The sequence below is a fragment of the Microcoleus sp. MOSTC5 genome (genome assembly GCF_036701825.1).
Lineage (GTDB): Bacteria > Cyanobacteriota > Cyanobacteriia > Cyanobacteriales > Microcoleaceae > Microcoleus > Microcoleus asticus.
This window is the reverse complement of the sequence record NZ_JAUBRK010000026.1, coordinates 1-57,671: the sequence shown is the minus strand read 5'-3', so window position 1 is coordinate 57,671 and position 57,671 is coordinate 1. Positions and strand designations below refer to the sequence as shown.

Sequence of the window (57,671 nt, the reverse complement as noted above, 5' to 3'; positions counted from 1 at the left end):
CCTCAAACTTGCTGCAACGACTATTAAAACACTTTTTGGTGGTGACATTCACGCATTTTTAGTGCACGGAAATACTGTTTTTAGCGACTTGTGGGATTTGCTCGATCGCCAGTTCGATCGCTTGTCACCCCTGCAACAAAAAATTATGTACTGGATCGCCATTAATCAAGAAGGAGCGACCCCTGCGAAGTTAAAAGCGGAAATTTTGCCCAAAGTTTCGGGACGGCAACTGATGGAAGCATTGGAGGCGCTGGCTGAACGATCGCTCATCGAAGATCGGCGATCGCTCAATGATACCGCATCAACAAGTTTAATGCTACAACCGGCGATCGTCGAGTATGTCAGAGAACGCTTGCTCCAAACTGCTGAGCAAGGAACGATCGCAAACAAACTTAACTCATGAACACTCATGTCTTAATTGAATCCCAAACCCAAGACTAGATCGGCGACTCATAAATTCAACTGATTTTGTATCCTTTAATTGAACGTCTGTTAACCCATTTTAAAACTGCTATTCAACTCAAACAGCACCTAGGCAATATTTTAGCTTGGTTGCGCGATCGAAAAGCAAACCCGACAGATTATGCTGCGGTTAATTTACTGAATTTATCCAGTCAGAAACCGGGTTTTTTACGAAAATACTGCGTTGTGGCCCGCAGATTCGGTATAAAAACCCGGTTTCTTTGTCGGAGTGCGATCGCGAACTGATTAAGTGCGATCGTACCAACTTTGCAGCGCCAAGCGGTGAACTTCCCGCCAGCTAATATTTTTAAGTCGGGCAATTTCCGCGCAATCTTCGTATTCCGGCTGCACGTTAACAATCGTTTGTCCAGACTTCGCAACTTTTATTTGCACTTCACCGTATTCTGTTTGAACTGTCTGGATTTCCCGCTGCAAAATAGTTCTTTGTTGAGTCGATCGCCTAATTCCCAAAGTAGTAGTCTCGCGAAAGATCACAGCTTCGCAAGCATCCTCAAATTCTGGATGACAAATCGCAGTTAACAAAACCCCCAGCCGCGACTTTTTCATCACAATTGGCGCAGTAAAAACATCCAGAGCTCCGCAGGCAAACAAAGCATCAAAAACATAGCCGATCGCCTGCGGACTCAAATCATCAATTTGCGTTTCCAATACCGTAATAGTTTCTAGGGAATTGGGCATTGGGAATTGGGCATTGGGCATCGGGAATGGGGAATTAGTAGCCGTCTTTCTCCCACTCTCCCACTCTCCCACTCTCCCCCTCTCCCCTTCTGACTTCTCCCCAATCCAGAGGCGCAAGATATTAGGAATTGCCAGCATTCGAGAACCCGCACCCAATCCGATCGCCTGAAGCTGCATCGGCGGCGGCGGGCCGAAACCGGAGGCGAGAGTACAGGCGATCGCAGTTCCCGTTGGCGTGCACAATTCGCGATCGATCCCGTTGCTGTAAACCGGCACTCGGTGCGTTTCCCACAACCGCATCACCGCCGGCGTCGGCACCGCTAACTTACCGTGGGCCGCCTTCACCGTACCCCCACCAGTCGGCATCGCCGAAAAGTAAAATTCGTCAATATCCAACCAATCCAAACCCAAACAAGTACCGACAATATCAATAATTGCATCCGTAGCCCCCACCTCGTGAAAGTGAACCTCGCTTGCGGGGATACCGTGTACGGCACCTTCTGCATCTGCTAATTTCCCAAATACGGCCAAACTCCAGGCTTCCACGCGCGGAGGCAATTTTGCAGAGACAATAATCTGCTTGATTTCTGGCAAATGGCGGTGATGAGTGTGGCTAATTTCGGCATCTGCTTCGCCGTGACTGTGAGAATGTTCTTCCCCGTGATGATGGTGGTGGCGGGCGTCAAAAGTCGGGGATTCCGTTTCCGAGGGATCGAATTCGGTAGCGGAATTTTTTGGTTTTAACCACAAATCTGCTGCTAAATCGACATAAAATTTAGTTGCTTGTTGAGTATTCCGGTGGACTAATTCCGTCCGCAACTGATACTCTGTCGAAATGCCGAGCAAATTGAGTTTTTCGATTAGGTAGTCTAAAGGAACACCGGCGTGGACGAGAGCTCCGATGCACATATCGCCAGCAATGCCGGTTGGACAGTCAAAATAAGCTATTTTATTCATTGTTAACAATTAATTTTTAGCATTGATTGTTTCACTCGATATTTCGATCGCCCACTTAGCCTGCAATAGCTTAACATGGCAACTATTTACGAAGTGCATCCAGTTGCACCCCAAAAAGACCGGATCGAGAAGATTACAAAAGCTCTGAAAGATGGGGCAGTGATGCTTTATCCGACAGATACAGTTTACGCGATCGGCTGCGATCTCAACTCCAAGTCTGCTGTAGAACGAGTCAGGCAGATCAAGCAACTATCTAATGATAAGCCTTTAACGTTCTTGTGTTCCTCTCTGTCAAATATTACCGACTATGCTGCCGTCAGCGATGAAGCATACAGAATTATCAAGCGATTAATTCCCGGATCTTACACATTTCTGCTGCCAGCTACCAAGTTAGTGCCGCGGCTGGTAATGAACCCAAAACGCAAAACCACGGGAATTCGCGTTCCCGACCACCGGCTTTGTTTTACACTGTTGGAAGCCTTGGGAAATCCGATTATTTCAACTTCCGCTCACATTACCACTGACGATGAAGGTGCAGCACCGGTGTCTGCTGCAAAAGCAGAAAACTTTGGCAAAGCTGAACTTTTTGACTGTTTGTCAAAGTTAGTAGATGTCATTGTCGATGACGGTTCCGATCCGGGATATCAAGTTTCTACCATTCTTGATTTAACAAAAAGCGAACCGATTGTTGTTCGTCGCGGTTTGGGATGGGAAGCTGTCGCCGTTTGGGAAAAAGACTAAAATTTAAAGGGGCGGCTTAAGCGCCAAAGTCGCACAAAAGCCGCCCCAATTTTTTAACTCAAAACTGCTTTAAGCCTCTACCTTAACTCCTTTCCAAAAAGCAATATATCCTGCAATATTTTTAGCAGCATCTTTCGGAGTAGGATAGTACCAAGCAGCATCTTTATTAACTTGTCCGCCGACTTCGACACTGTAGTAACTAGCAACACCTTTCCAACCGCAAGTAGTGTGAGTGCTGCTGTCCTTGAAAAACTCGCGTTTGATGGCATCCGGGGGGAAGTAATAGTTGTTTTCTACGACTTCGCATTTGTCGCTTTCGGCCAGGACGGCACCATTCCAAATTGCTTTCGGCATCAGTTTCTCTGCTTAAAATGAGATTCTCAATTATTGTAACTGTATTGGTGCTCAAAAAGCATAGAATAGTGTTGAAGCCAACAACCAACTACTGCAAATGTTAGGGTCGAATCCGCCAATATCTTCTGTGCCGCTGTCCCTCGAACAAGCTCTAAAACATTTTTTTGGCTATGACTCTTTCCGCCCGGGGCAGCAGGAAATTGTCGAAGCTGCTTTACAAAAACGGGATATGATGATTGTCATGCCGACTGGCGGTGGCAAGTCTTTGTGTTTTCAATTACCGGCACTGTTGAAACCGGGATTGACAGTGGTTGTTTCGCCGTTAATTGCTCTGATGCAAGACCAGGTGGAAGCTTTGCAGGATAATGGAATTGGGGCGACTTTTCTCAACAGCACTTTGAGCAGTCAGGAAACCCGATCGCGCGAAACTGCGATTCTCGAAGGTAAGATTAAATTGCTCTACGTTGCACCCGAACGCTTGCTCGGCGAGAGATTTTTACCGTTTTTAGATATAGTAGCAAATAAGTTAGGAATTTCGGCATTTGCGATCGACGAAGCCCACTGCGTTTCGGAATGGGGACACGACTTTCGACCAGAATACAGGCAAATGCAGCGAGTGCGCGATCGATATCCCGACATTCCCATTATGGGGCTAACCGCCACCGCCACCGAGCGCGTCCGCCAAGACATTATCCAGCAGCTAACTCTGCGCAATCCCTACATCCACGTCGCCAGCTTCAACCGCCCCAATTTATACTACGAAGTTCGCCCCAAAACCAAGCACAGTTTTGCCGAAGTTTTGCAAATTATCCAAAAAAAAGGCGGTTCTGGAATTATCTATTGCCTCAGCCGCAAAAAAGTTGACGAAGTTGCCTATAAATTGCAACAAAGCGGTATCCAAGCCTTACCATACCACGCCGGCATGAACGATGTCGATCGCGCCACCAATCAAACCCGCTTCATTCGCGACGACGTGCAAGTAATGGTAGCTACAATTGCCTTTGGTATGGGCATCAACAAACCAGACGTGCGGTTTGTAATTCACTACGACTTGCCCAAGAATCTCGAAGGATACTATCAAGAATCGGGCCGCGCAGGCCGAGACAACGAACCCGCCCATTGCAGCTTATTTTTCGGCTACGGCGATGTCAAAACCATCGAATACATAATCGAGCAAAAACCAGATCCGCAAGAACAGCGAATTGCCCGCCAACAGTTACGGCGAGTAATTAACTATGCAGACTCCAGCGATTGCCGCCGTACAGTTCAGTTAAGTTATTTTGGCGATTCATTTCCCGGAAATTGTGGCAATTGCGATAACTGTTGCGACAAAAAACCAGTAGAAGATTGGACGATTGAGGCAATGAAATTTCTTTCTTGCGTCGCGAGATGCCAAGAAAAATTCGGCATGAATCATATTATTGACGTGCTGCGAGGCTCAAAAAGTCAAAAAGTATTGCAATACCAGCACCACCAACTTTCTACATACGGAATTGGCAAAGATAGAAGTGCTGATGAATGGAAAAAGTTGAGCAGGACGCTGTTAAATCAAGGTTGTTTAGACGAAAAAACAGACGGCTTTCCCATTCTGAAACTGAATGAAAAAAGTTGGGAAATTATGAAACGTCAGCGCACAGTTGAAATCGCTATTGAACCGCAGCGGGAAGTACAGGGTAAAGTTCGTTCTTTGGCAGTAGAAGTCGAAGGTTTATTTACCATACTGCGGACGCTACGCAAGCAAATTGCCGATGAACAATTTGTGCCACCTTACGTAGTTTTTGCAGATAAAAGCTTGCGAGACATGGCAGAAAAACGCCCGCAAAATCTCACCGAATTCGAGGATGTTTACGGCGTTGGTAGCAACAAGCGAGATAAATACGGCAAGGTTTTCTTGGAGGCAATTCGCAGTTTTTGCCAAGAACAAGGATTGCCAACTGGTGCTGCATCTTCTGATGTTGCTAATCTTCCCAATCTTTCTAACGTTGCGTCTTATTCGCAGATGCAAACCTGGGAATTATACCGACAAGGTTTGACAGTTCAAGGAATAGCCAATGCGCGGGGTATGAGTCCTAATACTATTTCTGGGCATCTGATAGAATTGATGGATATGGGGCGGGAAGTTGATATAAATTTGTTGGTGGAACCGGAACGCCAGCAGGCGATAGTGTACGCAATTGAAGTTATGGGGGATGAGAAACTGAGAGCAATTTATGAGTTTTTGGAAGAACGTTATACCTTTGAGGAGATTAAGTTTGTCCGCGCTTGGTGGCGGCAAAATTATGTCAGTTTTTAACCGCATATGTAGGCTGATAAACGCTGAGGAACGCAGATAATTAATAGAGAGGAGGGATAAATGAAAATTAAAAAAGTAGCTTTTTGGGATAATTTACGAGAGTGGCGTTTTGAACCGATATATTTTTCCAACTTGTCTTTATTAATTGGTGTCTCCGGTGTCGGCAAAACACAAATTTTAAAAGGAATTTTGAGTTTACAACAGATAGCTAATGGTGGTTCATTAAACGGTTTAGGATGGGACATTACGTTTGCGACATTAAATAATGTCGAGTACCGTTGGCAAGGCGAATTTGAAACAAAAGAAAATCTGCCCTTCATTCTTAATGATGACGGCGAAACTAATGAATTTAGAATTGTTAGTGAAACTTTATTCAGAGAGGAAAATGCAGTTGTACAAAGAACACCTAATGAAATTATATTTAAAGGCAAGACAACGCCCAAATTGTCTCCTTTCCAAAGCGTAGTTGAAATTTTAAATCAAGAAGAAGATATTTCACCTGTTCACCAGGCTTTTAATAAAATAACTAGCAATAATTCTAGTTCAATAGATTATTACGAGATAAACTATACAATGATATCAAGGATACAAGAAAGTGATGTTTTATTAGATGATATTAAGGAAAGTGATCTGCCGATCCAGCTCAAATTAGCTTTGATTTGTCGCATTTTTTCAGATATTTTTAATAAAATAAAAGGCATATTTATACAAGTTTTTCCTCAAGTGGAAGACATAAAAATAGAACCAGTACAAGATGAGGAATCATCATTTATTAGTTTTCCAATTCAAATCAAAGAAAAAGGTGTCAATAATTGGATTTTCCAAAATAATATTTCTTCAGGAATGCTGAAAACGCTAATTCATATTAGCGAACTGTACTTGTCGCCAGAAGGCACGGTAATCCTGATTGATGAATTTGAAAACAGCTTGGGGATTAACTGTATCGATGTTGTGACAGATTTGATTGTGGAAAATAGAAATATTCAATTCATTCTCACCAGCCATCATCCTTACATAATCAATAATATTGGGATGGAACACTGGAAAATAGTCACTCGCAAAGGTGGGATCGTAACTGTCATAGATGCTAAAGATTTGAACTTGGGAAAATCAAGGCATCAAGCTTTTATGCAACTGATTAATCTTGAAGAATATAGCGAAGGAATCAAAGTTGAATGAATCTGTATTTTTTGGTTGAAGGAACACAATCAGAGAGAAAAGTTTATCCTGCTTGGCTGGCTTATCTTTTACCGGAATTGCAGCGAGTTGACAATTGCGATGATGTGACTCAAAAAAATTATTACTTGATTAGCGGGGAAGGATATCCTTCGTTATACAATTTTATCCCACCTGCGATCGCGGAAATTAACTCAAACGGAAAATACAGCTATTTTGTAGTGTGTCTGGATGCCGAGGAAAATACTGTTGCCGAACTTACCACTGAAATTGATGATTTTTTAAATGAGCAAAAGTTGAAATTAAATAATGCAGAACTTGTGCTGATATTTCAGAATCGCTGCTTGGAAAGTTGGCTGTTGGGTAATCGGAAGATTTATTCCAGAAATCCTCAAAACAAACCTTTGTTAGATTATACCAAATATTATGATGTTTCAGTTAACTGTCCCGAAAATATGGGCAGATATCAAGATTTTAATACTCACGCTCACTTTCATGGAGCTTATTTGAGAGCGTTATTTGAAGCTAAAAATATTACCTATTATAAAAAACGACCGGGAGATGTACTCAAGCCATTTTATTTGGAACAACTATTGACAAGGATTCAACTTCAGCCTGACCAACTGACTACTTTCCGTCAGTTCATCGATTTTTGTAATAAAATTAAAACCAAATTGCAAAATTAAACGATCGCACTTCAGAGACAATCGAAATTAAAAGGTACTATAAATCATGCAAATTACGATCGACCTTCCCGACAATCTCCCCCTGACTGAAGCCGATGTGCGACTCGAACTCGCGATCATACTTTGTCAGCAGCACAGCGATCGCAACTGAAATATTGAAGTGCGATCGGGCGTCATTGTAAAGTTTTATGGTTTAGGTGGTGGTTCCCACTTACAGATAGACGCTGGTTTGAGAGGACAAGTTTTGGGAGCGATCGGATTTCCGCTGAGGTAGAGATCGGTCAGTTTAGTCAAGGATTGCAAGGGTTTGATGTCGCTGATTTGATTGTTGATGAGCCAGAGCTTAGTCAGGTGAGTCAAGGATGCTAGTGGTTTGATGTCGCTGATTTGATTTCCGTTGAGCCAGAGCTCAGTCAGGTGAGTCAAGGATGCTAGCGGTTTGATGTCGCTGATTTGATTGTTGATGAGCCAGAGCTGAGTCAGGTGAGTCAAGGATGCTAGCAGTTTGATGTCGCTGATTTGATTTCCTTCGAGCCAGAGCTCAGTCAGGTTAGTCAAGGATACTAGCGGCTTGAGGTCGCTGATTTGATTGTTGATGAGCCAGAGCTTAGTCAGGTGAGTCAAGGATGCTAGCGGTTTGATGTCGCTGATTTGATTGTTAATGAGGCTGAGCGAAGTCAGGTTAGTCAAGGACGCTAGCAGTTTGATGTCGCTGATTTGATTTCCTTCGAGCCAGAGCAAAGTCAGGTTAGTCAAGGATGCTAGTGGTTTGATGTCGCTGATTTGATTTCCTTCGAGCCAGAGCAAAGTCAGGTTAGTCAAGGATGCTAGGGGTTTGATGTCGCTGATTTGATTGTTGATGAGGCTGAGCGAAGTCAGGTTAGTCAAGGATGCTAGGGGTTTGATGTCGCTGATTTGATTTTTGTAGAGGTTTAGTTCCGTGAGAAGAGAAAGTTTCCGATCGGCCGCATCGCACTCAGTAGTCTCAGCTTTCTGCAACAGCACATCAACAGTATGTTTAGTTTCAGGACTCAAATCAGCTTTTTGGCGGCACCAATCCGCAAATGTTCGCCTATTGTTTCCCGGTTGCGCCCTCGCAACTTCGAGGTAAAGCGCATTTTCAGATAATGCTACGATCGTACTAAAAGTAACTACTATCAACCTTGATAAATTTATGTGTTTCTGTGCAACTATAAGTTTCATAATCTTGTCTCTCTAATTTTATGAATAAACAATGGCAGGTTTGCCAACTGTCACGACACTGCCACAAAGTTCTAAAATAACTGTGATATTAAACTGATAGCCAATAATTTTATCTGCATAAACTCAGGAAAATACCCTATGAACAGCCCAGCATCTTACACATCATCTCAACTGACCGATCGCGAACGCGCTAACCTCAGCCGCCTTATCGATTACAGTTCCATTCGATCGATACCCGAACTTTGGGCGATCGTCAAACAGCGATTACCTCAAACCGTCGCCCTCCACGATCCCCACACCAACCCGGAAATTAAGCTAACCTACACCGACCTTTACCAACAAATCCAGGAATTCGCCGCCGGCCTCCAAGCCCTCGGCATTGAAGCCAATCCCGAAGAAGCAGTCCCTCCCCGGGTCGCCCTCTTCGCCGACAACAGCCCCCGCTGGCTGATAGCCGACCAAGGTATTATGATGGCCGGGGCGGCCAACGTTGTTCGAGGCGCCACCGCCGACCCCGAAGAACTCCTCTACATCATCCAAGACAGCGGCAGCACCGCCTTGGTAGTCGAAAACCTGGCATTACTGAAAAAACTGCAACACCGCCTCCCCGATTTGCCCATTCAACTCATCGTCCTCCTCTCCGACGAAGAACCGGAAACCAGCCAAACCCTAAGCACAGTCAAATTTTCCCAAGTGATGACCACAGGGGCCAACCGTCCCCTCAAACCTTCCAACCACAAGCCTCAAACCCTCGCCACCCTCCTCTACACCAGCGGCACCACCGGCAAACCCAAAGGCGTCATGCTGACTCACGGCAACCTGCTGCACCAACTCACCACTTTGGGTACAATTCTCCAGCCCGAAGCCGGTGACGGCGTCCTCAGCATTCTGCCCAGTTGGCACGCCTACGAACGCAGCGTCGAATACTTCCTGCTTTCCCAGGGATGCACGCAAATTTACACCAATATTCGCTATTTCAAACAAGACTTTAAAACTTACAAACCCCAGTACATGGTCAGCGTTCCGCGTATCTGGGAATCGATTTACGAGGCAGTACAAAAGCAATTTCGGGAACAGCCACCTAACAAACAAAAATTGGTTAATTTCCTGTTATCTGCCAGCCAGCAATACATAGAGAACCGCCGCATTTCCCAAGGATTAACTCTCAGTTTGAAACCGGCTTCTGCTTCCGAAAAATTAATCGCCCGCACCAAAAGCATTCTGTTGTCGCCCGTGCACGCCCTCGCCGAAAAACTGGTTTACCAAAAAGTCCGGGAAGCTACCGGAGGACGTTTTAAGTGGGCAATTAGCGGCGGCGGTTCTTTGGCGGCGCATATAGACAATTTCTTTGAAATAGCGAATATCGGCTTGTTGGTGGGATACGGTTTAACCGAAACATCGCCGGTTTTAACCGTCCGCCGCCCTTGGCACAATCTTAAAGGTTCCGCAGGACAGCCGATCGCCCATACGGAAATTAAAATAGTAGACCCAGAAACCAGACAGCAACTGCCCACAGGCCAGCGCGGTTTGGTATTGGGCCGCGGGCCGCAAATCATGGCAGGTTATTATCTCAATCCCCAAGCTACCGCCAAAGCCATAGACTCCGAAGGCTGGTTCGACACCGGCGATTTGGGCTGGCTGACACCGGGAAACGACTTAATCTTGACCGGGCGGGCTAAAGATACGATCGTCCTCAGCAACGGCGAAAACATCGAACCCCAGCCCATAGAAGACGCCTGCCTCCGCAGCCCCTACATCGACCAAATTATGCTAGTAGGTCAAGACCAGAAATCCCTCGGCGCCTTAATTGTCCCCAATCAAGAAGCCGTGCAGAAATGGGCAGAAACTCAGAATCCCCCATTACACGAAATTGACTGGAATAGCAAGACAATTCAAGATTTATTCCGCAAAGAATTGAACCGAGAGGTGCAAAATCGCCCCGGATACCGCGCGGACGATCGGATTGGCCCGTTCCGGTTGATTCGGGAGCAATTTTCGATGGAAAATGGAATGTTGACCCAGACCCTGAAAATTAAGCGCCCGGTTGTGACGGAACACTACCGCGATATGATTGACGGAATGTTTTGAAATATTCGCAGGACTTGGGGAATGGAGAAGAAAAAATTATCCCAACACCCGAGTCCCGAGTCCGAGTCCTCAGTCCTCAGCCATTAGGAAATATTTACCAACTAATGACTGATGACTAATGACTAATGTCTAATTTCTAATTCCCAACTGACAATCAACAACTTTATGGAACCACAATTACTCTTGAAGCGATCGATTAACGTTAAAGTCGTCGTTACTCCCCGCTGGAAAGAAGAAGCTCAACAGCAACTCCAAGCCCAAATCAACCAAATAGACTCTCAGCTACAACAGTTAGAAATGCAAGGGCAGCGGATGGTTTCAGAAATCCAAAAGCAAAACCTGCACCCCCCAGGCCCGCAAGTAATGCAGCAAATAGAAAACATTCAAGTGCAGGTGAATCAAAGAAAAAGCGAACTGCTAGAACAGAAAAACCAAAACCTGCAACAGCTTCAGCAAGTGCAGGTGCTAGACCTCGAGCAAGAAGTGAGTCAAGGTCAAATTGACGGCACGTTCACTGTCGGGCTGGGAGAAAACTTGATTCAAAAAATGCAAGTAGAAGTTCTCCTGCGCGACGGCATAGTCGAAGAAATTCGAGGTGATATTTAGAAATTGGTAAGTGGTAATTGGCGATCGGTAATTGGCAATTGATTTTCAGTCAACAGTCACACATCAAGAATGCGAGAGACTGGCATAATAATAAGTATTGCCGGTGGCCGATCGCCAATTATCAATTGCCAAATACCGATTACCTATTACCAACTCAAAAGGACTTTTTACAGATGATTCGCGAAGTTTTCATGCCAGCCCTGAGCTCTACCATGACAGAGGGCAAAATTGTTTCCTGGGTCAAATCCGCCGGAGACAAAGTAGAAAAAGGTGAAACGGTGGTGGTTGTTGAATCCGACAAAGCAGACATGGACGTGGAGTCTTTCTACGAAGGTTATTTAGCAATAATTATCGTACCTGCAGGGGAAGTTGCTCCGGTGGGAGCGGCAATCGCCCTGGTAGCAGAAACAGAAGCTGAAATCGCCACCGCTCAGCAGCAAGGAACCCCCGCCCCAACCGCAGCAGCAGCCCCCGCTCCCAGCCCCGCTCCTGTCAGCGCAGCTACATCGTCAGCAGGTTTGCAGCAAAATGTCAGCCGCCAAAACGGCCGCAGCGTCGTTTCTCCCCGCGCTCGCAAGTTAGCTAAAGAATTTAAAGTAGATTTGAATTCTATCAAAGGCAGCGGGCCCAACGGCCGCATTGTCGCAGAGGATGTGGAAGCAGCAGCCGGGAAAGCCCAACCCGCTCCGGTTCAGCAACCGGTAACAGTTCCCGCAGCACCCGCACCCGCAGCACCCACAGCACCCGCACCTGCACCCGCCCCCGCAGCAGCCAAACCCGCACCCACACCAGTCCCGGCGGTGGCACTTTCGGGCCAAAGAGTACCGATGAATGCGCTGCAAAATGCGGTGGTGCGGAATATGGAAGCAAGTTTGAGCGTGCCGTGTTTCCGCGTGGGTTACACAATTACTACTGATAATCTCGACAAACTCTACAAACAAATTAAGTCGAAAGGCGTCACGATGACGGCTATGCTGGCGAAAGCAGTAGCAGTAACTTTACAAAAACATCCTCTGCTGAATGCTTGTTATGTGGACTCGGGAATTCAATACCGCGCTGATATTAATGTGGCGGTAGCGGTGGCGATGGACGGCGGCGGTTTGATTACGCCGGTGCTGCAAAATGCCGATCGCCTCGATATTTATTCGCTCTCGCGCACTTGGAAGGATTTAGTAGATCGCGCCCGCACCAAGCAGTTGAAGCCTGATGAATACAGCACGGGCACTTTTACTCTTTCCAATTTGGGAATGTTTGGAGTAGACAAGTTTGACGCCATTTTGCCGCCGAATCAAGGCTCGATTTTGGCGATCGGCTCTTCGCGGCCGCAAGTAGTAGCAAACGAGGATGGTTTGATGGGAGTGAAGCGCCAAATGCAGGTGAATATTACTTGCGATCACCGGATTATTTACGGTGCTGACGCTGCATCTTTCTTGCAAGATTTAGCTAAATTGATTGAGACAAATCCTCAATCTTTGACACTTTAATTAGGACTAAAGTCCTGACTACAAACCTTACTCTGAGGTTCGTAGTCAGGACTTCAGTCGGGAACATCTCAGTATTGCAAAAAGGATTTTTATTATAGAACCCATTTGACATCTTTTGTAAAATCCTTACAGGGCAACTATTCTAGCCTAAATTTAGGATTCTACTGATTCGCCCCAAACCTAGTTGTGGTAATAAGTCTGGAATAGATGTCAAATGGGTTCTATAGGCCTGAACTATGCCTACAGCCATACCCTCGATAATAAAGAAAGCATCTCCAAATTGAACGTTAATAACGTGTAATTTCTCAGCGTTAAAAAAGCACGCAATTCGGAAACACGTAAAAGAAAAATTATGAAAAATACTGTTTATCACCACCAAACTTTGGATTCAGGATGCCGGTTACGAAATCGCAAAGAAGGCTTTTGAAATATCTTTAGTGTGAGTGTGCAAAAAAGGAGATAACAGCCTAAACTTTTGCCTGCATCCCCTAAAAATCAAGTATTAAGTAGTTGTACAAAATTAATCACACAAAATATCCCCTGAAAGCCTTACAACGTAAAGAGTCTTTATCTAATTAATTTCGTTTGGTTACTTACGTAGGCTCTAAATACCACGCGATTCCAATGCTTTTGCTAAGCGTTCTAAAACTTCTGTCATCTTTTCCTGGTTGAGAGTAGCAGCATCAACAAGTGCAACTTCTGCTTCTGCTTCTGCTGCTTGCCGACGAATTAATCTTTTTTTTGCAGATTCTACGCTTCGGAGTAATAGAAAAATAACAAAGGCGATAATCACAAAACTAATTACAGATGCCAGGAAAACACCCCATTTTATACCTCCTGGTGCCCAACTTTCCAGGTCTTTAGCTCCCGCAGCCGTTAAAGCAGGATTAAGAAGAATGGGAGTAATAATATCTTTGACTAAAGAATCAATGATTTTTCCAAAGGCTCCACCAATGATGACGGCAACTGCCAGTTCAAGGACATTTCCCTGAACTAAAAACTTCCAGAAATCGCTCCAAAATCCGCTACTACTTCTTGCCATGATGGATGTTCCCCTATAGATATGCCAGTAAAATTTATTTTCTCATGATTCAGGAAAAACTTTATTATATTTTAAACCAAACAAACTGGTCAAAGGCGATCGGGTTCAATCTAAGAACGGAGTGGCGCGACTTTTTGGTGCAACGGATGTTGTCCTTACTTTTCACGCTATCTCTGAAAGTCTTGTCAGGCAAGGGTTTCATCTGAAGACGTTTGTCAATGATTTCTACTTAGGGCTTGCTGAAAAAGTGTACGCAGTGGAAAAACGAGGCTACACAGCTTGAAAAATAGTAGGTTTATTGGTGAATTCCCAAATTTAGCCAGAGACGAACAACCAAGGTGCAAAGGTTTTGAGCCTCTATAAAACCCGTTTGACATCTTTTACGCTGTTATACGTGACCGCAAAAGCATTATCCAGCAGCAGCCATGCCTTATTGTAGCAGTCTAACGGATTCAGAATGGGAAATAATTGAACCCATACTACATGAGATATTGCCCAGGAAGAAGCTAACTAAAACCATGTAACTGGACAAAAAGAGAAATCTTAGATGGAATCTTCTATCAACTAAAAAATGGCTGCAATTGGTAAGACCTACCCAAGGATTGGCCCCCTTACAAGGGCCGTATATTGGCTTTACTTGCAGTGGCGAACACAGGGAGTGATAGAAGAGCTGATGAGAGTGCTACATGGGCAAGTGCGTGAGCAGGTAAAAAAAGCCAAATGGACTACATTTTAGTTTTTCTTGATGCGGACTAAAGTCCTCACTACAAACCTTTGACTACTGACTACAAACTAATTACTCGATCGCACAGTCAAGACTTGCGGCGGCGTCGCATCCGGCGGATACAAGAAATCCACCTGCACCAAACGGCGTTCCCCCGGCTTCATATTCACATTCACCAAAGGTTCTCCCTGCTGTCCCCGGCGCTGCACGATGTGAATGTAGCGCGTCAAAGTCTTGCCCGTATCATCATTAAACATCACCCGCACCGTACCTCGGAAAAATATCCGATTTTCGGGAGGATCGTAAAACATCAATCCCCCCGATTCTGTATTTGCTTTGATCGGTGTTTGCATTTTAATGCTAACAGATTGAGACTCGCGAGATTTGTTGTAAAGCGGAAAAGTTAAGTTGTATTGAATCCCGTAATTACCATTAGCTAAGTAAGCAGTATCGGGATAGCGAGCTAACATTTTAGCGCTTTGAACTTGACCAGTGCCAAAAGTACCCGTATCCGTTGTGCTCAGAGCGTAAGAAAATGACTCGCCGCGCTTGGGAACAGTTAAATAATCGGTTCTCGAATTGTCCGTAATTTTAGCTTCCCACTGAGAACCTTCAGCTACTCCCGCCACGCGGCCGTAAATTTTTTGCACCGGATTTTCGCCTCTGGGAGTTGGTGCTAAATCTCTCGGCCCCGCTAAACCTTTGGTATTTAAAATATTTTCCCACTGTTCTAAACTCGGATCTTGCTCGACTCCTCCTTGACTTTTAGGAGCAAACATTGCTAATGATGCTACATAAACCGAATTGCTGCTCGACATTCGCATCAAGGTCGATCGACCGTTGGAAGAAGGCGTGACATTCCCCACAGGTATCGGCAAATTCATCAGCATTCGGCTCTGATTCGCCGGAATCTCGATCGCAGCGGGCAAAATGGCTTGTCTGTATCCCCGCAGCACATCGCTCGTGATGCGGCTTCCAGGCCCCGCAAACACAGTGCCAAATCGATTTTCTAAATACGACGGCAAATCAACAAACAAGGCATCCGGCCGAGTTAAATAGGTCGCTCCTTGCAATACTTTTAAAGTAACAGGTTCTGAGTTGGGATTGTGGACAATTATTCCTTGAAATAAGGTGCGAGTTTCTTGGCGATTTTTAGCTTTAGCGATGTGGTGGGCAAAGATGTCAAATCGGCCTTTGAAGGGGAAGTTTAAGTGTGCAGAAGGTACTTGTTTTCCTTCGGAAGGAAATGTGGAGAGCAAAATGCCTTCCGTTTGCACAACTTCGGGGCTGTTGCTGTTGAAAACCGGGATGTTGTCGAGTTTTCCGGGCAAAACGCGTACTTGTTGGGGCACCGTCACAGTGTTCAGCGGGCCGGTTGTTGGAGGTGCTGGCAAATCCAGTTCGTTTTCCGGTATCGAAAATTCTTGCTGGATGATGACTTGTTGGGTCGGAGGTGTCGGGATTGCTTGAGCTAAGGGTAGAATTGGCAAAAACATTGCTGTGAGCGCGTTTAACTGAACTTGCAGAAGATTGCCTGGACATAGCAACCGACACAAAACATTACCACAAGTTGGTTGATATTTTCTGGGGATTTTGAGATTTTAGGTTAATTTTTGCGGAAATTCGGGCATCGCAAATTTTTTGTTCTGTACCTTGACAAAATGTAGATTTGGTAAACGTAGAGCAAAAATAAGAGCCAGAAGAGCGATAGCTGCGCTGGCTCTTATGAGTTGATACTAGAAGTTAAGCTGAATTCACTACAAATGCGGCGAGCTTGTCTTCCGATGGATGGCCCGCACCCCTGAGAAAATTCACGCAGTGGCTTTTTTTGCCTGCTTGCGGCGGGCTGCTACTAAACTTCCCAACCCCATCACCATACCTGCCATAGTGGTTGGTTCGGGCACTGGCTCAGCATCAGCGGAAATTCCCGCCATAACTTTGTCACTGGTACCAACATTAGACCCACTTACCTGCTGGAAGCGAACCCCTGCCTTAAGCGTACCATTCTGAAATCCCGTCAAGAAAGCACTTTCTGCCTGAGCCGCACTCAGACTGCTGCCAGTTAGCAAAAAGCTAACCAAAGTAGAGTCATTTTTATATAAGCCTCCATTAGCGTTGCCACCATTAAAGCTATTGCGCGGAGTGCTAATGCCATAGTCGAAACCGTTGTGCAAGCCGCTAATATCAACATTGTTCCAAAACTTTGTAAAAGTGCTGCCTGCGGTAGATTTAACCGATGCATTAACGCCGCTCAATACGTCAAATGCCACGGCAACGAGAGAAGAGTTAATTGCGCCACCGGCTGTAGCCTGAGTGCCAGTGGTATTGGTGATGCCCAAATTCAGGAGCAAATCGGCTCCACTTTGGACAAAGTTGAAGTCCAATGTTGCAGTAGCGCCGGTGCCAATGCCGTTGGTAGTACCGTACTGAGGAGCTACCGATAAACTGAATGCTTGGGCTTGCGTTGCAGTTAGTAATGAAGAAGCAATTGCTAAACCAGCGGTAGCTATACAGGCAGTTAGTGGTTGGGCGAAGTTGGTTTTCATAAGAGTAATACCTTGTTTATATCGTTGGGGGGATTGACTTTATTCATTTCTTTTGGTAACTACTTACAGCATCGATCGTTTAAAAGTGTTTGTCTATACATTTTTGATACCTTTACCAAAACAATATGGTGCGAGGTTTATTCTTAAACTTTTCGTAAACTCGGTTTTGTCGCAAGCGCTAGGATGACTGGTGCTGAGGCATTTCACGGTTAACTATCCGTTATTGCAACTTTTGGGATCATCGGTTGTCACAACCGCTAACTACGTAATCCTACTAGCATAGGACAATAATTTATACAAAAATTGAGGATATGTTTGCCGATCGCCAGATGTACGCGAAAGTAAAATATAGTTGCACAGTAAGTAAATATAGAATTGGTAACTATTCCCGGACGCAGAAACCGGGTTAGAGAGACTAAAATACGGCGTGGAGAGCCTGGGTACCGCTGAAAAAACCTGGTCGAGTCCAGTCTCAGTGCGTAAGTCCACTACACTTAACCTTATGCAGACACCGCCCAAAAACGGGTACAAGCCCCCGACTAATGTCGTGGAAAGCCAAAAATTTTAGACTCTTGTCCAATCTCCCAAATACATCTGTGGAGTAAATCTAAAATCTAAAATCTAAAATCTAAAATCTAAAATCGACACAATCCCCGCGTCCCCTACCATTTGAGATTGCATCGGCTCGCCTGCGAGTGACACAATAACCTTACAAACAGACAAATTTTTAATGAAAATTATTTTAACCAACGACGACGGCATAGACGCTCCGGGAATTCAGGCACTTTTGCAGGCTGTCAGCGGCAAAACAATTATGGTGGCTCCTCAAGGGCAATTGTCGGGCTGCGGGCATCAAGTGACGACCCACAGTCCGATTCATGTCGATCGGCGATCGTCCTTTGAGTATGCTGTAGGGGGAACACCGGCCGATTGCGTGCGCATCGCTCTTCATCACATTTGTGCGAAGCCGGATTTGGTGCTTTCGGGTATTAACGCGGGTGGCAATTTGGGAGTTGACGTGTATATTTCAGGTACGGTTGCGGCTGTGCGGGAAGCAGCCATGCACGGTATTCCGGGCATCGCCATTTCCCACCGGATTAAAAGGCCGCTCGAAATTGATTGGGATGTCGCTACTCGTTGGACATCGCGGGTGTTGGCGGATTTGCTCAACCGGGAACCAAAGTCTGGGTGTTTTTGGAATGTGAATTTGCCACATTTAGCGCCGGGAAGTGCGGAACCGGAAATTGTGTTTTGCCAACCTTCGACCCAGCCGCTGCCCGTGGTGTACCGGGTGGAGGGAGAATACTTTTATTATGCGGGAGAATATGGCTCGCGCGATCGGGCGGCGGGGACTGATGTTGACGTGTGTTTTGAGGGTAATATTGCGGTGACACAGATATCGCTGTGATAGATTTGGGCGATCGAACTATATTTTTTATCAACCAAGTCTAAATAGACGGTCTTAAATTCGATCGGGGACGGAATGTTTCATTCCAGAAACAGCTTTATCGAAGCAAAAGCCATTTGAAAGTAGCAGTTTAGCAAACACATTTAGAGCCAAAACATAAGGATGGTATCCGGTTACGAAAACGCTATGGTCGGCTGATTGACAATTTATTTCTATTTTTGGAAGATGCGACAATTCCGCCCACGAATAATTAAGCGTGAACAGGCGATTCGGATGAGCGTGATATTTCGTCGTGTTACCAATGGCTTCCGTTCGGAATGGGGTCGAGATTTGTTTGCTGCCGTTCGTTCAGTTGTCAATACTGGGAAGCGACAGGGTTTAACTGCTTATCAATCCATTCAACAAGCTCTCTCTATTAATGGCTCCCTTTTTTCCCCGAGTTGAGCAATTACCAATTACCAATTACCAATTACCAACTTGCGTTATTTCTGTTTTAGGACTACCAACGTAATGTCGTCAAAAACTTTATGTTTGTCAATATGCTGCCGCAGATTATCGATTACTGCTTGTCGAATTTCTTCAGCCGTTTTGTGGCGATTTTCTTTGGTCACTTGGCACAATCTTTCTATGCCGTAATAGACTTTATTTATATTTACAGCTTCGGTAATTCCATCTGTGTAAAGCACTACTACATCCCCTGGATTAAGATGCACTTGAACTTGGGAAACAAAATCAGCAATATCTTCCTCTAATCCCACAGGAAAGCCGAGTTCCATTGTATCGATCCGTTCGATGTTACCATCAGTACGGACTACAATTATTTCTTCATGTTGACCGCTGAGGGTAAAGTTACTATCTTGATAATCTAACAAAACCAAGGTCATGTTTTTAGACGAGTCGATGCGCTCGATATTGGCATAAAGGGTGCGGTTTAACACATCAAGAAACTTCACCGGATCGGTTTCGTTCATTTGTTGGAGAGTGCGGACGGCGGTTTGCGCCATAATCATTAATACGCCACTTTCTAAACCGTGTCCCGTAACATCGCCGATGCTAATTTTTACCTTATCATTTTGGGATAGCACGTCGTAGTAGTCGCCACCAACTTCATCGGCAGGTTGCATATATCCAGCTATTTCTAATCCTTTAATTTTATCTAGTTCTGATTGTTTGGGCAAGATCATTTGTTGCAGTCGTTTCGTGACTTCTAACTCAGCACTGAGGCGGATGTTTTCGGCTTTAAGTTTGTTGTTGAGGCCGCTAATTTCCTGGTTTGCTTGGGCGAGTTGGGCGGTGCGTTGTTGCACCTTTTCTTCTAAAGTTTGATAGAGACGGGCATTTTCGATGGAGATCGCAGCTTGGGCGGAAATGATGTTGAGGACTTCTAGGCGATCGCGCGTAAAAGCCCCCGCTGTTAAATTATTTTCTAGATATAAGATGCCTACCAACTTACCTTGATTAATCAGGGGGCTACACAAAATAGATTTAGGTCGCTGCTGAATAATATACGGGTCAGAAGCAAACCTGGTTTCAGTGGTTGCATCATCGATCGCAAGAGTTTCTTGCGTGCGTTCTACATAATTAACCAGCGAGATAGGTATCACTTGATTTTCAGTCCCTGACTTGGATATTAATTCACATCGTTCACCCGTACATTGAGCTTCTATTTTCCACTTACCTGCTGGGTCAGGTATGATGAAATAAAATTTTTCTGCTCCGGCGTTTTCCAGCAAGACTTGCATCAAACTCGATAGTAACTTATCTAAATTAACTTCCCCTGAGAGCGCTTGGGAAGCTTTGATAATTGTTGATAAATCCAGCTCTTTTGCAGAACCTGAACTGGTAGAAGTGACAGTGGTTCTGGTCTGAACAATCGTTTCGCCTCTTCCACTCGTCAGGCTGTTTTTCCTACCGACGACTGGTGCGAGTAATTCAGAATAGCGCTCTTCTAAATCCTTAACTTTTGCCTTTGCTCCCCAGCGAATATAAGCATAGTAAGCGTCTATCATGTAGGTACGCGCTACTTTCTGACGACCTAAAGTTAAATAAAATTCTGCTGCTAGTTCATTGGCGAGGGCTTCGTGCTGGACGTATCCATTTTCCTTGGCTCCATCTATCGCCAGGTCGTAATATTCCATTGCTGAGAAAGATTGCCCCAATACGCGGGCTTTTTCTGCTTCTACTAAGTCATACTTATGCTGGTAATTGGCTGGGCAATGGAACGCCCAATTTTTTATGCTTTTCTGAGTTTCTTCTACTTGGTTGAGGTATTCTTGTTTCTTTTCTTCCTCTCCTGAATCTTCCTGAGCATACTGGGCTAAAAGAATCAGACAATAGTAAAAAGTCTGTTCAATAAAACTAATATTTGATTGAACGTAACCTGAATATTTCAACCCCTCTATCGCAAACTCGATAGCTTCTTCATACTGCTTAAACAAATAGCAAACTACAGTTTTGGCAAAATAAAGTCTGAACAAGCAAATGAAATTATTTACTTCTCTTAAATAAGAGATAGCTTTTTCCTCATTTAATATGCTGCCCATCAAGATCAGTTTATTATCTGTCATCCCCCTTAAATTTTCTACTAATTGACCGAGAATTTTGAGTAAATATAACTGGTGTTCTTGGGACAATCTATCTGCCAAGTCAATATATAGTTTTTGCTGTTCTTGCACGTAGTCTAGATGCTCTGCCTTAAAAAATAAATGCGAGCAATAGTAATCAGCAGCATGACAAGCATATTCTATATCTCCAAATTCTAAGCCGCTATTAATTGCTTGACGAAGGGGTTCTATCGTTTCCCTAGTATGCTTTTTGAGGTGGATAATACCGATGGAAACATTAACTAAAACTTTAGAACGAAACTCTCTAGCATCTAACTTCTCTAATAGCTGCAAAGCCAGTTGCCCCAGTTGATAGGATAAATTTATATCTGAGAATAGCCAAGATACGAATATACCGTAAACAGAATAGGCGTAAGTAGATTGCGGCGAATTCCCGTACTGACGAGAAAGTTCCACCATAGTATATATAATAGGTAGCGATAGCGGGCTTTCTGCAAAGCAAGCAGGTGGGAATATAAGAACTAAAAGCTGCATAGCCGCCTGCTTGTAGGGCTCGCTCATTTCAGGCAGGTTTGCTAACTCCTCAATATTGAGTTCTTGCGGGGGTGATTCATATAGGGTCACTCCTAGCATTTTTAGAACTTGCAGTCCGGCATCTAAGCCATCATTATTTTGATTTTTAGCGAGGTAAATTCTAATTTTCAGTTCGTATAAGTTGACTTGTTCGAGGATTGTTTTGGCTTTTTGAAACACGCGATCGCACAAAATTTCCGCTCGTTCTAAATTGGCATTGAGATATTCGGCTTCCGCCGCTTCCCGATAAAAATTAAATGTCAGATCGTATCTACTTTCCCAGCTATCTTGGCTCAGGAGTTCTATACCTACATTCAAATAATTAACAGCGGCTTCATATGCAGTAGCTGCCTTCGCTTTCTGTCCAGCAATCAGGTTTAATTCAGCCAACTCATCTTTTTCTGACTGATTAATTAGCAAATCTGTGCCAAAATTCAGTTGGTTAACCAGAGCAAAAATATTATCTTTTCGCTCTTGCTCTGTTGTATTATTCAGCAACAGTTGACCAATTTTCAGGTGAGTGGCTTTTTTGTCTGACTCTGGAATCAAAGAATAGGCTGCTTGTTGCACGCGATCGTGCAAAAATTTGTATTCAACTTTGATATCCCGTACAGATGCCAACTCTTCCTGGGCAAAGAGTAGAGGAATTTTGTAATTTTCAGACAGCGGCAGAATCAAACCTGCTTGCAGTGCTTCCCACAAATGAGCAGCCGTCGCTATGTTTGATTCTTCATTGACAATTGATAAAACTTCTAAGTTAAATTGGTTGCCGATACAAGCCGCTAATTTTAATGCTTTCTGGGTTGTTTCAGGGAGTTTGCGAATATTGCGAGCAACCAGTTCAACAATATTGAAATCAGCAATGCCAATCGCCTGAATTTGTTGAATATCCCACTCCCAGCGGTCTGTGTCTACCTGATAAACCAGCAGATTTTCCGAGTACAGGGTTTTGAGTAGCTGGGTTAAGAAAAAGGGATTGCCTTGGGTTTTATTAAAAAGTAATTCAGAAAAAACTTTTATTTTGTCTGAATTTACGCTGGCATCGAGAGTATCGGCGATTAATTGGTTGACGCTATCCAAAGCCAGCGCCTGAATGGTGATATTATTCACCACCGTTTCAGTTTCTTGAATTTTTTCTATTGTCTGAATTAAAGGATGAACGGGACTGACTTCGTTATCTCGATAAGCTCCAATCGTTAATAAATATTTGCTATCTGGGTCAGTGACTAAGAGTTGGATTAACTTTAGAGATGCCGAATCTGCCCACTGTAAATCGTCTAGGAATATGACTAGCGGGTGTTCTGGTTGACAAAAAACGCGAATAAATTGTTGAAATACCCGATTAAATCTGTTTTGGGATTCCGATGAACCCAGTTGAGGAACTTCAAGCTGTTTACCGATAATTAGTTCGACTTCGGGGATAACATCAATAATAACTTGACCGTTATTATCTAGCGCCTTTAATAAGTTTTCTTTCCAAATAGCAATCAGTTCGGAACTTTCAGTTAATAGCTGACGAACTAATTCTTGAAATGCTTGGATTAACGCCGCATAGGGAATATTGCGCTTAAACTGGTCAAACTTACCCGCAATAAAATATCCCCTAGCTGCTACAATTGGTTTATGAACTTCATTGACGATTGAAGTTTTACCAATCCCGGAATAACCGGAAACTAACATCATCTCGGTAGCACCGAGGCTGACTCGCCCAAAGGCATCTAGAAGAATTTGGACTTCGGTTTCTCTACCATAAAGCTTCTGGGGAATGAGTAATTGGTTGCCGCGATCGCGTTGACCGATGGGAAAATTTTCAATCTTTCCAGTTGTCTGCAATTGCTGCAAACAAGTTTCCAGGTCAAATTTTAATCCCGCCGCACTTTGATATCGGTCTTCCGCATTTTTTGCTAACAGTTTCATCACAATATCTGAAACCGCTTGAGGAATTTCTGCTACCTCTTTAGGTGGGACGGGTTGTTTGGCAATATGACAGTAAACCAACTCCATCGGATCGGTGGTAGTAAATGGCAACTGGTTGGTCAGCATTTCATAGAAAGTCACTCCTAAAGAATAGAAATCGGTGCGGTAGTCAATTGCTCGATTCATTCTCCCTGTTTGTTCGGGTGACATATAAGCGAGAGTCCCTTCTAGCAAGTTGGGATTGCTAATGCTTTGGTTTTTCAATTCCAAGCGCGATGAAATACTAAAGTCAGTCAGTTTTACTTTTCCGGTTGCTGGATTGATAATGATATTTGAGGGCTTAATGTCTTTGTGAATTATCGGTACTTGATGGAGATAGATCAAAGTTTCGGATAGAGCGAGCGCTACCCTCAACAACTCGGTTATTGACAGGTTATTGGCTGCCATAAAATGATAAAGGGATAGACCCCCAAAATCTTCTAATATTAGCGCTAAACTATTCTGATAATTTTCTAAGTTGTAAGTTTTGACAATTCCTTCACACTCTAAATTTTGAGTAATTATAAATTCTTGCCTTAAATTGGTGATTTGTTCAAGGCTAGGATAATCATATTTAATAATTTTAATGATAACTGGTTGTCGGTAACCATCTTTTTTAGCTCTATATACAACAGTCCTTACTCCATCGTAAATTTTTTCTATAATTTCGTATCCCGAAAGAACTATCATATTTTTAGTTTCCTTTCTTGTTTGACTTTTTTAAAGAGGGTCTATGAACCAAGAAGCCCACCTGCCAAAAGCGCGATCGCGCTTTTGGCAGGTGAGTTTCTTAATGAAAATGGGGGTACACCTCATTCTCAAACAGCTTCCTAATCTCTGGCTCGTTTTGATCTACTAGCTCCTGGTAATCCTGTTTCACTGGAATCTTGTAACTAGCTTCTGGGCGCTTAGAAATCTGTCGCAACCATGCTGTATGCAACGTAAACCCAAACTTGAGTTTTGAATTATGCAATTTGCACAGGGGGCCATCTGACAGTTTGTTACCATTGAAAATCCAAATTTGATTTGTGGGTTCCAAATTTTTGTCTTCAAAACAAACAGCACAGACGATGTAACCGTTTGTAGAACTTTCACCATCACCACGGGGTATGAACTGGGGTGATAGCGTCATGTAGCCGCAAGGGAACTCATAGCGATCGGCAATCACCATCGACTTTGGGTGCAGCCTGAACAAGCAAGCAGGTTTACCCTTTTGGGCTAAGCGGATAACTTCTGAGAGCGGTATTAATCGGTACTTATAATCGTCGTACAGATCGACAATGTATTTTGTCATCAAATCTCCCCACAGTCCAAACGAACTCCAGTAGACATTTTCTAGCTTTCCTGGAGTCAAACCTGTAGGGAGCCTATCTAAGTAGGCATAGAGATCGACAGCCCATGTGGCGTTGATGTCGGAGATAACTTGGGACTCAATCAGTTGTCCAGTCTCTCCATGAATTATGTAGCGCCCCATTCGTCCGATGTCAGTCTCATCGTGTTCCATACCATGCAGGTAATGTGGCACGGGTTTGTGGGGTTTGGAGGCTGAAACATCATACTTCCTAAGCCATTCAGCTACTTGCATTCCACAAAGGTGGGCAACGTGGAGAGTGATATTGCCATTGGGATTATCATAGTCCACCAAAAAATGGGCAGCTTCGAGAGGAATTACCACTTTCTGGGCGACGACTTCAACTTCCTTATTACTGCTAGCTGGACGCTGGCCTGCTTTTAGATCGGCACGGCGCACGATATAAATATTAGAATCCGGCAGAGGCGGACGTTCTAGTAAATTTCTCAAGTGCTGCTCTAGTTTTTTATTCTTGGGAAATGGGTTGTTGATTATCTGCTCCAGACCCATAATGAAGGCGGTGTCCATCAGTACCACATAATCTTTAGTTACTCCTATCTGATGAATAGTTTGTTCAATTTTAACCGGCGTGCCATCAGGCAGTACCAGCTTCCATCGTTCCAGTTCGCCAACACCATCCCAGCAAACTACATAGGTAAAATCCTCCAATTCTTTCCCAAATATACTTCCAATGGAGCTCATTAGGTTTTCAACTATGTCTCGGGAGAAGCCGAACACAGCACGGGAAATATCTTTGATCAAATCCGTTTGACAGAACCCCGTCAGTGTTACGAGAATTTCCTCTATTAGTTGGGGAATTTCTTCGATCTCATAAACCCACTGAATGCCTTCTATAAAACTAGCCGCTGATCTGCCGTAATTAACTGTAAACATCTTACCTTCACCGGAATAATCAAAGGCAGGATGAGCCGTACTCAAAATACTTTTGCAAGGAAATTTCTTAGGATTAATTATTGGAATTTTGAGTTGATCCAGTTCCCCCCGCCACTCTTGATTCGATCCAACTGGTGTTACCACTTCCAGGGTGTCTGTATCAATTTCATAAGGACGACCTGCATCATAAGTAACTAGCAAGCGATCGCAGGAGTCCGCAGCAAATTTCATGGGTAGAAAAGCTGTATTTAATTGATTACGCAGACCCAGAGACATAGACAACCGAGCAATGCCGCGATTGAGGAATTTATACTTTTCATACTCGCCTCCACGCTGTGTTGCTTTGTCAGCATAGTAATCTGGTGGCTTAACAAGGCGAGTCTTCACCCTCACTTCGCCTGGTCGATCAAAATCAAGCCTATAAATCATGCCATCGCCATTCAACAATGAGTCTCCGTCTGTAAATGGGAGTCCTCCTGATTCAACAGTGCCGACTGGAGCAACAATAAAGACGTGACCCTGTAAGTCATTTGGTAAGTTCCCTTCAATCTCCAGTTCAAGGTTATCCAGTTCATCCTGATAGGCGGTCATAATCGACTGTGGAACGGCACAGCCGTCTGTTACTGCTTTGGTATTGCTTTGAGTGGGTTCGTTCATGTGGCTCTCCTGAGTAGAAATGTAATAATGGTAACAGTGTAGATAAGTATTTGATTTATGAATGGGAAAGGAGAACTGTAACTTAGATACTATCTTTGATAAAGATTTGATATCTATTCTCCCATCCCCTGCGTCAAAGCGCAATTGGAATCGACATTAACTTATTATCGGCTCTCTCGTACTTATGGTGATAACGCAAGCTAATAATTTAGCAGGATCGAGGATTTCAACGTTCAGTCTCAGATACTTAATATAATCTGCTACTTTTAACACCAAGCATCGGGGAGAGGCGAGGAAAAAATGATGTGATTAGATGTTTGCATCGACACTGATGTCATGAATGCTGCACTGGGGCAAGCGTAACAAGTCGCTTTAGCTGTCATATCAAGGTGCGACTCGGCTAAAATGTGGCGCGCCACATTTCTGGGGCAACTGTTCAATTAATGCCATGATATAAATGTGTGGCAATGCTCATACTGACGATCGCCACTAACCAACAACCAATTTGGGCTAGAACTACCAGAAGGTTGCCAGCCTCTGCGCTCTCAAATCGGTTCTATAAAACCGACACATTTTTAATGACGATAATTTTAACCAACGACGACGGCATCGATGCTCCGGGCATTCAAGCACTTTTGCAAGCAGTAAAGGACAAGACGATTGTGGTGGCTCCCCAAGGCCAATTGTCGGGCTGCGGGCATCAGGTGACGGCTCACAGTCCGATTCATGTCGATCGGCGATCGTCCTTTGAATATGCTGTAGGGGGAACACCGGCCGATTGCGTGCGCATCGCTCTTCATCACGTTTGTGCGAAACCGGATTTGGTGCTTTCGGGTATTAACGCGGGCGGCAATTTGGGGGTTGACGTGTACATTTCGGGTACAGTTGCGGCTGTGCGGGAAGCAGCCATGCACGGTATTCCGGGAATCGCAATTTCCCACCGGATTAAAAGGCCGCTCGAAATTGATTGGGATGTCGCTACTCGTTGGACATCGCGGGTGTTGGCGGATTTGCTGAACCGGGCACCAAAGTCTGGGTGTTTTTGGAATGTGAATTTGCCGCATTTAGCGCCGGGAAGTGCGGAACCGGAAATTGTGTTTTGCCAGCCTTCGACGCAGCCACTGCCAGTGGTTTACCGGATGGAGGGAGAATACTTTTATTATGCTGGAGAGTATGGCTCGCGCGATCGGGCGGCGGGGACTGATGTTGACGTGTGTTTTGAGGGTAATATTGCGGTGACACAGATATCGCTTTGATCGATTTTGGCGATCGGATAAAACTATATTTTTTGCATTGTTTGCCCAAAAAAGCGTGAAGCGATCGGCTCATCAAAACTTAGGATAGGAAGCAATTTCTTAAGAATCTCAGCGGCTTCAGCCCGCTTGAGTTTCAACTTACAGGTTTGAATTTAGAGCGAAATCTCGATCGCAAATTCTGCTCCTTCTCCCGGTGCAGAAATACAGCTTAACTTACCCCCGTGCTTTTCCACCACAATCGAATAACTAATTGACAATCCCAAACCCGTACCACTTCCCACCGGCTTCGTCGTAAAAAATGGATCGAATATCTTATTGATTACCGACTGTTCCATGCCCAGACCATTATCAGCAATGCTCACTACCAAATTCTGACAATCATTAACTAAAGTCCGAATAATAATGGTGGGTTCTTTGTTCCAGTCAGCACAATCTTTCTGTGCATCTCGCAAAGCATCTATGCTATTACTGATTATATTCATAAATACCTGATTAATTGCCGATGCGTAGCACTGGACTAAAGGCAATTCACCATATTGTTTAATCACTTGAATCTCTAGAGCTTCACCATTAGATTTCAGCCGATGCTGCAAAATCAACAAAGTGCTCTCAATTCCCGAATGAATATCTACAGGTTTGATTTCCGCTTCATCGTGGCGGGAAAAGTTTCTGAGAGAATTAACTATTTTGCGAATGCGTTCACTGCCAATTTTGATAGAGTTAAGAATTTTAGGAAGATCGTTTTCTAAAAAAACGAGATCGATTAGGGCAGCTTCTGCTTCAATTTCAGATGGTGGGTGCGGATAGTATTTCTGATAAAGGTATAAGAAATTTATGAGATTTTGAACATAGTCTTGCAGATATTTCAAGTTACCATGAATAAAGTTGACCGGATTATTAATTTCATGGGCAATTCCTGCAACTAACTGGCCTAAACTTGACATTTTCTCTGCTTGAATTAGGTGTGATTGCGTTTCCTGAAGTTCACTCAAGGCTTGCTTTAAATGTTGTGCTTGAATTTGGGACAAATAGGTCAGTTCTTTCTGAACCTCTAGTGATGCTTGCAGCTCATTTTTCTGCTTAGTTAATTCTTCTGTAAGGCTTTGAACTTCCCGAAGAGCTGTTTGGCTAGTTTGTTGCAAAAACAAAAAATCCGGAGTCAGATCGTGGATGGCAAAGTCTTTCAACTTAACCGCTAATTTCAATAGTAAGCTTGAGTCGGGAATCCACACCGAGCAGATAAAGAGGATCACGTCATCGTCTTTTAGATAGACCATTTGCCCCTTTAATCGTAGAGAGTTATGTTGGGATTCCAGAATAAATAATGATTTGATTTTTTTCTGAATCGTCAAAAAGTCAAATGCGATCGCTGGCTGATGAATTTGAAAATGTCGATCTATCTGTTCACCTAATAATGGTATTTGATGAGTCCGTTGCAATACATCCCCAACCTGGACAATCTCCAGATTTTGATTAAATCCTATATGAAATGGAAATATATCGCAAAACATCTGGGGATTCAGTGTATAGAGCGGCTTAGTCATGAATCACTTACAGTCTATTCTGATCTGTACTCAATACGAAATGTGTCATGCTCGAATCCTTCTTCACGGGATTGAGTTTGTGTGATATCAACTTCTGTCTGGAAACGATCGCCCAAACCTTTGACTAACCCGACTACCATTGGTGCCAGACCTTCCCGTGTAGAGCGATAATGCAGCTCTATCACATCTTCGGCAACTTCTGTAGATTCAAAAGATGGTGGTCGCAACTTAGGGAATTGCACCCCAATCCGAGTATGTAAATCATCTAGATTTTCGAGAAATTCGGGTAATGTATCTCCCGCCATATCTAGTATTTCTTGATAACCCGCACTAGCAGTATATTTAACCCAGTATTCGCCAAAATCCTGCATAATTTGTGCGCCAGAAAAGCCAAGCACTTCACTAGCAGATTTCACTAGACGATGAGTCAAATCATCAGGATAAGCTTCTAAAATGAGAAATTGCTCGTCTAGGACTTGCGCTTTCTGCTTAATTTTTTCCCAAGTAGCTTCATCAAAATGCTCGCATACCATCTCTTGAATCGCACGATTAATTAAACCATACATTTCAAATTCCTCCACTTATACGGTAATTTATATTTATAAAATAAAAACAAATGATATAAAGTCAGTTTCTTGACTGTAGAATTTACACCGATCGAAATTTCGTGTATCATATCACAATTTTCTGTGCGATAGATAGTTAGTCATCATTTTGTGTCTTTACCTAAATATTTAGTAAAGTTAAATATTTTTACTTAAATATAAAATTGTTGTAGGCTGGGTAGATCCGCCAGAGTTACCTTTGAGGATTTGTTGGGTTGAGCGAGCTCTTACCTCTTTTTTGCCACAATCACAATAAATCCCTATTAGGGATTGAAACACTGAGGCTGTCGTCTCTCAGGGTTCTACACTGTACGGGTCTTACCAACCAGATATCCCAAAATAGGATAAGGTATTAGTTACTGAATTTTTAGAACCACGTAAATCAACAAATGAGTCGATGTAACCCTGAAGCGAATTCTCCCAGCATCTTAAAAAGCAAGGCGACTAGCACTGTTGGTCGTGGAAAAAAAGCTACTCTCAATACCAACTTGAATTTTTCTGCATAAAGTGACGAATACGTTGCTTTATATCTCGGCGATAGTCTCCAGCAATACGACAATTGGGAGCAACCTACTGTCATCGTTTCAGATGGAGCTTACGGTATTCTTGGGTTTGAAGGAGACACGTCTGTTGTAAATTTGCTGTTCTTTGAGTTGTATCTTCCGGCTCCTAAAACAAGATAATCCGGCGGATTGTGATAGTGGGTATCTCTCGCTACAGCTACCGATAAACCAGAGACAACGCACACATCAAGAATGCGAGGCTTGCCATAGATGATTTTATCGGGTAGCCATGCCAGGATAGCAACGTGAGTCCGATCGAACCTAAAGTGATTCTGACTATCCTTGAAACGTGCTGTTATCTCTGTTGCTAATGGGAACCAGGCTTTAATCTCTAATCCTGGCGTTGGTTGAACTGTACCCACAAAAATAGTATCTGGAAACCCCGGATCTTGCCTCTGCCACGTGCCAAATTCAGCAAACTCATTTTGTTGATTCAAGAATTCAACTGTGTTAAATTCGATTAAATTTCCAACTAACGGTGAAAGTTTCGAGATTACTTTAGAGAGGTTCACCGCTGCATTTACGGTGACAGGTTTAGATACATCTAAAACGTCGAAAGTATGACTCGATAAGCGATCTAGATATTGGGATGCAAGTCTGATTACATCTTGCGTGTTCATATCTCGCTCTCACAAGATGCTTCAGATATTTTTTGTGAAATTTTCCTAATAATATCGCAAGGATCTACACCAATTACATGGGCAACTAACAGAAACTCAATTACATCTAACCGTCGTTCACCGTTTTCATATTTGGCTACGAAAGACTGGGGCTTTTTAAGAGATTTAGCAACAGACTCCTGAGTTAGTTGCGCTTCTTTACGAGCGGCAATCATACAGCAACGGAAGGTTTCATATTCATGGCTAAAAACAGATTTCATTATACTTTGGGTTTAGCACTGCATCTCCCCTAGATATAATAAACCTGTTTTCGGATAATCCCAAAATAGGATATTTAAATCTGTTAATAATCGATAGTAATGACAATTGCACAAAATTAATCGCAATTCCGAGAGTGGCAGCTATCTCTACTTGCGGCCATCGGTGCTACCATAATTTTTTTTGTCATCCTTGGGCTTAGCAACACCATCAGGTTGTTTCTTTGGCTTTTTGACTTCTTTGTTGCTTTTTCTTTCTTTGGACATGATCGTTCCTCAATTTTGACTCAGCATAACATAGATTGACACATCTGCCTAACTGCCAGTAGAGGGGGCGATCGTATACAGATATTACTCGCTGTTAGTTTTGTACAATCTGCTGTATATTATCCCCTAGGTTTTGAGCGAATAGCCTCTACCGTTAGGTCGATCGATAAATCCCTCAGAAGTACAATGTCTTAAAATTACTTTTAACCGCGATCGACTCCTAGAATAGCAGCGACACAACAGAGAATAATTCTCGCTTATTAAGCTGTTCCATATCTAATTTTAATGAAAAATGACAGTAGATAAAATATGGAGCTACGACTAGGCCAGCCTTCGCCACACCTGGCGCGAACACAACGAACAAATTTGCAGTAGTCTTAGTTCAAAAAAGCTGTTCGCCACAGTTGACAACAAGGAGATTAATTTATTATAAATAATGGAAAACTTTCTCAAGAAATTAGTAATTTTTTAGGTGGTAGCCATAACACATAAGCATATTGGTGTGTAGATGGATAGTCCGAACATATATAATCACTGCACGACAGAAGTGAAAAAGGTAATTATACAAAAGTTACCCATGAATATATAGAGTTGTTAATGCAAGACTTCTGATAGCTTTTGAGTGCCAACCTTAGAATAATGGTTTCAGGGCGATCGTATAAAAGCAAGCAACGCTTGCCGAGGCACAAAAGCTTTCAACGCAAAATCAAGGGTTTCAGACTACGGCATAAAAACTTTCTGGACTATTGAAAAAGAACAAAGTATACTTAAAAATATAAAGTTAATTTTCAGCTTTCTTTAAAGTGCGATCGCATCCGTTCCGTGTGATATAAAATACTTATAAAAAGTGAGTATTTATAGATAAATTTCCCCTATTAGGAATCTGACAACTATGGAAGTAACCGAGCTGCTCAAAGAGTACGAAAATGGAAACAGAGACTTTGCTGGCGCAAACCTCAGCGGAGCAAACCTCAGCGGAGCCATCTTGGTCGGGGTAAATCTTTCTAGGGCTAACCTGTCGGGAGCTAACCTGAGTCGGGCGCATCTGACCAAAGCAGAACTCAACGACGCAAACCTTTACAGAGCAAATCTGAGTTTTGCCAAAATGGGCCAAGTCAGACTAGCGGACGCAGAGCTAACGAAAGCCAATCTCAGCGGAGCTTTCCTCGTCAAAGCGAAACTGCCCAGGACAAAGTTGAGTGGTGCCCAACTCATAGGTAGCAACCTGCGGAGTGCCATCCTCTGGAACGCCAATTTGTGTACAGCCGATATGCAATTTATCAACCTGCGGGGCGCGAATCTCACGGGAGCAAACCTCAACTGGGCAAACTGCGGGGGGGCAAAACTTAGCGGTGCAAGGCTTTTTGGCGCTCAACTAACAGGCATCTATCTCAGGAAAGCTTACATCAACGGCATCGACCTGAGCAGGACGGATCTCAATGGCGTCAACCTGAGCGAAGCCAAACTGAACGGGGTAAGCTTGGAAGGCGCGAACTTGTTAGCTGCCAATCTCAGCGGGGCTCAGTTGCGGGGTGTCAAGTTGATGGGAGCAGATTTAACCAGGGCAAATCTGGTGGGAGTTTCTTTGGTGCAAGCAAACCTCGATTGGGCTAGGCTGTGCTATGCAGACTTGAGCGAAGCCGATTTGAGCGGGGCCACATTCATGGGAGCCAACTTTGAGGGTACTCAGTTAGGCGGATCGACAATGCCCGCATCTGTGAGCCATGATGCCTACTTACCTGCGGGGGGTGGTGTCCCAGCTTAGTCAGCGGCACAAATCAATCTCGCATCCGAGTCGGCGGCTCTGGCATTGGTTTAACTTTTGATGCAGATATCATTAGTTTTGTGAGAGTGCTGCACCGGCAAGAAATTCACCCATATTTGCGAAAGTTTGTAGCCTCACAATTGAGCTCACCCAATTAATTTCGCGACTCGCAAAGCAGAGGTAATAGCTCCTTCGTGCAAACCATTCCCCAAATAAGCTCCCGCATGATAAGTGTTGTTCTCGCCATTAGTCTCGATAACTTCATCTCGATATCGAAAAGACTCGACAGTGTACAGCGGCGTGTGATGTTTCTGAATGTGAATAATGTTCTTTTTGGCGATCGACTCCTCCAGTTGAAACGCTAAGCTGTACTCTCGTGGCGAGGAGATGCCGCAAAGCTGATTCAAGCTAGCATTATATCCCCATCCCTTGTCCGTCTCGAAAAAATCAAATTCTGATAAATTGCGGATACCGTAGCGATCGTACATTGATGTATCCGAATGCAGCACAGTCGTTGCATAATTGCCTTTCCACGCCGAAAACCGCTTCGTTTCCGCATCCGTCGGATCGGACAACAGCCTCATCACTTGGTCTGGTGGCATCGCAAAAACCACCTTATCAAATTCCTGACTCTCCCCATTAGAAAGCACAATTTTTACAGCATCAGCACTTCTGAAAGTCTGGGCAATCTCCACATTCAGTCGTATATCGCCCTTAAACCGTTCCAGAATCTTTTCAATGTAAGAATACACCCCGCCTTTAATCCTCACCCAGTTGACCGAGGCATATTCGCGCAGAACCGGCAGCGCTAATTCCGACGGAAAATTGTCGAGCGATTCAAACGGTATCGAGTAGCTGTACATCGTCAGCAACTTCAGCCAATAATTGCGGATGCACGAGCTTTTCAAACTCTGAGAAAGTGGCATATCGTAGAAATCGTGCTGTTTAGCAAACCGCATTTTTAAAATAAATGCAGCCGAACGAGCGTAGATACTATCGAGCCGCAAATACTCGATCAGGCGTTGGATTCCGGTAAAATTTTTCCGGATAGAAACCTTAGACAAAAAGTGTTCGCCATCTTTAAGAAACAGCGCGGAACCAATCTGTACGGGTTCTAATTCAACCCCTAGCTCTTGCATAAAAGCCACGAAATTATAAAAGACAGTCGGAAATTCCAGCACTCCATTTTCTAATATTTCATTGCACTGTGATTGATTGGGCGCAACATTTTTGTTGAGCGTCCGAATGTGTCCGCCTAAAATCGGTTGCCTTTCCAAAACAGTGACGTGATGCCCCTGTTTATCGAGCCAGTAGGCTGCTGCCATACCGCTAGCTCCGCCCCCAACAATTGCAATTCTCATAGTTCACTCCTAGATTGATAGAAGGAAGAAGGAAGAAGGAAGAAGGAAGAAGGAAGAAGGAAGAAGGAAGAAGGAAGAAATTTTAGTTTCCAGGTAGAGCCTGGAAACGCATTTCACTGTTGCTGTCCCTCGTCATTTTTAAGAGGAGGCAGAGCCTCCAGAAATTCATTCCTTGGCAGAGCCAAGGAACGAGATAACGAGAGCAGAAACGAGAGATTTTTAAGAGCAGGCAGAGCAAGAGTGAAATTCATTCCTTGGCTTTGCCAAGGAACGAGATAAACAGGAAAATAACCAATGGCCAATTTTCCTTAGCCTAAAATCGCATCGCCGGATAAACGTTGATAAAGCAGCGCCCCGGTCCAAAATGTCGGCGCAAAGCCTGGATAGCCCGAGGAGGCGTTGCAGAAATAGAAATTGTTGAGGGATGTTTCATGATTTAGTCGATCGACTCCCATGTTGCGGGGCGTCAGGTTGGAACCGTAGGAATTACCGTTAGGACACCAACAGAAGCGCTCGTTAGTCGTCGGACTTCCGGTAATATGAAAGACCATGTGTTTGCGGAAATTCGGAACATAGTCTTTTTCAACAACATCTAAAATCGAGTCCAGAATCTCTTGTTTCTTCTGTCTGTAAGCTTTGCGATCGCTCTCCCAAAGTTGTTTAAAATAGCTGTAATTAGCAACAGTCAGAAATTCGACTATTTGACAATCTTCTGGACAATCCCGCCGCGCTTCCGTCAGTAAAGTTGGCGTCGTAATTGCAAAGCTCGGACGAGAAAAATCATTTTGCTCGTACATTTGAGCAAAAGCTTCATTCAGATCCAGATGTTCCGAATGAAACGTATTCCACTTGCCAAATCCATAGTCTCGGAGATCGATATCTTTGACAACGCAGTACACCATGTAGTTAGATGCAGAATACTCATAGTTGAGTTTCCGCCGCACGGTTTTAGAGAACAGTTCCTCTCCAATCATCTTGGCCGCTCTTTTCGGGTCAAGGTTGCAAATCACCGTGTCGCCCGTGAATTCATGGGTTTGATGCGTGGTCAAATCCATCGCTTCAACTCCCGTTACTGTTCTGTTTGTCACCCTAAAATTCGTGACTTCATGGTTTAGTAGAACTTTCCCGCCGTTGGATTCAATGACTTTAACTAAAGAATTGATGACATCTTCAAAATGCTGGGTCGGGTAAAATGCACCTTCTTGATAGCCTCTAAACAAGGCAATCCAAGCATAGAAAGAAAGCTGATTTGGCGGCAGCAAAAAGTCCGGCCATTGCAGGGCTAATAGGGTTTGGGCGGCTTGCGGGAGTTGGAACTTGTCGAAAACGTCTTGAAGCGTGCTGTTGAGGTGTTGGACAGCACAGAATACGTCACCGAAATTTTTGAGCAATTCAATTGGTTTGACGGGAGGAGCAAGTTTTCTGAGTCCCTCGCCGGTTTTCTCAACTTCGTTAACGAATTGGCGAATTCTCTCGCCCGCTTCGGGAAACAGCGCCGACAATCTGCGGATCAGTTCCTCTGGTTCCGAGGGAATATCCAGCGCATACCCAGGCATTCTCATGTGGTCGTAGCCATTCGGATCGTACCGTTCAAAGGTGACATCTCGATCGAGACCGAGTTTTTTGAGAACTCGATTGACTGTATGTCCTTCGCCGCAGTCCCAAACGTAGTGGAATTGGGCATTAAACGTGTATTTGTTGGCCATCGTAAAGGTGTGACCAAAACCTCCCGGATGTTCGTGAGCTTCGAGGATGTGTACGGTTTTGCCGGAGTTTGCCATCAAAGCTCCGAAAACCAGCGCGGATAAACCACTGCCGACGATGAGGTAATCTGTTTTCATGGTAAATTTCCTCGATCGATTGAATGGGGCGATCGTTGTCTATTTAAACTAACTATCAATTCTGAGAAAATTCTGAAGTCCAGCAACAATTTTTTGAGGCGCGCTGGTTTAAGGATTGTATTAAAGTCTGAGTACGGTTGCTGTCAAGCTTAATCAAGCTGTTGTGGATAGAACTTATAGCTGCGGAGGCGGGCTTGAAAGCCCGCGCCACAAGGGAAGAAACCAGGTTTATACCTGTGTTCGTAACTCTTAAGGCAGAAAGTAGCCTACCTAATTAGGACGATTTTAATTAGAGGCGCGCTCGCTTATTTGTGCGGTACAATCACATCAAAAAAAGCATCTTCCAAATCATAACCAAACATCTGCGACATGGCCATCAACTTCGATTTACTGGGGATTCCCTGCTGATTCAACCAATCAGTCAACACAAAAATTTTGTTCATCAAAAACATTTCCAAAGCTTCAGGATTGTACTGAATACCTTGGGTTCGGTGAAACTGGTGCGGCACCAACATCGCGGCATAGCGCGCCAATTCTCCCGCTTTCCAATCCAGCAAAAATGGCAGCCAAGGGTAACAAGCATCCAAGCGAATAAACCACAGTCGCACTTCGGGAATTTCCGAAATTTCTCGCGGATCTAACTCTTCGCGCGGATACTCTATTTCAAATTGTAGCTGTTGTTCGTTTTGGGCGATCGCTCCTTCTGCCAGCCACTTTTCGATCGCAGTCCGCACCGGAGATAAATCTAAACTGTTTATGCGATCGGCATCTATCGCTATCATAATACTCATAAAAAGTCAACCTTATAGCACTAAGTTTTATCTTATAATAGCACTAATCACCAATCACAAATTATATCAAATCAGTTAACTTCCCTACACTCGAACTCTTGCATACATTCGCAAAATATTTTGGAAAGCATCGGCGTTAATCCTGCTTAATCTCAGGTTTCCGCCTTGGCTCAAAGATTTATGCAATCGTTTCTACTAATCGTTGCCGAAGCCTCACCCATTTTTCCCAAACTTGCTATCTTGCAAAGAATTACCAATCCCCTGGATAATTCCCCGCCCGATCAAACCAATTCCCCGCCCTATAACCTGAGTCAAAACGTAAACAACGCCAGCACCCAACAGCGAGATAACCGCGCGAACTCTAGGTGCGATCGCATCCCTGGTTTCCAGCAGCAAAGTCAAGGCTAACTGCCACCCATAAAGCTGTGCTAACTCCAGATTTCGCGGAGCATAAATAGAAATTCTCTTAATTCCAGAATCGCCCAAAACAAACAGCCAAAACCTGCTTTCAAAAATAGCTTTCGGCTCCACAAAATAGCTATCCCAGCGATATCTCCACGACAAATTATTGCGAAACCGCTCAATTTCTCGTGTCGAAATCAAGTTACCATCGTAAAAGATTTGCTTGATTTCCTCAATATTCGCCAAATTATTTAGCAGAGGCTGTACCACTCCGCTAGCAACTTGAATGGCCAAATTTTCTAACAAAGCTTCAGCTCGCTGCATTGCTTCCGGGCTGCCAGCAACACAAGAAGCATTGTCAACTTTTAGAGGAATTTCAAATAGCAAATGTGCAAACCAATCAACTGTCATCGGTATTCTGTCAAGGATTTCTGCTCCAACTACATCAGCATCGGCCAGCAGCACCGGCACAACTTCTACGCCGCTGCCTGCCAAGATATCAGCAGCATTTCCCCCTTGAGTTTCTGCCAGTTTCAATCTGGTTTGACTGCCATCAAAAACCCCAGTTTCTCCCGTTGGCAGTGTATAGTATCTGCCAAAAAAATCTATAATTGTCGCCTCCCACAAATCCCGTAAAATAGCAGGCATTTTTTGCGACAATTGAGTTTGCTGCACTTGCGAAAAGCGCAATTCCTCAAGCAAATCCTGTAACTTTCGCAGGATGGAACTCATCAATTCGCGCTTTTTGGTCGATCGCAAAATATCGATTTCCAAAGGCAAGCCAGTCAAATTCACCAAATCCAACTCCAATTTAGCTGCCGCCGAGTCAAACAAGCTAGCTTGCCAATTAGTTACAACCGCCAAAGATTCAGCCGAAACTTGGGAATTCGCTACTTGCAATTGAGAACTATTTAACAAATTCTCCCTTCTTGCTTCTCCCGTCTTCCTTCTCCCGTCTTCCTCTTCATTCTTTCCTCCAACCTCTTCCCTTAAGCGACCTCCGTTAAATCCGTTGCCGAACTTGCTCCTTCCCTCTGCCTTCTCCCCTTTTCCTTCAAATAATAACTGACTGACAATCCAGCGAGCGGCCAGCAATTCCCTGCGGCGCCCGCTGAGTACAACCCCATCTAAAATAGAGGGCAAATCTGTCGGATCTGCGGCTCTAACCTCTTGCAAATCAGCTTTGACAACCGCCAAAGCTGCATCTATTTCCCGCAGTCCAGACAGACAAAAATAAGCCAGCATTTTTTTGTGTACTGGCGTATCAACTGTCGGCTCACCTGCATTTTTTTCTGCAATTTCTGGGGAGTTTTCTACTGTTTGAACCCCCGCTGCATTTAGTTCTATTTCCGGGTTAGTGCCCGCATCCGTCGCCCAATAAGTGCGACCCGATGCCACCGCGCGAATAGCTTCCATTGTCAGGGAAATATCTCTACCTTTAGGACAATAGCCATTCGCGCCGGCAGCTTGTATATCCGCCAACTGCTCGGGTGTCAGCGGCCCGCCTAGCAGCAACAGTGGCAGGTTGGGGTACAAATTTTTGAGTTCGCGACAAAATTCCAGCGCCTCTGTTTGACCCGATCGCCAATTTAAAGTCTCAACAGCCAAAATGGCCAAATCAGCAGGCTTCTTGGCTGTTCCAGAGTCTATCGAGCGAGCTTCTAGAATCCCCAAAGCCTCGGTTTCCGTTGAAACCTCTGCGACAACTTCCAAGTCTGGATACTGCTCGCAAGCAACTCGCAGCCCCAGCCGGAAAATGGGGTCGCCATCGATCGACAGCAGTTGGAAATTACTCACTCGATTTTACATTTGAGATTTTAGAGTTCGATCGCGCCAAAACCCAATTACTCGGGGATCAAATTACCATCAGGAGGCCCAGCCGATTCAGGAATCGAGGGCGGCGCGGGTTCCGGTGCCGGAGCCGGAGGAGCAGGTTCCGGAGCCGGAGCCGGGGCCTCTTCTCTCGCGGGCGGATAGTAAGGTTCCGGCTCCCTCGCGGGCGGATAGTAAGGTTCCGGTTCCGGCTCTCTAGCAGGCGGATAGTAAGGTTCCGGTTCCCTTGCGGGCGGATTGTAAGGTTCCGGCTCGGGAGCCGGGGCCTCTTGGCTCGCGGGCGGATAGTAAGGCTCGGGAGCCGGAGCCTGCTCGGCAGGAGGCGCGTACTCCTCTTGTCGGGGAGCCGGCGCGTACTCCTCCTGTTGCGGAGCCGGCGCGTACTCCTCCTGTTGCGGAGCCGGCGCGTAATCGCGAGCGGGTTCCGGCGGCGGTGCACTGTTGGCTCTAAGTTCAGCACTCCAGCGCCCGATCGCACCTGCCGCCTCTGAATACAGCGCCCTACCGTAACCGATTTGGGAAGCCGTATCGATCGCCGCTCCTAGACTGCCTTGAGACGCCAATTCCGAAGCTCGATCCAGAATCGGTCGGTCTTGAGCAACTTGCAGTTCGCTCACCCACTGATAGACATTATCCTGAGCTTTGGCGTACAAAGTCCTACCGCTCTTAATTGCCGAAGCTTTTTCAATAGCAGCGCTAAGTTTTCCTTGCTTTGCCAGGGCGATCGCTTCATCCAAAAAAGGCTGATCTTGAATAACTTCTATGCGTTTCGTCCACTGAGCCAAAAGAGTTTGCGCTTCTATTCTGCGGGGGCGGTTTTGAGCGATCAGAACTACCTGAGCGATGCCGCCCTTGAGTCCTTCAACCGTTTGCGGTTCTGCCAACTGCTTTGCCAGGGTCAGAAAAGATTGGTCTTCGATCCGCTGAATTTCCCGGCGCCAAGTAGCCACCAAAGTTTGAGCGTGAACCCGCCGCGGCTGCTTGAGTCCGATGGTTTGCGCTTGCTCGATCGCCAGTGCAAACGTCCCTATCTGACCGACACTAGCGATCGTACTCGCCACTTGCAGCCGCAGCAAATCTTGAAACTGCACCTGCAAATTTTCAATTTGAACTTGAGCTTGCTTGTACAGAGGGCGACCCGGAGCAATTTGGCTAGCAGCCCCCTGCCCTTCGAGCAAGCTAAAAACGTGTTGCGGCAGCGGAGTTGATATCGACTGGTTCCACGTCACTGCCTGAGCCCTACCCAACTGCATCAAATCTTGAGCTTCCGCAAACAGCGGGGAATCCTGCGGCACAACTGAAGCAGCCTCGATCGCCCCCGGCAGGTCTTTCGCCCCCAACCGCTTAGTAGCCATTGCCAGCAAAGTCCGGCTCCAGCCCTCAATTTCCTTCTCAGCTTTAGCGCGGGCAAAAAGCTGCGAGTCTATTTTGCGAGCCAGGACTATCGCCTCAGCGAACTTTTGCGGAGTTCCGTCCTGCGCCAAATCTCTAGCCTCTTGCAAGCGCTGCCAGCCGTTTCTTTCCAAAGAAATCTGCTGGATCAGCTCGTTGTACCGTTTCTGACTCCAGAAAACATTTTCCAGCTTAAACAGAGCTTGAGCATAATCCCAAGCCTTCCTTAAATCCTCACTTTTCAAAGCTGCTAGGGCTGTATCGTAGAGTTTTTGGCCCTCCTGCCAATTTTTTTCCCAAGCAGTAACAGCCTCCTGTACCTCTGGGTAAGACGGACTGGTTTTCGGAATTTTCGCCACAATCTCCAGAGCGCCTTTCAAATCGCCCAGCTCAATTTTTGCCCTGGCAAATCCCAGAATGGCTTTCGACCATTCTCCTATCAAATGTTGACCCTGGGAGTATAGCGGATGTTCTTTCGGCCAAGCCTGCACCAGCGCCATTGCCGATTCTAGCTGTTCTAGCTTGCCCGACTTAGCTGCTTGCTGAGCGCAGTAAAGTCGCTCTCCATCCGCTGCCAGTGGCGACAGTTGCTGGCAATTGGGCGGCGGCGGCATCGTCAGCAACCACAGAAATGCAGCAGCCCCCGTTACTCCAAATCCCACCAGGAGACTCAGCCAGATAAGTTGCCACTGCCAAAAAGTTCTTTTTCCCTCGGTCGGCTGCGCCGTTACTGAGGAACTCGCATCGCCTGTCGCCTGTGCACTGAACTGTGCCGTCGGTTTGGGGGATGGGTTGTATTGCGGTGGTGTGTGGAATTGGTCAGATTGTCGTCTCGCCATTACTTCAGCCTGTCCTGTAATGCGCACTAGAATGTGACACTCCCACATCAAATCATAGATTGTGATGTCGGCTTCTGACTCCTGTTAAGGAGATCGAGAACTTCCTTCAAGGTACTGGCAATCTTTCCCTCTACGGCGTTTTATAGTGAGGTTCGTGTCTGGCCCCACTGGTTGCTTCTGAGCATTTTCGGTTCTCGAAGCACGTAAATCATACCAGTTATCAAACAGTTATTCACAGATCCCGTGGCAGTTTAGCAAAAAAAACAGTATAAAGCCCCCGTCAGTCGATCGATTTTAGATTTTAGATTTTAGATTTTAGATTTTGCTCCGCAGATAAATTTGGAGGGGTTTAAGTAAGGTCTAATCATAAATTTGGGTCATAAATTCCCTTTATTAAGACTCAGCGCTTGAAACCGGAACTACACAAAACAAACTTTCGTCCATTCCAAGCCGAGTAAAAAATCAAGGGGGTACAAAAGCCCAATTTTGCCTAAACTCTTACGTGTAGCGGGTAGAACTGATTTTTTTTTGTTTAGTCGTATTTATTCCCGATCGCCAAGTTTGGCGATCGAGTTTCACTCTTCTCTAGTGTGCCTAATTCCGGCGGGAGACGGCAAAAAAACCGATCGAGCGCAGCTAAATACTTAAATGCTTTTATACGACCGACAGGTCGAGCCAAAAAATCGGTTTTGCTTCCAACAGCAGCGACTTTATCGGTTACGAAGCCTTTGGCGTATCGCTGACACTCGATGCTTGCGCTGCGGACTCTGCCGTTCGATAACCGTAGAAATCTATCCGGTAGTCTACTATTTTGACACCTGTTTGCTGCTGGATTTGTTCGATCAATTCGATCGGCAGTTCCACATGAACGTCGAGAATCTGAGTCGTATCCAGACAGTTGACATGAGAGTGAGAATCGCTGACATTGCCGTACAAGCGTCCCTCCGAGCGTTCTATGCACTCAATAATCCCTTCTCTCGACAAAGCTTCTAGATTTTGATAAACCGAAGTATGCCCGATCGAATGCGCTTGTTGGTTGAGGCGATCGTAAATTTCGCGAGCCGAGAGGTGTTCTTTTGCCTCCCACAAAAGTTCTAGAATAAATCGACGCTGGCGGCTCAAGCGCATTCCCATCGCCTGACAGCGATTTAAAGCATCTTCTAATGAACGAATTGGTTTCACAGCTACCGCCTTATAAAGCCTGCTCGATTTTTAATTCAGGTACAATATTGCACGCCCACATATTTACTAATTCTAACGCAGGGTTACCAAACAGTAGAAGGTAGAGGGCAAAAATTTCGACTGAGTGAATTTTTTCGAGTTGCTGCTCAACTCAGGCTGCCAGCACCCACCAGAAAAATATCCGCCTCAAAAATATTGCTTTGACTCTATCTTCTACTGCAACAAGTCCTAGTTTGAGGGTGATCTGAGGGCGTTAACGAGTAACTTGGCGATTTCCGAGAGTTGCTTTTTGTTGAAGGTTTTGAGCAAAAGCTTGACTACCGCCTTCGGTTCGGCTGGAAGTGCTATTTGCTTCGATGCTGCTGCTGGGGCTGTTGAGGCGATTGGCTCTGCTGGTTTTGGGCTTGCTGCCAAAAGTAGCAAATTTTTACTCGGAGCGATCGCCTTGACTTTCCCCCCTTGCACCAAATCCCCAGCTTCTTTGAGTTCTTTGATAATCAGCGGAGCTAAGACTTTATAAGAGTTTTTGGGATTAACGATCGCCGCTCTAGCTGTTTTCACTAAATTTTGCCAAGTCTCAATTTTACCTCCCAACTTATAGAGGCGAACGCAAACAGCCGTCAACTCGGAGCGACTAGCAACCGATTCTTTCTGCTTGAACACCTGCAACATTTCTTTAAGCAAAGTCATCACTTCAACAGCAAAATTTGCCGGCACAGCGCCCGCTGTTCGAGAGGCAGGCGCACCAGACCCAGCAGCAACCGCCTGCACTTTGCCCGACGCCAATTTATTGAGGTGAGTTTCGAGTTGAGCAAAAACAGGCATCACCTGCTGCACGAGTTTTTCTCCCTCTTCATTCCTCAAGCCGAAAGGCCCCTCCAGTCGCCCCAGCAAGTCCTTAAGCGTATCAACTCCCTTTAAAAATAGGGATTCTGCCGTTTGGTCAACCTGCTTGACGGGCCCGTCCTTGAGCACCTTAAAACAATCTTCCAAGCGGTGAGCGGTTGTTTTAATACTATCTAAACCCAGCATGGCCGCCCCTCCTTTCACGGAATGGGCGGCTCGAAACATCTCTTGGACGCTTTCGGGGTCTTTCATCGTGGACTTCAAATCCACTAAACCATTTTCTAGAGTATCGAGGTGCTCCTTAGCCTCCTCTATAAACAAACGCATAATTCGGTCTTGCTGATCTGACACGACAGTCCTCCTAACAATCTCAGCACCCTCCAGAAAGCACCCTGTTCGCGGGAGAAAACGCGACTCCTGGCTAAAGTCGGAAGCTCCCATGCAAAACATTCTAGCCTGCCTCAGCTAGCAGACTCAAAATATTGGTGTCGGGGCAGTCTTAACTCTAAAACTGGTGCGGTGGAGATTGCGTCTAGAGTTCTGAGGGAGTATCTGGAGCGATTTCAATGCCCATTCCTTCTTTCATCATCTGCTGATCTGTAATCAAATCGCTCAATTCCTTGACTTCGACGCCGATATTTTGGCAAGCCTGTTTCAGTTCCCGCTCGAAGGTGTTGAGGTCGCCTCCGTAGCCGCAAAGCTCAGCGGCTGTGGCGATTCCTTGTTGGGCGTTAGCTTTGGCGCAGTCGATCAATTCAATGCCTTTGAGGGGTTGGGAGGATGCCATAATTTCAAACCGCAATTTATCTTTTCTCCCACTGTACCTAGAACGTTGAGGTCGATCGATCTATCGAAAGGCATGAAAAAGCGTGGCTGTGCTGCGTGTTACCAATTCATACCTATTTTTTGGGAGTTCCTGCGAAGATGGCAGTAGTTGAGATTTTCTAACCCTTACTGTGCGTAAATTACACTAGATTACTGTGAAAAATGTTTCCCAATCTAAAATTCACTGGGTCTGGAGCGTCCGGCACCGCGTGTTTGTGTCTGTTCTGTTTGCTATGGCAGTTGCTGTGTTGCTGCCGCCTGATTATCTCCCCCTGACTCGGACGCTGTGCATTTGGAACGCGGGCGCGGTCAGTTTTCTGATTTTGACTTGGATGCTGATGCTGCAAGGCACTCCCGAAATGATGCGCCACCACGCTCAGCAGTTGGATGCTGGCCGCTTAACAATCTTAAGTACGATCGTGGCAGCCGCTTTTGCTAGCTTGTTAGCTATCTTCTTTTTGCTGCGCGATACCAAAGGTCTGTCGCCGAATTTGCTATTTCTGCACTTGGGGCTTTCTGTCCTCACAATTGTTGGGTCTTGGATGCAGGTACACACTATCTTCACGATGCACTATGCCCGCAGCTACTACAAAAACCGCAGCAAGCAGCACGGCAGTTACTTACAGGCGGGGGGTTTGGATTTTCCGGGCGACGAGGAACCTGACTACAAAGATTTTTTATATTTCTCCTTTGGTATTGGCATGACTTGTCAAGTTGCAGACGTGCAGATCACTTCTCGTTCCACGAGGTATCTCGTCCTTTTTCACAGCGTGCTGTCGTTCTTTTTTAACACTGCTATTCTGGCTATGAGTGTCAATATTATTGCGGGATTGAGTTGATAGGATTAAGTAGCAGATGCTGCCATTTTTTGTTAAGGGGCGATCGATCTTGTTTTAGGGCGCTGCTTATTGCCAGAATTCCCGAGTTGGACGCAAGAAAGTCAACCTAGTCACCCAAATTTGCCCAATTAAATAAAAAATGTTAATCTAATAAGGATTTATATGGAAACCTTCCGCCTATCTGCGTAATTTGAAGTATTCTGCGGAAATGGGCAGCCTAATAATAGTTATACCACTTGGGTTATCTGTGAGGGCGTAGTTGAAAAGGTATCGTGGAGGGTGCAATCATTAGTACCGAAAGTCTCTGGCATAAAGACATTTAAGGATTTTCTAGTTATAATGGTGGTCAGCTTTGATACTCAGTGTCAAGGCTTAACTTGATAAATACGTTTTTTTCCCAATTTGCAGCAATATGGATCTGATTCTAAAGAGTTACGTCAAAAAATTTGTAGACGACAGCAGTCTTGAGCATCTTGATGAACCAACTGCTTTTGAATACTTTGTGAATCACACAATCCTCTCAAAAATTCATCCTGATCCTTTTGATGTTGAAGCAACGACAGTTGGTGGCCCCAATGATAATAGTCTTGATGGAATAGCAATTCTTGTCAACGATCACATGGTCACCTCACAAGAGGAAATTGACTATTTTCGCGAAAACCTCCGCCGCTTTGATGTCAAATTTATTTTCATACAATCAAAAACATCCCCAAAATTTGACTCAGGAGAATTAGGCAACTTCTTGTTTGGCGTTCGTAGTTTCTTTGAAGAGCAACCCGCTATTCCTATGAACCCGCAAGTGACAAATCTTCGCGCTCTTAAAGATTATATTTACACTTTGAGTATCGACATGGATAAAGTACCTGTTTGTGAGATGTACTACGTCACAACAGGAACATGGGCAGCAGATCCAACCCTAGAGGGTAGGGTGAAAAATGAAAAAACTGTACTTGAAGCAACCAAACTATTCAGCATAGTTCGCTTCGTCGCCGTTGATAATGAACATATCAAACGACTTTATTTAGAGCTTAGACGAAAAGTCACTAAGGAGATTAATTTTGATAAGCACACAGCTATGCCGTCCATCGGCGAAATTCATCAAGCTTACATTGGAATTCTACCAGCTTCAGAATATTTGAAACTAATTACAGACACAGATGGTAATCTTCTTAGAAGTCTTTTTTATGATAATGTTCGAGACTTCCAAGGTAGTAATCTTGTCAACCAAGAAATCGAGGCAACAATACAGGACGAATATCAAAGTGATAGATTTGCGCTTTTGAATAATGGAATTACAGTGGTTGCCAAAAATGTTACGCAGGTTGGTTCGCGCTTTTCTATTCAAGATTATCAGGTTGTTAATGGCTGTCAAACCAGTCATGTGATATTCCTTAACAAGGATGCACTAACTGATAAAATGTTTGTGCCGTTAAAACTGATTGTTACTAACAACACTGAAGTTACGAATCAAATTATTCGAGCAACCAACAGGCAGACACAGGTTTATGTCGAAGCATTTGAATCTACTAAGCCTTTTCATAAAGAGCTAGAAGAATTTTACAACACATTTAAAACAGAAGGGCAACTTTACTATGAACGACGTTCTAAGCAATATGACGGATTTCCTATAAAACCAGCCCAAATCATTTCGCTCGCAACACAAGTTAAATGTTTTTTGGGGATGTTTTTGAATGAACCACAAAGTACCCATCGCTACTACGGCGAATTATTGAAAGCTTACAAAGGCAAACTTTTTGAAGAGGAACATAACCCTTATCCTTATTACTGTAGTGGTTATGCCTATACGCTGCTTGAACGCTTCTTTGTACAAAAGGAATTAAACGGTAAGAATCATCGTGCATTTCGTTTCCATCTCCTAATGCTTTTTCGTATGCTCAGTGAGACATCTCAACCACCGTATTTGAATAACAAAAGGATTGAAAAATATTGTGAGAGTCTACGCACAGTCCTATGGGATGAAGCGAAAGCTCTTGAGATTTTCAAGAGCGCCACTCTTTTAATTGATCGAGCATTGGCAAAAGTAACTTATAATCCGTTTGAGGCAACTCGTCGCAAAGCTTTTACAACGGCTCTCATTACCCTTTTGGATGATGAGTTGGCTAAAAATTCAGACGTTAAAGATTTTGAGCGACCCAAATCTAGATCTATTGCTGTTCAACTTGAACGCGAACAGGGCACCGTAAAAAAGTTTAGCAACATTAGGGGGTTTGGTTTTATTCGGGGGAGCCACGACCCAGACATATTTGTTCATTTCCGTGATATTCGTGGTACTGAACAGAGATTGAGTCCTGGAGATGTCGTCGAGTTTGTGCTTGTGACAAATGATAAGGGATTGAATGCCAAAGCAGTTGAAATCGTCGAACGCACTAGCCCTTGATGTTGATGCTTGTTGTTTAACAACCGTGTTGTAGCGGCTGCTATCAAGATATTCGCAGTGATGCGATTATCTGTCGCTGCTCAACACGACCGTGACGAACTGAACTCCGTTCAGACGCAGGGCCAGAGCAAACGCATCTTGTCAATAAAGAGAGCTTTTGAACCAATAACTCGGCTTTATTGTTCCTTATTGACAAAAAAATTCCACATATAGTGTTTTAGCTTCAGTTGTAACAACTATATATAGAAAATCAAAAGTTAGATGCGTTTGCCCTGCGTTCAGACGTAATTGATACATCGCCTGCTCAACATCATTCACCAGTAGCTCGACTTGCACGTGAACAAGATCGCAAATTTTCCGATTATTCCGCATGGGGCAATCGCGGTCATGGAGCAAAAACCTAATTTTTGCCTCAGTCCTCATTTTTCTTGCCAAGTCGAAGTCATTACGAGTATGATTTAAGAACAAGCAAAAAAGAGACCCGCCATGAGGATAGAAGAAATTCCCCTCAACCAGATTCGCCGCCCCCTGCCGCGAGTCAACGACCAAACCAAAGTAGCCGCCCTCATGGAATCCATCCGCGAGGTAGGTTTAAACGAACCCATCGATGTGCTAGAAGTAGATGGTCAGTATTACGGATTTTCCGGCTGCCACCGCTACGAAGCTTGCCAGCGTCTCGGTTTAGAAACTATCCGCTGTAAAGTACGCCGAGCTACCCGTGCCGTGTTGCAGATGCACTTAGCCTGAGCCTCTCAATAGAAATTCACGACAGGCAAACATTCGATCGCCCAAACCTTTCTAAGATATTCGATCGACAATCACTACTAACAACCTAAAAACCTATGACTGCCAACAACCACAAACAACATCTTTACCCCACCCGCATCGATATGTCAGCCGCCACCCGCTCTCAAGTAGTCGGGCTGCTCAACGCCACGCTGGCAACGACTCTGGACTTAAAAACTCAAGTCAAACAAGCCCACTGGAACGTTAAAGGCATGGACTTCTACCAGTTGCACTTGCTGTTTGACGAAATGGCAACAGAACTCGAAGAATACATCGATTTAGTTGCAGAACGGGTTACAGCTTTGGGCGGTTTGGCTGTAGGAACAGCCCGCACAGCCGCCGCAGATTCGATCCTGCCAGAGTTTCCTTTCGACATTTTAGACGGGAAAGAATACGTGACGGCTTTGGCCGATCGCTACGCACCCTACGCCCAACACCTGCGAGTCGCGATAGACAAAGCAGCGGAACTCGGCGACGCCGACACCGCTGACTTGTATACCGAAATTTCGCGCGCAATTGACAAGCGTTTGTGGTTCCTAGAAGCGCATTTGCAAGGTTCTGCCACAACTGCAACAGCCTCCGCCCGGGAAAAAGTAGCCGTCAAATAGCAAGCTTTCAAGAATTGAACTTGCATCTTCATAAATTGCGAAACTGCTGTGGGGCGGGCCGAACAGCCCGCCCCAAAAATGTATTTCGTTAATGCTCCTGAGAGCTTAGGATCGAGAATATGTCCATTTATTAATTTGGATGAGTTTTTCGTGACTGCCAATATTCCAGATTATGCTCCTCAACTGCAACGCCTGATGCAACAGGCGGGGCTTTCGAGCGATCGAGAACTCAGCCAAAAAGCAGGAGTTCCCGAGATCCAGCTAAGTCGCCTGCGTCGCGGCTTAGCCCTGCAAACCCGAGCCCACATCCTGCTCAAAATCAGTCAAGCTTTGCAAATTTCCTTAACCGAACTGCTCGCAACATTGGCGCCAGACTATGTAGAGTTAGAACAGGCACCATCAACAGCCCTAGAACAAGAATATCAGCGCCTGCAAGCTTCGATCGAACAGCAGCGAGAATCTTTGATGCAGGAATTCCAGCTTTCTAGCGTGCAAATTTTAGAATCTTGGATGTTGCAGTGGCCGACTGCTGCGAGCAAAGCTCAGGAAAATCACCAGTTGCGGGCTCAGAAACTACTGCCCTTGCTGCGGCCAGTCGAGCAGTTATTGGAGCATTGGGGAGTGGAGTCGATCGCCCCTGTCGGAGCCCAGATTCCCTACAACCCCCAACAGCACCAGCTCATGGAAGGAACAGCCCAGCCCGGAGAACCCGTCAAAGTCCGCTACACAGGCTACAGACAAGGCGACAAACTGCTCTACCGCGCCAAAGTTAGCCCTGTTTGATTAATACCAGAAGGCATTCGGCAGAACAAAGATTGTCCCCTCTCAAAATTCACTCCCGGCGAAGCGCTGCGACTCCGATCGGCGTTACGATCCGCGACGAACACCATCTTTTGCACTCAAAACTATTCTCCCGCTCTCAGGCTCTGGCGCTTTCCCCCTTTCTTATTTGGCTCGGAGTCCATCTCGCAGCTATACTAGCCTAGTCTGGCTAGAAATTCTGACATTCCCACCGCAAAATATGAGTCCTGTAGTTAAAATTATTCAGCCCTCTGGCATTTTAGACGGCACCAAGGCAAGTCAATTCCGCCAAGAGATTAGCGACCTAGTGGAAGCGGGAGCCGATGTGGTATTGATAGACTTCACTGATGTGACATTTATGGATAGTTCTGGTTTGGGCGCTTTAGTCTTGGCGCTCAAAACAGTCCGGGCCGCTGGGAGTCAATTAGTTGTCTGTTCTATCAACGAGCAAATCCGCATCTTATTTGAACTCACCAGCATGGATCGAGTTTTCGAGATATTTCCGACCCGGGATGCTTTTAATAGCAAAATTCTCTCAACTAACTAAATCTTTGGGCTGCTGCCTTCTTGCTGTTTGGTCGCAGATGCAATGCAAGAAGTCAGCTAGCCAAAGTTTACCTTTAGTAAAGACCAATCATCATCAAAAACTGCTTTAGCGTTCAACTTTTGAATGTAGTTCAAAACCAGCTCTAACTGGTCGGCACTTGCACCGTTGTAAGCTGCTAACAGGTCAACGAAAGGGTCAAGCCCCCAGATATTGCCGTCAGGTTGGTGGATCTCGTATACCCCGTCGCTAAAGATGTAGAGAGTGCTCAAATCCTCGACATCGCAGCAATTATCGACATAGGGGGCGTCGGGGAACATCCCGACCGGCATTCCGGGGGTTTTTAATCGCTGGATTTTAGCAGTGCTCGCAGGGGACTGGGAAATCAACACCGCCGGCGGATGGCCGGCGCTGGCATAAATGAGCTGCCGAGAAATGCGGTTGTAAACGCCATACCAGATGGTGAAATACTTGTCATTTTGGTAGCTCATCTGGAATGTGGTGTTGAGGGCGCGCAAAACGTCGCTGGGTTTGTAATAGTCTATGTTCGGGAGTGTGCGCGATCGCAGCAAATTCAGCACGGCCACAGAAGGCAGCGCCGCCCGCAAACCGTGACCGGCTACGTCGAGCAAGTAAATCGCCAAATAATCGGCATCTAGCCAGTTGTAGTCGAAGCAATCTCCCCCCAACTGCCGGGAGGGAATGAATTTTGCCTCGATGCTAAAAGGTTCCGTCATCGGATCTGGCAGCAGCGATTGCACGTACTCGGCGGCCTCGGCTAACTCTGCTTCCAGACTTTGCTTGGCTATTTTCAAATCTCGGCTGAGTTGGTGCAGCCTCAATCCCGCGCGTACTCTCGCCTGTAACTCGTTGAGTTCGATCGGCTTCGAGATAAAATCGTCGGCACCTGCGTCGAGCCCTTTGACTCGATCGGCGATCGAACCCAAAGAAGTCAACAAAAAGAATTGTGTAGTTGACAGCTCCGGATCTGCCTTAACTCGACGGCAGACATCTATGCCGGTCAAGCGCGGCATGATCCAATCGCAAATTATCAAGGCCGGACGCAATTTTTGCGCCTGGGCTACACCGTCTTCGCCATTACTTGCTACTGTCACTTCGTAACCCTGTTTTTTCAGGGTTCTTCTCAGCAGTTCTTGAACAGCCGTATCATCGTCAATAACCAGAATTTGAAACATGGGCACTTAGGTACTACAAGTTTTTCAAGGTCTGGGGGTCATTAAAAATATATCCTGTCAGCGCCCTTGTCTGAGATTGAGTATAGTCTATTGACACTCTCAGGTCTTTCATACACGATCAATTCTTCATTCAACGAGCTGACACCTCTTGCGACAGGATTTCTCCTGTCTAAGTAGAGGTCGCTCTCTCCAGAAGCCTAAATTCCGGTATGCGCTACCGTACTCAATTAGTTCTTGACTTATAGTTAGGTTTTGTTCAAATGTAGCTTTCCTAAACAGCAACACCGTGTTTGTGTGACCGATCGCTCAACCAATCCAGTTAAGTTTTTATGTTGTTTAGTTATACTCACTTTTAGATCGATTACGATCGTACCACACCCAGCATAAGACGGATAAAAAAGAACATGGGGACTCTTCGTCCCTTGAGACGTTCGGCGAAGCGAGCGTCGAGCCGTCGCTTGGAATCCGGGCCCGATCGGGACAGGGTTTTCAATCTCCCAGAATATTTCTATAACATCGCTTTCCAGGTAAATGCTTTTGCCGGCCAGCCATCAAGTTCAATTTACCTTGAAATTTGAGGCAAATTTTGGTTCGGTTGAACTTCACCCCTAGTTTATACTCAGAATATAAACTTTTATGGACTTTTTTGGGCTGCAGGGACGAATTGACATCTGGGCGGGACTTCTGTTATCGTAAATACCTAATTAGTCGATTTGACATTTATTTTCCTAGCAGCAAAAGCTAGTACGATCGCACTCCCATTCAATTTTGCCCGGTTTTACATGGCAAAAGAGCCGATCGAGAAGGTGGAAAATGAGGCTGCCAGTGAATGACTGCGATGGGTGATTTGGGTGGTAGCAGTTGCCGGCCTTTGGGCAAAAAAAGTTAAAAACGTAAAGTAAAGGCAATACAACATTTGTCTCTATTTTATGGAACTATAATTTCAGTGGCAGAGCGTGATTGAATTAAAAGGTTCCAAAAAGTTGCAAGTCCTAAAGAAAGCGGATCTTCAAGTCAATACTGGTCTGAGTGCTTTAGACCGAGTTTTGTCATGGTTTGCACAATTGTACGAGCAGCGAATTCCCACAAGTGTGTGGATACGCTGTCAGTTGGCTTTGGCTGAGGGCTTTACAAATGCGGTGCGTCACGCCCACGAGGGCAAACGGCCGGACTTGCCGGTTGACATTGAGGTGGCGGTGTGTACTGAATCAGTAGATATTAAAATTTGGGATTCGGGCGCTGCGTTTGATTTAGAGCAAAAAATTAAAGATATGTCGGAAAAAATCGATCCTGAAGCTTCAGGCGGCCGGGGTCTGAAGTTGATGAAAGACATCGCAGACAGTCTCAGTTATACGAGAACGGCTGATGGCCGGAACTGTTTGTCGATGGTCAAAAATTATTCGCCCTGTATCGACGATCAAAAATAACACTAATATTTTTAGCGGGTAAGGGTTGAGGGTAGCCCCTCAACTTTTCCCTAATAACCCTGCGTGACTGTTAAGCTGCTACGCAGCTTACGATCTTTTGATTTGACTGCACCGCCCTAGACACTGGCAATTCCCATAGCATCGGTATTTCCCCCATTAATATTATGTCCGGTCGATTGACCATGAGATAATCAGTAGGAACACCACCCCCATCAAATAAAGGGTGTTGCTGAATTAGGGTATGATAAATTTATAGTGCCAGAGCCAAAAGATAACACTTCAAAAAACGCAGAGCTTGTGCAATGTGCTGAATGTGAGTCAACTCATGTTAATAAAAAAGGTCATCAAAAAAGTAAACAGAATTATATTTGTGTCGGTTGTGGCAGACAATTTATAGATTGCTACCAACCTCATAAAGGTTATTCTGAATAAGTTAAACGTGAATGTCTCAAAATGTCGGTCAATGGTATGGGTTTTCGAGCAATTGAGAGGATTTGCATGAGTACATCACACCAGCATTATAAATTGGGTCAAGCCAGTAGGATAATTGCTCCCTGATGCTTGCGAACCAGACACGATTCCCCTGGTGGAAGAACTTGATGAACTAGAAAGGTTTGTGGGTAAAAAAAATAAGATTTGGCGAGGGGCGGCCGTAAATCACTTTCAGCCAGGGATTTTAGGATGGGTATTGGGAACTCGTTCTACAACTTTTCGGCCACTATGGGAGGTGCGTTGGCAATTGGAAATGTTACTTTTATATCACAGATTGATGACCGGTTTACCCCATGTTTATTCCAGAGGAAGACCAAATTATCTGTAAAACTTACATGACCAGAGTAGAGGGCGAGAATACGCGACTGCGACATTACGCAAGCCAGACTTCATCGCAAGACACTGTGCTATTCTAAGTCGGGAGAAATGCTCAAACATTCAATGAGGCTAGTAATTCATTATCTTAAGTTTTGGGATGTTCCGGTTCCCTATCCATCGTATCATTTCAATCGCGCTCAAACGAGGCAAATCGGGTAGCCAAAACATCTCTTGACCGCACAAATCATACCTCAATTCAGCAACGCCTAAGGCGGTAATTTACCTAGCCTCGGATGCACCTATCGCCATTTTGACTCACCACTGAGGCTCAAGGTCAGTCGAAAAAGTCGGATCGTCGCCGCTATGAGTACATAGCTTAGACATCCCTTTGGCAGTTTGAGGGCTTACGCAAACAGCTATTCAACACTATTGGTAGGAGCAAAGGGAAACCAAAGCACTACAGATAGAGTTTATGGGTAATTCCTAAATTTAAGATCACTAAGCTAAAATCTGAACTTTAAGATTAAAAATCCTTTGACACAGGATTAAGCCACAGCAGAATTGTCCGTTTTAATTGATTTAATTCTCGATACACTTCTTGTTTGACCCATTGCCCGATCGCGTCGAAGGGTGTAAAAATTTGACCCACAGGCCAGCTAACATCTTGACCCAAGGGTGTTTGATGGTTGCCCGCTAGAGTCTGAACTGTAATCATGTCGGGAAATCGTGCTTTTAGCAGTTTTGTCAAAAGCAGGGTTTGGTCGATGTTGTCGCCGTTAAATTTGACTAAAAGATTGCGCCGGATTTGATAGCTATCTTGGACGAGGCGATTGGTATCTTGCGGGGAAGGGGTAAACTCCACTTTAAAGACGGGGGAAATTTGCTCGACGATCGGGATTGCTTCGGATGCCGCATAATTGTTGAAAGAGATCAGAATATTCCCTGCCCTTTCTATGTCAAACACAGAACCGATCAGCAAGTGCAGTTTGCATCCCATACTGTGTCCCATGCCGTAAACGGGGAGATAGGAAGATTTGAGCAATTTAGTGGCGCGCAGGCGATCGAGGGCATTTTCAAATTTGTTGAGGACATCGCGGGCGATCGCAATATGATCCAAAGTATTGACAAACGGCGTTGCTACTACAACATATCCTTGATTCCCCAAAGCCTCTAACAGCCAGCGATAGGTGAGTTGGGGTGCTGTCGCCACAAATGCACCGCCGAGAAAATGTACGATCGCGATCGGTTTAGACGGAATTAATACCCAGTTGCCAGAAATTTCTTGCCAGTCCATAAATTCAATCTAATTCACAGTAAAAAGGCGATCGTCTTCTGAAGGTAGAAGGCAGAATTTTTTCTAAATATTTGCTTTTATTTTCTGCCTCAAAAAAGGGTTTGCTACCCATTTTTTTATTCAAAAAACTTTGCTTTTTACTTATACATTATTTAGTGTAACTGTTTTGGGAGCCAATAGCACGGCGGGCGATCGCTGCTATTTACGCCATGTACAGGGTTGAAGCTTGCGACCGAATAAATCAAGGCTGACATCCGATCGCGACTTTCAAAAATTTTTATATTTTCTCCCATCGCACGGCTGCAAGCCATTGTCGTTGGTATTGCGGGTAATTGCTCCGACAGGATATTAACAGTCAAAGACGCCTCAAAACCCCAAGAGCGCGTATTAACCAGCCCCTGCGCGATCGGCTTCGATTCGGCTTTATTGGCATCACCTAATTTCTTGACTAAAACCTGCATACAAATATGAGTTTCTTTAGGAAAGCTCCCCGATTTTAGATGATTGCTGGCGGTTTAATTCTGCCGAATGACTGATTCCCTCTGCCGTTTGATGACTCAACTTATCGTGAGCCTTCATCCATTTCCACTTGTTCAAAGTAGCTTGAGGATCGATCGCTGTGCTAGCGATGCCGTAAACAAGAGTCGGCAAAACCTCCCGATTTAACCAACTTTGTCCCAGCTTTCTCATGTAGTGGAGTGCCAAAACTTCTCTGAATTTGTTAAGCCTTTTCAAAAGCGGCAAATTCTTAAAGCATACCTGTTCGTATTCGTTGAGCGATAACTCTTTTTCTCCCCGCAAGCGTCGCAGTTGGTTCTCTTTGACACAATCAGAAGCTATGCGCTTTTTCAGCCAGTGCTTATCTGTGAGAGAGTTCCCTCTAATTCTATAATTTCCCAAAGGTTCTGTCGTCGCTAGCAAGCCATACTTTTGAGCAATTTTGGTAAATAACTCTGTATCTTCTCCTACCTGCCAATCTTCTGCAAAGCCGCCTTCTTCGAGAAGAATGGAGCGATAGACTACCACAGAAGACGGGAAAACCCAAGGGCTTTCTCCTGTCTCCTTAATCGCCTGCATTTCTGCTTTAGTTGTAGGATAGGTGGGAATGTAACTCAACTTGTTGCCGCGCTTGTCTAAATACCGCAAAGCGTGAGCCACAGCTTTGACTTCGGGATTGTCTGCGAGCATCTTCAAACAAACTTCTAGCTTGTTGGGTTCCCAGGTATCGTCGCTGTCGAGAAATGCTACATATTCGCCTGTGGCGCGATACATCATTAAATTTCTAGACTTAGAAACCCCGTAATTTTGGGGATTCCGGAAGTATTGAATTCTCGAATCTTGTTCTGCCAGTTTAGCGGCAACTTTGTCAGTAGCGTCAGTAGAGAAGTCATCAACAATAAAAATTTCTAGATTCTTGTGGGTACCCTTGAGTACGGAGGCAACTGTCTGGGTCAGAGTGTCGGCAGCATTGAATGCAGGAATTATTACACTGACTTTTTCGCTGTTCATAACTTGAATCACTTGTGGTTTGGTAGTTGTTCGCCGAAGTATCGTCTGGAAGCAGACACTCTGACTCCTTTACGTGCAAGTACCTGTAGTCCCGAAACTTGCCTACATACTGCCAATATAACAGGCTTGCCGACCTCAGTGTTATGTACCATAAGGGGGGGACACCTCTTAGGAGCCGGAGTGCAGACTATTTGGCGGATAATTTTTTTGATACACAGGTGTCGGCTGCAAGGGATTGAGGGTTTTGTCGGGGGGTTGGAATTTTAATAAATTCGATCGGATATTTTTGTTTTAATAGGACTTACCTAGAAAAACGCGGCATCACCCACAATTATTGGTTTGATAACTATATCTGTACTAATAAACCGAGTTTATGACTCAGATCGATTCCGGTTGATCGCTAATTATAACCTTGTTTGTTGTCGGCGCGGCGCGGGCGATAAAAGGCTCCTCGTCTCCACTACAAACCTAATTATAAATTTTGAACCAAACTTATAATTTATTGGGCAATAGTTCGGACAGTTTTTGATTTTCAACCGTATAATAGGGGTTTCAAGGCGATTCCGCGATCGAGATACCAACGTAAAATCGAGGGGTTAAGACTATGAAATCAAAACTGTCCGGACTAGGGAGTGGATACAAATAAACATAACGTGGGGAGAGGCGGGTTTTGCACCCATAAACTGGCTATTAGTATACATATTCCGCGCTTTCAGAGTCCTACAATACGGGGTCTTCTGGGTTTGCGGTGTAAACTGTATAATATATGAACTTTATGCTAGAGGCTAAGCTCATGGATTTTCATC

General features: G+C 44.9%; 42 protein-coding genes and 1 pseudogene (1 of these 43 running past the window's edge). 19 read left to right on the top strand and 24 right to left on the bottom strand.

Annotated features, from left to right (window positions below):
- Positions 1-403: the end of an NB-ARC domain-containing protein gene (locus QUA54_RS16170; RefSeq protein ID WP_333415422.1), read on the top strand. Its footprint begins 944 nt before the window's first position; only the last 403 of its 1,347 coding nucleotides appear in the window; the start codon falls outside the window, past its left edge; it ends in the stop codon at positions 401-403.
- Positions 404-708: 305 nt separating this feature from the next.
- Here QUA54_RS16170 and larC read toward each other — a convergent pair whose 3' ends face one another.
- Complete coding sequence (gene larC / locus QUA54_RS16165; protein ID WP_333415421.1) at positions 709-2,118, bottom strand: nickel pincer cofactor biosynthesis protein LarC; 1,410 nt, start codon at positions 2,116-2,118, stop codon at positions 709-711.
- Positions 2,119-2,193: 75 nt separating this feature from the next.
- Here larC and QUA54_RS16160 point away from each other — a divergent pair, with 75 nt between their 5' ends.
- A complete protein-coding gene (locus QUA54_RS16160) occupies positions 2,194-2,859 on the top strand; it encodes an L-threonylcarbamoyladenylate synthase (protein WP_333415420.1) in 666 nt (221 codons plus the stop codon).
- A 69-nt stretch (positions 2,860-2,928) separates the two neighbouring features.
- On the opposite strand, the gene QUA54_RS16155 is transcribed toward QUA54_RS16160, so the two are convergent.
- The gene (locus QUA54_RS16155) at positions 2,929-3,213 is read right to left on the bottom strand and encodes a DUF427 domain-containing protein (protein WP_172186059.1); all 285 of its coding nucleotides are present in this window, start codon (positions 3,211-3,213) and stop codon (positions 2,929-2,931) included.
- 97 nt (positions 3,214-3,310) lie between these two features.
- Between QUA54_RS16155 and recQ the strand changes: the two genes are divergently transcribed.
- The 3 genes from recQ to QUA54_RS16140 are packed head-to-tail and all read left to right on the top strand — an operon-like array spanning position 3,311 to position 7,368.
- Positions 3,311-5,506, top strand: a complete 2,196-nt coding sequence (gene recQ, locus QUA54_RS16150; RefSeq protein WP_333415419.1) for a DNA helicase RecQ — start codon at positions 3,311-3,313, stop codon at positions 5,504-5,506.
- A gap of 60 nt (positions 5,507-5,566) precedes the next feature.
- The gene (locus QUA54_RS16145; RefSeq protein ID WP_333415418.1) at positions 5,567-6,685 is read left to right on the top strand and encodes an AAA family ATPase; all 1,119 of its coding nucleotides are present in this window, start codon (positions 5,567-5,569) and stop codon (positions 6,683-6,685) included.
- Positions 6,682-7,368, top strand: coding sequence for a hypothetical protein (locus tag QUA54_RS16140; RefSeq protein WP_333415417.1), 687 nt, complete (start codon positions 6,682-6,684; stop codon positions 7,366-7,368). The genes QUA54_RS16145 and QUA54_RS16140 overlap by 4 nt, the downstream gene beginning before the upstream one ends.
- Before the next feature lie 186 nt (positions 7,369-7,554).
- Here the strand turns inward: QUA54_RS16140 and QUA54_RS16135 are convergent, their stop codons facing one another.
- Positions 7,555-8,571 (bottom strand): leucine-rich repeat domain-containing protein, encoded by a 1,017-nt coding sequence (locus QUA54_RS16135; RefSeq protein ID WP_333415416.1) that lies wholly within the window; start codon positions 8,569-8,571, stop codon positions 7,555-7,557.
- Between the two features lie 138 nt (positions 8,572-8,709).
- On the opposite strand from QUA54_RS16135, the gene QUA54_RS16130 reads away from it, so the two are divergent.
- The 3 genes from QUA54_RS16130 to QUA54_RS16120 all read left to right on the top strand — a co-directional run bounded on the left by QUA54_RS16130 (position 8,710) and on the right by QUA54_RS16120 (position 12,749).
- The gene (locus QUA54_RS16130) at positions 8,710-10,659 is read left to right on the top strand and encodes a long-chain fatty acid--CoA ligase (RefSeq protein WP_333415415.1); all 1,950 of its coding nucleotides are present in this window, start codon (positions 8,710-8,712) and stop codon (positions 10,657-10,659) included.
- A gap of 165 nt (positions 10,660-10,824) precedes the next feature.
- On the top strand, positions 10,825-11,265 hold the full coding sequence (locus QUA54_RS16125; RefSeq protein ID WP_172186046.1) for a YlqD family protein: 441 nt from the start codon (positions 10,825-10,827) through the stop codon (positions 11,263-11,265).
- A gap of 173 nt (positions 11,266-11,438) precedes the next feature.
- The gene (locus QUA54_RS16120) at positions 11,439-12,749 is read left to right on the top strand and encodes a dihydrolipoamide acetyltransferase family protein (protein WP_333415414.1); all 1,311 of its coding nucleotides are present in this window, start codon (positions 11,439-11,441) and stop codon (positions 12,747-12,749) included.
- 604 nt (positions 12,750-13,353) lie between these two features.
- Here QUA54_RS16120 and mscL read toward each other — a convergent pair.
- The 3 genes from mscL to QUA54_RS16105 all read right to left on the bottom strand — a co-directional run bounded on the left by mscL (position 13,354) and on the right by QUA54_RS16105 (position 17,061).
- Complete coding sequence (mscL, locus tag QUA54_RS16115; protein ID WP_194067975.1) at positions 13,354-13,791, bottom strand: large conductance mechanosensitive channel protein MscL; 438 nt, start codon at positions 13,789-13,791, stop codon at positions 13,354-13,356.
- Positions 13,792-14,583: 792 nt separating this feature from the next.
- Positions 14,584-16,011 carry a DUF3370 domain-containing protein gene (locus QUA54_RS16110; RefSeq protein ID WP_333415413.1) on the bottom strand — a complete coding sequence of 476 codons (1,428 nt, stop codon included), beginning with the start codon at positions 16,009-16,011 and terminating at the stop codon, positions 14,584-14,586.
- A 315-nt stretch (positions 16,012-16,326) separates the two neighbouring features.
- Positions 16,327-17,061, bottom strand: a complete 735-nt coding sequence (locus tag QUA54_RS16105) for a PEP-CTERM sorting domain-containing protein (protein ID WP_333415412.1) — start codon at positions 17,059-17,061, stop codon at positions 16,327-16,329.
- 730 nt (positions 17,062-17,791) lie between these two features.
- Here QUA54_RS16105 and surE (QUA54_RS16100) point away from each other — a divergent pair.
- Positions 17,792-18,469 (top strand): 5'/3'-nucleotidase SurE, encoded by a 678-nt coding sequence (gene surE, locus QUA54_RS16100; RefSeq protein ID WP_333415411.1) that lies wholly within the window; start codon positions 17,792-17,794, stop codon positions 18,467-18,469.
- A gap of 482 nt (positions 18,470-18,951) precedes the next feature.
- Here surE (QUA54_RS16100) and QUA54_RS16095 read toward each other — a convergent pair whose 3' ends face one another.
- Positions 18,952-24,252, bottom strand: a complete 5,301-nt coding sequence (locus tag QUA54_RS16095; protein WP_333415410.1) for an AAA family ATPase — start codon at positions 24,250-24,252, stop codon at positions 18,952-18,954.
- 100 nt (positions 24,253-24,352) lie between these two features.
- Complete coding sequence (locus tag QUA54_RS16090; protein WP_333415409.1) at positions 24,353-26,464, bottom strand: carotenoid oxygenase family protein; 2,112 nt, start codon at positions 26,462-26,464, stop codon at positions 24,353-24,355.
- Between the two features lie 578 nt (positions 26,465-27,042).
- On the opposite strand from QUA54_RS16090, the gene surE (QUA54_RS16085) reads away from it, so the two are divergent.
- Positions 27,043-27,720: a 5'/3'-nucleotidase SurE gene (gene surE / locus QUA54_RS16085; protein WP_333415456.1), complete on the top strand. Its 678-nt coding sequence runs from the start codon at positions 27,043-27,045 to the stop codon at positions 27,718-27,720.
- A gap of 152 nt (positions 27,721-27,872) precedes the next feature.
- Here surE (QUA54_RS16085) and QUA54_RS16080 read toward each other — a convergent pair whose 3' ends face one another.
- The 4 genes from QUA54_RS16080 to QUA54_RS16065 form a co-directional block, all read right to left on the bottom strand.
- A complete protein-coding gene (locus tag QUA54_RS16080) occupies positions 27,873-29,264 on the bottom strand; it encodes an ATP-binding protein (RefSeq protein ID WP_333415408.1) in 1,392 nt (463 codons plus the stop codon).
- Between the two features lie 14 nt (positions 29,265-29,278).
- Positions 29,279-29,830: a heme NO-binding domain-containing protein gene (locus tag QUA54_RS16075; RefSeq protein ID WP_333189850.1), complete on the bottom strand. Its 552-nt coding sequence runs from the start codon at positions 29,828-29,830 to the stop codon at positions 29,279-29,281.
- 634 nt (positions 29,831-30,464) lie between these two features.
- Positions 30,465-31,052, bottom strand: coding sequence for a hypothetical protein (locus tag QUA54_RS16070; protein ID WP_333415407.1), 588 nt, complete (start codon positions 31,050-31,052; stop codon positions 30,465-30,467).
- Positions 31,049-31,312, bottom strand: a complete 264-nt coding sequence (locus QUA54_RS16065; RefSeq protein ID WP_333415406.1) for a helix-turn-helix transcriptional regulator — start codon at positions 31,310-31,312, stop codon at positions 31,049-31,051. Before QUA54_RS16065 ends, QUA54_RS16070 begins: the two co-directional genes overlap by 4 nt.
- A gap of 1,156 nt (positions 31,313-32,468) precedes the next feature.
- Here QUA54_RS16065 and QUA54_RS16060 point away from each other — a divergent pair.
- Positions 32,469-33,341 (top strand): pentapeptide repeat-containing protein, encoded by an 873-nt coding sequence (locus QUA54_RS16060; RefSeq protein WP_333415405.1) that lies wholly within the window; start codon positions 32,469-32,471, stop codon positions 33,339-33,341.
- 146 nt (positions 33,342-33,487) lie between these two features.
- On the opposite strand, the gene QUA54_RS16055 is transcribed toward QUA54_RS16060, so the two are convergent.
- The 8 genes from QUA54_RS16055 to QUA54_RS16020 form a co-directional block, all read right to left on the bottom strand.
- Positions 33,488-34,702, bottom strand: a complete 1,215-nt coding sequence (locus QUA54_RS16055; RefSeq protein ID WP_333415404.1) for an FAD-dependent oxidoreductase — start codon at positions 34,700-34,702, stop codon at positions 33,488-33,490.
- A 308-nt stretch (positions 34,703-35,010) separates the two neighbouring features.
- Positions 35,011-36,543, bottom strand: coding sequence for an NAD(P)/FAD-dependent oxidoreductase (locus tag QUA54_RS16050; protein ID WP_333415403.1), 1,533 nt, complete (start codon positions 36,541-36,543; stop codon positions 35,011-35,013).
- Between the two features lie 305 nt (positions 36,544-36,848).
- On the bottom strand, positions 36,849-37,334 hold the full coding sequence (locus tag QUA54_RS16045) for a CRR6 family NdhI maturation factor (protein ID WP_172192050.1): 486 nt from the start codon (positions 37,332-37,334) through the stop codon (positions 36,849-36,851).
- A gap of 213 nt (positions 37,335-37,547) precedes the next feature.
- On the bottom strand, positions 37,548-39,533 hold the full coding sequence (locus QUA54_RS16040) for a DUF3685 domain-containing protein (RefSeq protein WP_333415402.1): 1,986 nt from the start codon (positions 39,531-39,533) through the stop codon (positions 37,548-37,550).
- 47 nt (positions 39,534-39,580) lie between these two features.
- A complete protein-coding gene (locus QUA54_RS16035; protein WP_333415401.1) occupies positions 39,581-41,800 on the bottom strand; it encodes a hypothetical protein in 2,220 nt (739 codons plus the stop codon).
- A 717-nt stretch (positions 41,801-42,517) separates the two neighbouring features.
- A complete protein-coding gene (locus tag QUA54_RS16030) occupies positions 42,518-42,982 on the bottom strand; it encodes a transcriptional repressor (RefSeq protein WP_172192055.1) in 465 nt (154 codons plus the stop codon).
- A gap of 228 nt (positions 42,983-43,210) precedes the next feature.
- Positions 43,211-44,278, bottom strand: coding sequence for an Hpt domain-containing protein (locus QUA54_RS16025; protein WP_333415400.1), 1,068 nt, complete (start codon positions 44,276-44,278; stop codon positions 43,211-43,213).
- Positions 44,279-44,360: 82 nt separating this feature from the next.
- Positions 44,361-44,615, bottom strand: a complete 255-nt coding sequence (locus tag QUA54_RS16020; protein ID WP_172192057.1) for a hypothetical protein — start codon at positions 44,613-44,615, stop codon at positions 44,361-44,363.
- A gap of 193 nt (positions 44,616-44,808) precedes the next feature.
- Here QUA54_RS16020 and QUA54_RS16015 point away from each other — a divergent pair, with 193 nt between their 5' ends.
- The 6 genes from QUA54_RS16015 (at position 44,809) to QUA54_RS15990 (ending at position 50,632) form a co-directional block, all read left to right on the top strand.
- On the top strand, positions 44,809-45,492 hold the full coding sequence (locus tag QUA54_RS16015; RefSeq protein WP_333415399.1) for a DUF1345 domain-containing protein: 684 nt from the start codon (positions 44,809-44,811) through the stop codon (positions 45,490-45,492).
- Between the two features lie 412 nt (positions 45,493-45,904).
- The gene (locus tag QUA54_RS16010) at positions 45,905-47,890 is read left to right on the top strand and encodes an AIPR family protein (protein ID WP_333415398.1); all 1,986 of its coding nucleotides are present in this window, start codon (positions 45,905-45,907) and stop codon (positions 47,888-47,890) included.
- A 486-nt stretch (positions 47,891-48,376) separates the two neighbouring features.
- A complete protein-coding gene (locus QUA54_RS16005; protein WP_190656154.1) occupies positions 48,377-48,637 on the top strand; it encodes a sulfiredoxin in 261 nt (86 codons plus the stop codon).
- Positions 48,638-48,732: 95 nt separating this feature from the next.
- Positions 48,733-49,284, top strand: a complete 552-nt coding sequence (gene dps, locus QUA54_RS16000; protein WP_333415397.1) for a DNA starvation/stationary phase protection protein Dps — start codon at positions 48,733-48,735, stop codon at positions 49,282-49,284.
- Between the two features lie 78 nt (positions 49,285-49,362).
- Positions 49,363-50,067, top strand: a complete 705-nt coding sequence (locus QUA54_RS15995; RefSeq protein WP_333415396.1) for a helix-turn-helix domain-containing protein — start codon at positions 49,363-49,365, stop codon at positions 50,065-50,067.
- A 238-nt stretch (positions 50,068-50,305) separates the two neighbouring features.
- Complete coding sequence (locus QUA54_RS15990) at positions 50,306-50,632, top strand: STAS domain-containing protein (RefSeq protein ID WP_333029330.1); 327 nt, start codon at positions 50,306-50,308, stop codon at positions 50,630-50,632.
- 56 nt (positions 50,633-50,688) lie between these two features.
- Here the strand turns inward: QUA54_RS15990 and QUA54_RS15985 are convergent, their stop codons facing one another.
- Entirely contained in the window at positions 50,689-51,825 is a 1,137-nt protein-coding gene (locus QUA54_RS15985; RefSeq protein ID WP_333204647.1) for a SpoIIE family protein phosphatase, read from the bottom strand.
- A gap of 956 nt (positions 51,826-52,781) precedes the next feature.
- Here QUA54_RS15985 and QUA54_RS15980 point away from each other — a divergent pair.
- A complete protein-coding gene (locus QUA54_RS15980) occupies positions 52,782-53,252 on the top strand; it encodes an ATP-binding protein (RefSeq protein WP_333415395.1) in 471 nt (156 codons plus the stop codon).
- Between the two features lie 297 nt (positions 53,253-53,549).
- Positions 53,550-54,281, top strand: a pseudogene (locus QUA54_RS15975) (IS1 family transposase).
- Positions 54,282-54,585: 304 nt separating this feature from the next.
- On the opposite strand, the gene QUA54_RS15970 reads toward QUA54_RS15975, so the two are convergent.
- The 3 genes from QUA54_RS15970 to QUA54_RS15960 all read right to left on the bottom strand — a co-directional run bounded on the left by QUA54_RS15970 (position 54,586) and on the right by QUA54_RS15960 (position 56,865).
- The gene (locus QUA54_RS15970; protein ID WP_333415394.1) at positions 54,586-55,356 is read right to left on the bottom strand and encodes a DUF1350 family protein; all 771 of its coding nucleotides are present in this window, start codon (positions 55,354-55,356) and stop codon (positions 54,586-54,588) included.
- A gap of 152 nt (positions 55,357-55,508) precedes the next feature.
- Positions 55,509-55,817 (bottom strand): hypothetical protein, encoded by a 309-nt coding sequence (locus tag QUA54_RS15965; protein ID WP_333415393.1) that lies wholly within the window; start codon positions 55,815-55,817, stop codon positions 55,509-55,511.
- 16 nt (positions 55,818-55,833) lie between these two features.
- Positions 55,834-56,865 (bottom strand): glycosyltransferase family 2 protein, encoded by a 1,032-nt coding sequence (locus QUA54_RS15960; protein WP_333415392.1) that lies wholly within the window; start codon positions 56,863-56,865, stop codon positions 55,834-55,836.
- Between the last annotated feature and the right edge of the window lie 806 nt (positions 56,866-57,671).

Excerpts from the sequence above, each read along its gene's own strand:
- larC (WP_333415421.1), bottom strand. The coding sequence starts at position 2,118 with ATGAATAAAATAGCTTATTTTGACTGTCCAACCGGCATTGCTGGCGAT.
- QUA54_RS16160 (WP_333415420.1), top strand. The coding sequence starts at position 2,194 with ATGGCAACTATTTACGAAGTGCATCCAGTTGCACCCCAAAAAGACCGG.
- QUA54_RS16155 (WP_172186059.1), bottom strand. The coding sequence starts at position 3,213 with ATGCCGAAAGCAATTTGGAATGGTGCCGTCCTGGCCGAAAGCGACAAA.
- recQ (WP_333415419.1), top strand. The coding sequence starts at position 3,311 with ATGTTAGGGTCGAATCCGCCAATATCTTCTGTGCCGCTGTCCCTCGAA.
- QUA54_RS16145 (WP_333415418.1), top strand. The coding sequence starts at position 5,567 with ATGAAAATTAAAAAAGTAGCTTTTTGGGATAATTTACGAGAGTGGCGT.
- QUA54_RS16140 (WP_333415417.1), top strand. The coding sequence starts at position 6,682 with ATGAATCTGTATTTTTTGGTTGAAGGAACACAATCAGAGAGAAAAGTT.
- QUA54_RS16135 (WP_333415416.1), bottom strand. The coding sequence starts at position 8,571 with ATGAAACTTATAGTTGCACAGAAACACATAAATTTATCAAGGTTGATA.
- QUA54_RS16130 (WP_333415415.1), top strand. The coding sequence starts at position 8,710 with ATGAACAGCCCAGCATCTTACACATCATCTCAACTGACCGATCGCGAA.
- QUA54_RS16125 (WP_172186046.1), top strand. The coding sequence starts at position 10,825 with ATGGAACCACAATTACTCTTGAAGCGATCGATTAACGTTAAAGTCGTC.
- QUA54_RS16120 (WP_333415414.1), top strand. The coding sequence starts at position 11,439 with ATGATTCGCGAAGTTTTCATGCCAGCCCTGAGCTCTACCATGACAGAG.
- mscL (WP_194067975.1), bottom strand. The coding sequence starts at position 13,791 with ATGGCAAGAAGTAGTAGCGGATTTTGGAGCGATTTCTGGAAGTTTTTA.
- QUA54_RS16110 (WP_333415413.1), bottom strand. The coding sequence starts at position 16,011 with ATGTTTTTGCCAATTCTACCCTTAGCTCAAGCAATCCCGACACCTCCG.
- QUA54_RS16105 (WP_333415412.1), bottom strand. The coding sequence starts at position 17,061 with ATGAAAACCAACTTCGCCCAACCACTAACTGCCTGTATAGCTACCGCT.
- surE (WP_333415411.1), top strand. The coding sequence starts at position 17,792 with ATGAAAATTATTTTAACCAACGACGACGGCATAGACGCTCCGGGAATT.
- QUA54_RS16095 (WP_333415410.1), bottom strand. The coding sequence starts at position 24,252 with ATGATAGTTCTTTCGGGATACGAAATTATAGAAAAAATTTACGATGGA.
- QUA54_RS16090 (WP_333415409.1), bottom strand. The coding sequence starts at position 26,464 with ATGAACGAACCCACTCAAAGCAATACCAAAGCAGTAACAGACGGCTGT.
- surE (WP_333415456.1), top strand. The coding sequence starts at position 27,043 with ATGACGATAATTTTAACCAACGACGACGGCATCGATGCTCCGGGCATT.
- QUA54_RS16080 (WP_333415408.1), bottom strand. The coding sequence starts at position 29,264 with ATGACTAAGCCGCTCTATACACTGAATCCCCAGATGTTTTGCGATATA.
- QUA54_RS16075 (WP_333189850.1), bottom strand. The coding sequence starts at position 29,830 with ATGTATGGTTTAATTAATCGTGCGATTCAAGAGATGGTATGCGAGCAT.
- QUA54_RS16070 (WP_333415407.1), bottom strand. The coding sequence starts at position 31,052 with ATGAACACGCAAGATGTAATCAGACTTGCATCCCAATATCTAGATCGC.
- QUA54_RS16065 (WP_333415406.1), bottom strand. The coding sequence starts at position 31,312 with ATGAAATCTGTTTTTAGCCATGAATATGAAACCTTCCGTTGCTGTATG.
- QUA54_RS16060 (WP_333415405.1), top strand. The coding sequence starts at position 32,469 with ATGGAAGTAACCGAGCTGCTCAAAGAGTACGAAAATGGAAACAGAGAC.
- QUA54_RS16055 (WP_333415404.1), bottom strand. The coding sequence starts at position 34,702 with ATGAGAATTGCAATTGTTGGGGGCGGAGCTAGCGGTATGGCAGCAGCC.
- QUA54_RS16050 (WP_333415403.1), bottom strand. The coding sequence starts at position 36,543 with ATGAAAACAGATTACCTCATCGTCGGCAGTGGTTTATCCGCGCTGGTT.
- QUA54_RS16045 (WP_172192050.1), bottom strand. The coding sequence starts at position 37,334 with ATGAGTATTATGATAGCGATAGATGCCGATCGCATAAACAGTTTAGAT.
- QUA54_RS16035 (WP_333415401.1), bottom strand. The coding sequence starts at position 41,800 with ATGGCGAGACGACAATCTGACCAATTCCACACACCACCGCAATACAAC.
- QUA54_RS16025 (WP_333415400.1), bottom strand. The coding sequence starts at position 44,278 with ATGTTTTGCATGGGAGCTTCCGACTTTAGCCAGGAGTCGCGTTTTCTC.
- QUA54_RS16020 (WP_172192057.1), bottom strand. The coding sequence starts at position 44,615 with ATGGCATCCTCCCAACCCCTCAAAGGCATTGAATTGATCGACTGCGCC.
- QUA54_RS16010 (WP_333415398.1), top strand. The coding sequence starts at position 45,905 with ATGGATCTGATTCTAAAGAGTTACGTCAAAAAATTTGTAGACGACAGC.
- QUA54_RS16005 (WP_190656154.1), top strand. The coding sequence starts at position 48,377 with ATGAGGATAGAAGAAATTCCCCTCAACCAGATTCGCCGCCCCCTGCCG.
- dps (WP_333415397.1), top strand. The coding sequence starts at position 48,733 with ATGACTGCCAACAACCACAAACAACATCTTTACCCCACCCGCATCGAT.
- QUA54_RS15995 (WP_333415396.1), top strand. The coding sequence starts at position 49,363 with ATGTATTTCGTTAATGCTCCTGAGAGCTTAGGATCGAGAATATGTCCA.
- QUA54_RS15990 (WP_333029330.1), top strand. The coding sequence starts at position 50,306 with ATGAGTCCTGTAGTTAAAATTATTCAGCCCTCTGGCATTTTAGACGGC.
- QUA54_RS15985 (WP_333204647.1), bottom strand. The coding sequence starts at position 51,825 with ATGTTTCAAATTCTGGTTATTGACGATGATACGGCTGTTCAAGAACTG.
- QUA54_RS15970 (WP_333415394.1), bottom strand. The coding sequence starts at position 55,356 with ATGGACTGGCAAGAAATTTCTGGCAACTGGGTATTAATTCCGTCTAAA.
- QUA54_RS15965 (WP_333415393.1), bottom strand. The coding sequence starts at position 55,817 with ATGCAGGTTTTAGTCAAGAAATTAGGTGATGCCAATAAAGCCGAATCG.
- QUA54_RS15960 (WP_333415392.1), bottom strand. The coding sequence starts at position 56,865 with ATGAACAGCGAAAAAGTCAGTGTAATAATTCCTGCATTCAATGCTGCC.